Genomic DNA, 49858 nt, shown 5'->3' with positions numbered 1-49858 from the left:
AGTCAGCGCGTGCGCTACCTGCCCGGGCTGGAGCTGCGCGATACCACGCAGACCCCGGATGGCGGCAGCGCCAGTACGGTCGAAACCCTGCAACTGCTGCAACTCGACGGCAGCGGCCGGCTGTCGGTTCGCGCGCTGCACTGGACGCTCGGTCAGCCGGCCGATATCGCCAATGACGGACTGCGCTACAGCCTGGCCGATCCGGTCGGCTCCTCATTGCTGGAGCTGGACGCCGCCGCCGCGGTTGTCAGCTGGGAAGCGTATTACCCGTATGGCGGCACTGCCGCCTGGGCCGCGCGCAGCGACAGCGAGGTCAGCTATAAATTCGTGCGTTATTCGGGCAAGGAGCGCGATGCCAGCGGCCTGTATGCGTATGGTTTGCGCTATTACGCGCCATGGCTCGGGCGCTGGATCAATCCCGATCCGGGGGGCACCATTGATGGCCTGAATCTGTTCCGCATGGTCAGCAATAATCCGCTGACGTTGCGTGACCGGAGTGGGTTGAGGGGCTCCGGATATATATACGTTCCTTTTCTCAGTCGCGATACCGTAGACATCGCTATTGCACTGTATACACAGAAGTATGCCGTAAACAAAAAACCTGACATTGTTGTATTTTCTTCAAGGAATGAACAGCTGGATTTTTATGAAGAACTAAAGAAGAGGCGCTCTGATTTCGCAGCGGCAATGGGGAAAAGTTTATTTGAAAAATACAACACGTCAGATTTGTCAAGAAAATCACTTTTGAATGCCGGCGTAAAGGAAACGGAAATCAAATCCACCATAATGAGCATAGGGAACTATCTTGCCATAAACAGCATGACCTTGATGAATCAGCAGGATGACGAGATATTCAGTGAAATTTCAATTGGAGACAAGTTAAAAATCATTGGCCACGGCAGTGCCGGGTCAGCAGAAATCAGCAGTGGGGGATTGAAGTCGGTGACTTTATCCATGCATGAATTGGCCGAACGCCTTGATTTTTCCGGTCTGCCTGACCAGGCATTGCAAATCACATTACTGCCGTGCCAGTCCGGCGACGAACTTCTTGAGCCTGTTTTTATTGAAGGGAAAAGTCCGTTTATGCGCACACGCCCTTCTGCTGCAGAATCTTTATTTTATGAAATGCAGGCACGGGGTTACAGGAGAGTAACGACAGCCGGATATCGCGGATTTGGGCAAATTCGCGGATTTCTGGAATCAACTGGCAGTCACCATACCCAGCGCAAGCCAAATTCCATTACGGCAAGCGACGATATTGTCCGCCGACGGGATGCAAAAGAAATTTTTTGCTAAGCGGCATGCTGAGCACTCAATGTGCTTGCGTCACCAACTGCTCGCGTTTCGCCAGCGACGGGAACAGCCGCATCCACAGCACCACCACCAGCAGCGTGCCGGCGCCGCCGATCACCACCGACGGCACGGTGCCGACCAGTGCCGCCGTCGCGCCGGACTCGAATTCCCCCAGTTGATTCGACGCGCCGATAAACAGCATGTTGACCGCGCTGACCCGGCCGCGCATCTCGTCCGGTGTTTCCAGCTGGATAAACGCGCTGCGGATGACCACGCTGATCATGTCGGAAGCGCCAAGGACAACCAGTGCCGCCAGCGACAGCGGGAAACTCGACGACAGGCCGAACACGATGGTGGACAGACCGAATACCGCGACAGCCATGAACATGACCCTGCCGACCCGGTGTCGTGGCGGATGGCGCGCCAGCCACAACGACATCAGCAGTGCGCCGATGCCCGGTGCCGAACGCAGCAGGCCGAGCCCCATCGGGCCGGCATGCAGGATGTCGCGGGCGAACACCGGCAGCAGTGCGGTGGCACCGCCCAGCAGCACGGCGAACATGTCCAGCGAAATGGCACCGAGGATGTCCGGCCGACTGCGGATAAAGCGGATGCCGGCCAGAAAAGTGTCGAGGCTGGCGGCCTGGGCCGGCGCGGCGGTGGCCGGTCGCGGACGCAGCAGCTGGTTCAGCACGCAGGCCAGCAGATAGCAGCCGCCGCCGAGCAGATAGACTTCGCCGGGACCGATCGCATACAGGAAGCCGCCGAGCGCCGGGGCGACGATGGTGGCCAGTTCGTTGGCCGACGCGTTGGCAGCGATGGCCCGTGGCAGCACGGCCGTCGGCAGCAGCATCGGCAGCAGCGCCTGCGAGGTCGGTTGCTCGAACGCCCGCGCCGCCCCCATGATGAATGCGGCCAGGAACACCCACTCCCGGGTCAGCCCGCCGCTGAAGACGCCATGGGCCAGCGACAGCGCGCTCAGTGCCTGCAGCAGCTGGGCGATACCGACCACGCGGCGGCGGTCGTAGCGGTCGGCGACATGGCCGATCACCAGCACCAGCGCGATACGTGGCAGGAACTGGATCAGTCCGACCAGGCCAAGGTCAAAGACATTGTGGGTCAGCGAATACACTTGCCAGCCGATCGCGACCGACAGCACCTGAAAAGCGCTGGTGGTCAGCAGTCTGGCCAGCCAGAAAGAGACAAAGTCGGGCAGCCGGCGCAATGGCGTCGAGTCGTCGAAAGTCATGGGAAGCGGGCCCGGGGTCAGTCGCGGATCGGGGTGCCGGCTGCGGCGGCACGCACATATTGCGGTGGCCACGGGACTTCCTGCCCCAGCACCTCGGCAGCATGCAGCGGCCAGTGCGGCTGGCGCAGCAGTTCGCGTGCCAGCCATACCATGTCGGCCTGTCCGCTGCGCACGATATGGTCAGCCTGTGCCGGCGAGGTAATCATGCCGACCGTCGCCACCGGTACGCCGGCGCGATGGCGGGCATCGGCGGCAAACGCGGTCTGGTAGCCCGGGCCGACCGGGATGGCGGCATGGGGCACCAGTCCGCCGGACGACATGTCGATCAGGTCGGCGCCATCGGCTTTCAGCAGCCGGGACAGTTCGACCGATTCATCCGGTGTCCAGCCGCCTTCGGCCCAGTCGGTGGCTGACAGGCGGACGAACAGCGGCAGCGAGGCCGGCCAGACATCGCGCACCGCACGGACCACCTCCCGCGTCAGCCGGGTGCGATTGCCGAAGCCACCACCGTAGTCGTCGCTGCGGCGATTGCTCAGCGGGGACAGGAACTGGTGCAGCAGATAACCATGGGCGGCATGGATTTCGACCACCCGGAAGCCGGCCTGGCGGGCGCGGATGGCCGCCGCGGCGAAGTCGGCGACGATGGCCCCGATCTCACCGGTGCTCAGGGCCTTCGGGGTGGCATGGTCGCTGAAGGCGACAGCGGCCGGCGCCACCGTGGGCCAGCCTCCGTCTTCGATGCCGATCGTGCCGCGCCGCGCATCCCAGGGCCGGTGGGTGCTGGCCTTGCGGCCGGCGTGGGCCAGCTGGATACCGGCCACGCTGCCCTGCCCGGCGATAAAGTCGACAATGCGCGCCAGGGGCGCAATCTGCCCGGCGTTCCACAGGCCGAGATCCTGCGGGCTGATGCGTCCGCCGGGTGACACCGCGACCGCCTCGCTCATCACCAGCCCGGCCCCGCCCCGTGCCAGTCCACCCAGATGAACCAGGTGCCAGTCGTTGGCCAGCCCGTCACAGGCTGAGTACTGACACATCGGCGAGACGCCGATGCGGTTGGCAAACGTGACGTCACGCAGCGAAAACGGAGTGAACAGATGAGCCATGGTGTCGGCGAATCAATGAAATATTAGCGTCAAAGTGTAGGACCAAAGTGGCCGGACCGGTCAGCTAATTTGACGGAAAGCAGCAGCAGGCAAGGCCGCGCGCAGTCTGCCCCACGCACAAACCGGCCAGACGGCCGGCTTGTGCGTGGGAGGAGTCGGGGGATTACTTCCCGGACAGCAGGCTGGCGATGTCCTTTGCCTCCCAGTGCGGGAAGTAACGCCGGACCAGCGCATTGAGCTCCTGCTCGAAAGCCCGGTAGTGTGCGAGCTCCTGCTCCGCCGTGCGCGGCTGACCGTCCCCGCCTGCCCTCACCGCAGCACGGATCATGCCGGCTGCGACCGTGGTATTGCTGAGGCGGTCGATGACGATCAGGCTGCCAGTGGCGCGGCACTCTGCATACAGGTCGAACGCAACCGGTGCGTCCAGCTCGATGCGCACGCGGGCGATCTCGTTCAGCTGCAGCAGATCGGCCGGATGCGGCTGCATGGTGTTGACATCGATCCGCTTGTGGATCGCCGCCACCCGGCCGGCCACCTGCTTGCCGCCCAGTTTGAACACATAACCCTTGCCCGGGCTCAGCGGCGTGGCATCCATCCAGACCAGCGACGCGTCGAAGGCGGCCGCAACCTGCGGCAGCGCTTCACCGTCGTGAACGATCATGTCGCCGCGCGAGATGTCGATCTCGTCCGCCAGCGTCAGCGTGATTGCCTGACCGGCGAAGGCAACATCGAGATCACCGTCCGCGGTCACGATGCGTGCAACCCGGCTCCGGCGTCCGGACGGCAGCGCAGTGATCGCGTCGCCGGGGCGGATTTCACCCGAGGCGATCGTGCCGCAGAAGCCACGGAAATCCAGGTTCGGCCGGTTCACGTACTGCACCGGCAGCCGGAAGGCGCTCTGTGCGGCACGGTCGCCGACGTCGACGCTGTCTAGCAGCGACATCAGGGTCGGACCGTCGTACCACGGCGTGTGTTCGCTGGCAGTAACGACATTGTCGCCACGCAGCGCCGAGATCGGCACGAAGCGGATGTCGGGAATGTCGAGCTGGCCGGCAAAGGCGAGGTAGCCATCGCGAATGTCGTTGAACACCTGCTGGTCAAAATCGAGCAGGTCCATCTTGTTCACCGCGACGATCACATGGCGCAAGCCAAGCAGGCTGACGATAAAGCTGTGCCGGCGGGTCTGGGTCTGCACGCCGTAGCGGGCATCGATAAGGATAATGGCCAGATCGCTGGTCGAGGCACCGGTGGCCATATTGCGGGTGTACTGCTCGTGTCCCGGGCAGTCGGCGATGATGAACTTGCGCTTGTCGGTGCTGAAGTAGCGGTAGGCGACATCGATGGTGATGCCCTGCTCGCGCTCGGCCTGCAGCCCGTCGACCAGCAGCGCCAGGTCGATTTCACCGTCGGTGGTGTTGTACTTTTTCGAGTCGCGGGCAATGGCCGCCAGATGGTCCTCGAAAATCAGTTTGGAATCGTGCAGCAGCCGACCGATCAGCGTGGATTTGCCGTCATCGACGTTGCCGCAGGTAATGAAGCGCAACAGGTCCTTGTTCTCGTGCTGCTTCAGGTAGCCGCCGATATCGTGGGCGATGAGTTCGGATTGGTGCGCCATTCAGAAATACCCTTCGATTTTTTTCTTTTCCATCGAGCCGGACTGGTCGTGGTCGATGGCCCGGCCCTGGCGTTCGCTGGTCCGCGTCAGCAGCATTTCCTGGATGATCTCCGGCAGCGTCGCGGCGGTGGATTCGACCGCACCGGTCAGCGGGTAACAGCCAAGGGTACGGAAGCGCACCGAACGCCACTCGGGGGTTTCACCCGGATTCAGCGGCAGGCGGTCGTCGTCGACCATGATCAGCATGCCGTCGCGCTCGACCACCGGTCGTTTTGCTGCGTAGTACAGCGGAACGATGTCGATGTTTTCCAGGTAGATGTATTGCCAGATGTCGAGCTCGGTCCAGTTTGACAGCGGGAACACGCGGATCGATTCGCCCGGATTGTGGCGGCTGTTGTAGAGGTTCCACAGTTCCGGCCGCTGGTTCTTCGGGTCCCAGCGGTGGTTCTTGTCACGGAACGAATACACCCGCTCCTTGGCACGCGACTTTTCTTCGTCGCGACGGGCGCCACCAAAGGCTGCGTCGAAGCCGTACTGGCTCAGCGCCTGCTTCAGGGCATCGGTTTTCATCACGTCGGTATAGCGCGCGCTGCCATGCGTAAACGGCGTGACGCCCTGCGCCAGCCCTTCGGCATTGGTGTGTACCAGCAGCTTGAAGCCGTAGCGTTCCGCCATCTTGTCGCGGAAGGTGATCATGTCGTGGAATTTCCACGTTGTGTCGACATGCAGCAACGGGAACGGCAGCTTGCCGGGATAGAAGGCCTTGGCCGCCAGATGCAGCATCACGGCCGAGTCCTTGCCGATCGAATACAGCATGACCGGATTGTCGAATTCCGCAGCCACTTCCCGGATGATATGGATGGCTTCCGCTTCAAGTTGCTTCAGATGCGTGAGCCGGTGCTCGGAGAGATGCATGTTGCGCCTGTTCTGTAATCGCGAAACGATAGTTCGCAATGTACCGGCGCTGGCGTTCGCGCGCTAATCCATTTAGCCATAACAATATATGGATTGAAACATTTAGTCTGTCTTGGAATATGGATATGAGAAAGCGGGCACTGTCGTCAGTGCCCGCTGCTGTCCATTGCCTGCGCTCAGAAATCGACCGTGGCCGTGGCGCTGAAGGTGCGCGGCGCACCCTGAACCAGATAGCCATTACCCGGATAGCCACCGACCGAGCTCCAGTAATCGCGGTTGGCCACATTGTCGACCCGGGCCCGCCAGGTCACCAGCTTGCCGCCGATCTCGGTCAGGTAGCGCGCGCCGATGTCCAGCCGCGACCAGCCCGGCGCCCGCAGCGTGTTGGCGGCATTGGCATAGCTGTGGCCGGTGGCGATCAGGCGCGCATCCAGCGCCAGCCCGGCCAGCCATGGCACATCCCACTCGGCGCCGACACTGCCCTGGATGCCGGGCACGCCAATGACCTTGTTGCCGTCATTGCTGCCGCCTGCCGTCTGCTGCTGCTCCGCATCGAGCACGGTCAGGCCGCCGAGCAGGCGCAGGCCCGGCATCGCCTCGCCATGCACCGTCAGTTCGATGCCGCGATGACGGTCCTTGCCCTCGACGCCATAGTAGCGGGTCACCGGGTCCAGATAGCCGGACGGCTTGCTGGTGGCAAACAGCGCCAGCGTGCCGCCAATCCTGCCCGCGTCGTATTTGACGCCGATTTCCTTCTGCCGCGACACATAGGGGGCAAAGGTCTCGCCAGCATTGACCGCATTGCTGCCGGCCGTGTCGCCCTGCACCAGCGCCTCGATATAGTTCGCATACAGCGACAGCGCCGGGCGCAGCCTGATCACCAGCCCGGCGGCCGGCGTCACCCGGCTCTTGTCATAGTGGGTCTGCTGCGCCCCGGTGTTGTAGCTGTAGGTACGGGTATCGATGCTCTGCTTGCGTGCGCCGAGCGTCAGCCGCACGCTGTCGTCGAACATCGACAGCGTGTCGGATACGGCGATGCTGGTCAGCCGGTCGCGGCGCGTGGTCAGCGGCGAGTCGAGCCGGCCGCCGACCAGATAGGTCGCCGCCGGTTCGTCGAGCACCACCGGGTGGTACAGACTGGTGGCCAGCGGGGAGGCAAAATTGCTCCACGCATAGGCATTTTTCGCCTGCAGCGAATACATCGAGGCGGCCGCAACCAGTTCGTGTCCGATACTGCCGGTCTGCAGCGAACCGCGCAGCCCGGCCTCCCCGCTCTTCACCGAGTCGTCGCGACGATTGTCGGCACGATAGGTCGTCGCCGCGCCCGTATTGGCATTGCTCACGGTCAGATTGGCCAGCGAGTTGGCCTCGTGGGTTTCGCGCAGGCCGAACGCGGCCCAGGCGGTCAGCTTCGGGGCGAGATCGTACTCGCCGCGCACGGTGCCAAAGGTGTCGCGCTCCCGCGAATAGCTCCATGGCTGGGCATAGTTGCGGCGGCTGTCCGGCGCATCCGGCACCCGGGTGGCGCTGGCCGCCAGCGTGACGTTCGGCCGGCCACCGGTCAGCGCGTATTCCTGGTGACCGATATCGGCCGACAGGCGCAGATCGGTATCCCGCCAGTCAAGACCGACCGACACCATGCCCAGGTCGACGTTCTCGTTGTCGACACCGGTACCGCCTTCGCGCCGCACGGCGTTCAGGCGCACGCCGGCCCGGCCGTCGGGACCGAAGCGGCGCGAGAGGTCGATCGCCCCATGGCCCAACCCGCCACTGGATGCGCCCAGTGTGACCCGGTTCAGGTCATCGGCCGGCGCGCGTTTCGGCAGCAGGTTGATAGCGCCGCCGATGCCGCCGTTGCCCGGCGTGGCGCCGTTCAGAAAGGCGTTGGCGCCGCGCAGCACTTCGACCCGCTCGAACAGCTCGGCCGACACATACTGGCGCGGCAGCAGTCCGTACAGGCCGTTGTAGGCGACATCGTCCGAACCGAGAACGAAGCCGCGAATGAAATACGACTCCTGGAAATTGCCGAAGCCGCGCGCGACCCTCACCCCCGGGTCATTGAGCAGCACGTCGCCGACACTGCGCGCCTGGCGATCCTGGATCAGCTTGCTGGTATAGCTGGTCATGCTGAACGGGGTCTCGAGATCGTCCCGGGTGCCGAGAAAACCGACCCGACCGCCCCGGGCGACCTGCCCGCCGGCATACGGTTTGCTGAGCCCGCCAGCCGAAGCATCGGCACTGGCGTCGATGGTGACTGTCGGCAGGGTGGCGGTGGATGGCGCGTCGGCGTCCCCGGTCTGGGCACGGGCGGCGGCGGTCAGCAACAAGGGGGAAACGGTGGCGAGCAGCAAGGGGGACAGACGGAATCGTCGCGGCAGGGACATGGACTGCGTTCAGGTAAATTAATGAAACGATAATTATTATCAATTTCATTTGCGCTGTCCATGACTCGTTGCCCGCAACCGGCCGTCAATAGCCGTCTGCCGCCTGCATGGCCCACAAGTGGGCGGCGACCAGCGCCCGCCATGGCGAAAAGCCGGCCAGCCAGCGTTCGGTCTCGGCGGCGTCCGGCTTGTCGTCGCGCCCGAGCAGCCGCTGCAGATTGCGCCGGACGGCGACATCACCATGCAGCGAACCATCCAGCCAGCCGTATCCGCGCAGCAGCCCATAGCTGACCGTCCACGGGCCGATGCCGCGCACCTGCAGCAGCCGGGCACGGATGTCATCGACCGGTGGCGCTCCGAGCCAGTCATCCAGCGGCAGCTGTCCGTCGATCACGCACTGGCTCAGCGCCAGCAGGGTCTGCGCCTTGCCACGCGACAGCCCGGCCTGGCGCAGCCGGTCTTCATCGAGGGCGGCGACCCGGCGCGGGTCCGGGTGGCAGAACAGGCCGCTGCGGTGCGCGATACCGGCGGTCTGGATAAAGCGGCGACGGACCGAGATCGCCGCCCCGACACTGATCTGCTGGCCGGTGATCGCCCAGGCCAGCGCCTCGAACGGCGTGGCGCTGAGCGGAACCCGCAACCCCGGATGATGCCGGATCAGCGCACCGAGCTGCGGGTGGTCGCGGTAGCACTGTTCAAACTGCTCGACCGGCTGGGTCAGACCGAGCATGCGCCTCACCATCGCCGTCAGCGCGGCCGTTCCGTCCGTGGCCGGCTCGCCGTCGATCTCCAGCGTCGCTTCCGCAGCGTGTGCGGCAATCTGCAGCGTCAGACAGGCCGGCAACCCGTCCCACATCAATCCCTTGCGCAGCGAGGTGTCATCGACCTGTTCGGCCTGCTGTTGCGGATCACGACGATGAAAGGCCAGCAGGTCGCCGCGGCGAAAACCGGCCGGCAGATCAAGGTGGCAGCGGAAAGTGGTGGTGGGGTCGGTCGGCATGCATGCTCCACGAAAAACACGGCAGGGTATGAGTCTGCCGTGTGGTCTGTCATCCCGGATCCTGCGCCCGAATCCGGTTGACCCGCAACCTTACACCACGCCCTGCTCGATCATCGCGTCGGCCACCTTGCGGAAGCCGGCGATATTGGCGCCGAGCAGTTACATCATATAGCTGAGGCCAGCTTTGCAACAGCTCTTGCTGCCAGCTTGATCTTTGAGATGATTAACCGCTACTGTAAATTTTTATACTCACTACCATACGTCTTCACGGAATGGAGCATATGTGCGGCACGGAAGATCACGCTAATAATTAATAACAATTGTCAAACAAGTGCCTGCCAGCAATTGGTAGGCACTCCATCGAATAAATAGCAAATTAATGGATGAAAGATGTCTTACGGATATTTTATCCTGTCTAAAACGCCTTCTATGGCATTGAAATCCAGTAGAACATATGGAGGTTTTTCAGGATTGCCAAAAATAAACAATTATTACGGATATTTCAGACTTCATGAAGGGGCCACAGGGATAACAAATAGAGGGAAAAGCTATAGTGTTCTAACTGATGCTGGTTGCGAATTTTTATTGAAAGTACAGGAAGAAATTGGGGCGGGGGTCTTTGCATATGTATTACTCCGTAATAGAGAAAGCGAGATTGATTGCTTCCAAGAGATAGAATTTGAATTAAATCACGGTGCAAAATTTGATAAACTTTCTCTAAAAAACCCGCCGCCAATTATTTTAAACTCTCCATATTTTTTAACCAAGTACATATAAGCCATTGAGAATGGCTATTTAATATTGGAAAAAAGGCAATGCTCTACAAAATTTGTTTTTGAACGAGGGGGATTTCTAGCAGTGTTGCCGATACAAGCCGAAATGGCTGTCATCAATAATTCTTTTACCAACGCGCCCAGGCGGCAAACTAAACAAGTAGTAGAACTATTAATTTTCCGTTCATTCCCATAGTAGCAAAAGCAGGCGGCGGCAAAGCCGCCTGCTTTCCTCCCCTGCCCCTTACACCACGCCCTGCTCGATCATCGCGTCGGCCACCTTGCGGAAGCCGGCGATATTGGCGCCGAGCACCAGGTTGTGCGGTTCGCCAAACTCGCGGGCGGTCTCGCTGGCCTGGCGGTAGATGCCGGTCATGATCTCGTGCAGCCGGGCGTCGACCTGCTCGAAGCTCCACTGCTGCATCGACGCGTTCTGGCTCATTTCCAGCTGGCTGGTGGCCACGCCGCCGGCATTGGCCGCCTTGCCCGGGCCGTACAGGATGCCGGCGTCGAGAAAGCGGCTGACGGCTTCCTGGGTGGACGGCATATTGGCGCCTTCGGCGACCAGCTTGCAGCCGTTGTTCAGCAGTTGCGTCGCATCGTCACCGTTCAGTTCGTTCTGCGTCGCGCACGGGAAAGCGGCGTCACACGGTACCGACCAGACCGCATTGCGGCCCGGCGCATAGTCGCTCACCGGCACGAAGCGCACTCCGCCGCGCTGCTCGGCATAGCGGGCCAGCGATGCGTGTTCGACTTCCTTGACCTGTTTCAGCAGGGCGAGATCGATACCGGCCGGGTCGTGGACAAAGCCGGTCGAATCACTGGCAGTGACCGGTCGGGCACCACAGGCCTGCAGTTTCTCGATGGTGTAGATGGCCACATTGCCGGCGCCGGAGACGACGCAGGTTTTGCCTTCCAGCGTCTGCCCGGCATCGGCCAGCATCTGACCGGCGAAGTACACCGTGCCATAGCCGGTGGCTTCCTTGCGCGCCAGCGACCCGCCCCAGTTCAGTCCCTTGCCGGTCAGCACGCCTTCGTAGCGGCCGGTCAGGCGCTTGTACTGGCCGAACAGGTAGCCGATTTCGCGCGCGCCAACGCCGATGTCGCCGGCCGGCACGTCGATGGTCGGGCCGATATGGCGGTACAGCTCGCTCATGAACGCCTGGCAGAAGCGCATGATCTCATTGTCGGACTTGCCCTTCGGATCGAAGTTGGCCCCGCCCTTGCCGCCACCGATGGCCAGCCCGGTCAGCGAGTTCTTGAAGATCTGCTCGAAGCCGAGGAACTTGATCACGCCGGCATTCACGCTCGGGTGGAAGCGCAAGCCGCCCTTGTACGGGCCGATGGCCGAGTTGAACTCGATCCGGTAGCCCTTGTTGACCTGCACTTCGCCACGGTCGTCGACCCAGGCGACGCGGAACATGATCTGCCGTTCCGGCTCGACGATGCGCGACACGATATTGTGGCGGCGGTATTTCGGATCGGTATCCAGCAGAGGTTGCAGCGACAGCAGCACTTCCTCGCAAGCCTGATAGAACTCCCGTTGCGCCGGACTGCTGTGCTGCAATGCGGCAATGGTTTCGGCTACGTACGCCATGACTGATTTTCCTTGTAGGGGTTGTATTGAATGATGTTGTTATTGTGTGTGGATGCAGGCGTAGCGGTGTCCGCCTTGCATCGCAATATTAACCGGCAAGGAATTCATATCGGGCATTTCGCCGTGTTTTGTCAATCCTTTTGGCATTAAAAGTGCGCGGAACCTGCCTTTCAGACCGGTTGATAGCGTGCCTGGACCAGGCCGCTGGGAAAGGCGCGGGACGAGACCAGCCGCCATTTGCTTGTCGGCATCCCGACACCGAACAGGGCGGTTCCCTGACCGAGGATGACCGGCACCCAGCTGAGGGTCAGCGTATCGACCACACCGGCGGCCAGCCCGTCGCGCACGGCCATGCCGCCATCCAGATACACATGGGCATGGCCCGCTGCTCCGAGTTCGGCGAGCAGCGCGCACAGATCGCCGCCATGGGCTTCTTCGCCATGGCGCGGATACAGTGCATGGTGGGTCAGCACGATGACCCGCTTGCCGTGGTACGGCCAGTCGCCAAAGGTCAGGACTTTCTCATACGTGTTCCGGCCCAGGACCAGCACATCGACCTCGCGCATCAGCGCCTCGTAGCCGGTGTCCTCCGGCGGATCGGTCTGGACGATGGACAGCCATGACAGGTCGTCGGATTCTCCAGCGATATAACCATCAAGGCTGACGCCCAGAAACACACTGACTCTGGGTCTGTTCATGGCGCTTCTCCAGATGCAACAAGAAAAATCGGGGTGGCACGGCCGGGCGAAAACGCGGCCTCGTGCAGGAGCAGGAGGCCGTCGTGCCGGGAGCCGCGAGGGCGCGGCTAGCGGGCCAGTGCCGTCAGTGCAGACACCGCGGCACGGGCTGCGGCGTAAATGCTGGCCGGATTGGCTCCGGCGCACATATAGGCCGGCACGCTGATCAGGCGGCGCGCGCTGTCGACGCAGACGCCATCGACCGGCCGGTCGACAGGATGCTGCCCCCAGGCGGCCAGCGCCGCCGCCAGCGGATTGCCGGTCGTGGCGCCGACGGTGAGGTCGACATCGCGCAGGCCGGCATCGCGGGCAGCCAGGCCGAGCACCAGCGGCGCGGCGCACATTGCCAGCACCGGTGTACCGGCCGCCAGCGCGTCGCGCATCACCCGGGCGACGTCGGGATACAGCTGCGCCTGCTCGCCATCAGTGGCGAAAGTGGTCAGGTTTCTGGCCGCGCCGAAACCGCCGGGGAAAGCCAGGGCGGAGACCTTGTCGATCTGCAGCGCATCCAGCGGCGCGATGTCGCCCCGGGCAATGCGGGCCGACTCGGCCAGGATGCTGCGCGTGCCCGCGGCGGTGTCGCCGCTGAGGTGGTCGGTCACCGCCTGTTCGCGATCCGGTGCATGGAATGCATACGGAAGACCGGCTTCGGACAGCGCGATGATCAGCGCGACCGCCTCGGTAATCTCGGTGCCGTCATTGACGCCGCAGCCGGACAGGACCACAGCAACGGGAAGCGGATTCGACATACAAGCTCCTGAATTTGAAAGGCGGAAACTGGCAGAGCCGATCAGGCTGACTGCCGTACCCTTCAGTGTATCAACCCGCCGGGCAGCGACCGGCGCCACTCATGCCATTGTGCCCAAAAATGCACGCAGTCAGATCGCCCGCTTGTCCAGCCACTTGCTGACCGCCACCGGCGCCCAGCCGGCCATGCGTTCCAGCAGCGCGTCCGGCGTCGCGGCGGACACCATCAGGTCGAGGTTCTGCTCGCGGGCGAAACCCTGTTCGACGGTATGCCGCATCATGGTCAGGAACGGGGTGTAGAAACCGGCCACATCGAGCAGGCCAACCGGCTTGTGATGCATGCCGAGCTGCGACCACGACAGCACTTCCAGCAGTTCCTCATAGGTGCCATAGCCGCCCGGCATGGCGATAAAGCCGTCGGACAGCTCGGCCATCATCGCCTTGCGTTCGTGCATCGACGCGACCACATGCAGCTCGCTGAGCCCCGGGTGGTCGAGTTCCTTCAGCCGCAGGAATTCGGGAATCACGCCGATGACCTTGCCGCCGGCGGCCAGGGTGGCGTCGGCGACGGTGCCCATCAGGCCAACCTTGCCGCCGCCGTACACCAGCGTGATCCCGCGGCGGGCCAGCAACTGGCCCAGCGCGATGGCGCCCAGTTCATAGTCCGGCTTGTCGCCGAAGTTCGAACCACAAAATACGCAAATGCTTTTCATCATCCATCCAGCAAGGTTGTCGTGGCGGGACGGCCCCGCCCGGTCGAATCGTTACAGTACCGCAGTGGGATAGGCGCCAAGCACCTTGACGAAGGCCGCGCAGCGTCTCAGCTCGTTCAGGGCGGCGGTGACGTGGCTGTCGTCCGGGTGGCCTTCCATGTCGATGAAGAACACGTATTCCCACAGACCGGTGCGCGACGGCCGCGACTCGAATTTGGTCATGCTGACACCGGCCTGGGCAATCGGCGCCAGCAGGCTGTGCACTGCGCCCGGGCGGTTCTGTGCCGAGCAGACGATGCTGGTCTTGTCATGCCCGGTCGGCACGCATTCCTGATGGCCGAGCACCAGGAAGCGGGTGGTATTGTTCGGCTCGTCCTCGATGCTGCCGGCGATGCGGACCAGCTGGAAGCGTTCGGCGGCGGCCTCGCCGGCAATGGCGGCAACGGTGTCGTCCTCGGACGCGAGCCGGGCGGCTTCGGCATTGCTGGCCACCGACACGCGCTCGACATCGGGCAGGTGACGGTTCAGCCATTCATGGCACTGCGCCAGCGACTGGGCGTGCGAATACACCTTGCGCGGCGGCGGGGCGTCGGCGCGCTGGCGCAGCAGGTGGTGATGGATGCGCAGAATGACCTCGCCGCAGACTTTCAGCGGGCTGCTGACCATCAGGTCCAGCGTGCGGCCGACGGCGCCTTCGGTCGAGTTCTCGACCGGCGCGACCACGTAGTCACAGGTCCGCGATTCGACGGCGCGAAACGCCTCGTCGATCGATGCGCAGGCAATGGTGTGGGCAGCATGACCGAAATGCTTGACCGCCGCCGCCTGGGTGAAGGTACCTTCCGGGCCGAGAAAGGCGATCGACAGCGGTTTTTCCAGCGCAAGGCATTCGCTCATGATCTCGCGGAACAGGCGTGCCACCGACTCGCCGGGCAGCGGGCCCGGATTGCGTTCCTTGACCCGGCGCAGCACTTCGGCTTCGCGCTCGGGCCGGTAGATGATGCCGCCCCCCTTGATCTCGCCGATGGCGCGGGCGTGGCCGGCGCGCTGGTTCAGCAGTTCGAGGACTTGTGCGTCGATATCGTCGATCGCATGGCGGTGTTGCTTGAGCAATTCGTCTGACACATCAGGCTTTCAATATCAGGCATTCACCCTTGCCGAGCGCCAGCGTTTCGACCACGTAGCCGGGCGTGGCGGCGACCAGGTCGAGAAAGCCGGCACATTCGGCGGCGTGGGAAATGGCGTTGTCGACCACAATCAGACCGCCGCGGCGCAGCAGGCGCTGCAAGTGCGGCCAGTCACCGGCATAGCGGCTGCGGTCGGCGTCGAGGAACAGGAGGTCAAAGGCGTCGTCCGGTGCGGCGGCGATCCACGCCGAAGCGTCGACGCGGAACAGGGTGACGCAGTGGTCAAGCCCGGCGGCGGCCAGCTGGGCGCTGGCCGCGGTCTGCTTGTCGGCCTCGATGTCGAGGCTGATCACGCGGCCGTCGATATCGTCAGCCGCTGCGGCCAGCCACAGCGTCGAATAGCCGTTCGAGGTACCGACTTCGAGAATTCGGCGCGCATTGCCGAAGCGGACCAGCTGGTACAGGAAGCGCCCGGTGTCCGGCGTGATGTTCAGCCGGCGTTCGCGGCGCACGCCGGTGCCGGCGTCGTGCGCCACGCCTTCGTGGTACAGGCTGTCCAGCTGCCGCAGCAGGGATTCGGTCAGCATGTGCTGCGCTCAGCCGTTGTTGCGGGCGAAATCGTTCATGAAGCGCACCAGCGTCCGCACGCCTTCCAGCGGCATGGCGTTGTAGATCGACGCACGCATGCCGCCGACCGAACGGTGGCCCTTCAGCTGCACCAGACCGGCTGCGGCGGCGCTTTCGACAAACTGCGCTTCCAGTGCCTCGCTCGGCAGGCGGAACGGCACGTTCATCTGCGAGCGGTACGGCTTGTCGACCGGGCAGCGGTAGAAGCCGTTGCTGGCGTCGATGGCCTGGTACAGCAGCGCGGCCTTCTCGGCATTGCGCGCGGCAATGCCTTTCAGCCCGCCCTGCGCCTTCAGCCACTTGAACACCAGCCCGGCCATGTAGATGGCGTAGGTCGGCGGGGTGTTGTACATCGAGTCGGCATCGGCGTGAACCCGGTAGTCGAACATGGTCGGCGTGCCGGGACGGACATGGCCGAGCAGGTCTTCGCGGATGATGACCAGGGTCAGGCCGGCCGGGCCGACGTTCTTCTGCGCACCGGCGAAAATCAGGCCGAAGCGGCTGACGTCGACCGGACGGGACAGGAAGTCGCTGGACATGTCGCAAACCAGCGGCACGTCGGATTCGGGGATATACGGGAACTGCACGCCGCCGATGGTTTCATTGCTGACGTAATGCAGATAGGCGGCGCCGGGGTCACGCTTCCAGCCGGACTGCGGCGGGATGGTGGTGAACTGGCTGTCCTCGCCGCTGGCAGCGACGTTCACTTCGGCAAAGCGGTGGGCTTCCTTCAGCGCCAGCTTGCCCCAGTGGCCGGTAACGACGAAGTCGATCGACTTCCGGTCGCCAAGCAGGTTCAGCGGCACCATCGAAAACTGGCTGTGGCCCCCGCCCTGCAGGAACAGCACCTTGTAGTTCGACGGGATGGCCAGCAGCTCGCGCAGATCGGCTTCGGCATCGGCGGCGATCGACATGAACTCGCGCCCGCGATGGCTCATTTCCATCACCGACATGCCGGAGCCATGCCAGTCGGTCATTTCGCGGGCGGCTTCGATCAGCACGTCCTGCGGCAGCACGGCGGGGCCGGCGGAAAAGTTGTAGATGCTCATGGGTCCTCTTCTCTCCCGCGATGACCTGCGCGGGACTCAGTGCAGGGAGCGTGCGGACATCGTTTGCGTGTCCTTCGCGCCGGTTGATTCTAGTTCAGCAGGAAGTGTGCGCGGGCCACGGCGACCGGCTTGTTTTCATCGTCCTGCCAGGCGGTGATCTGCATGTTGGCGATACGCTTGCCCTGACGGGTGAACTCGCAGCGGGCATGCAGCGTGTCCGGCTTGCCGGAACGCAGGTAATCGAGCGAAAAATCGATGGTCTTCGGCGGTTCGCCGGATTCGCGGACCCACATCAGCTGGATCAGCGCGGCGTTTTCCATGAAGCCGCCAATCACGCCGCCGTGCAGCGCCGGCAGGATCGGGTTGCCGATGCTGGCCTGGCGGAACGGCAGGGTGAACAGCAGGCGACCGTCGCTCTCCTCGGCAAACTCGACACCCAGCAGGCGCGCATACGGGATGCTGTCGATAATGCCGGCGAAATCGCCGGCATCGCGCAGCGCCTGGAAGCGTTGCATATAGGATTTCATGATGTCGTCCCCCCGCCAAGCACCGCCGGACTGGAGTCGCGCATGAAGGTCGCGACGCCATGGGCAATCGGGTCGGCCGGATCGCCCTGGTGGCACAGCGCGCGGGTAAAGGCGATCTGCCGGCCAAGCTTGTAGCACTCGGCACGGCAGAACACCGGCTGGCCCGGCGTGGCCGGGCGCAGGTAGTCGATGCGCAGGTCCAGCGTGGCGATGGCCTCGGGCTGGTCGAGCCGGGCAAACAGCGCCAGACCACTGGTGGTGTCGATCAGGCTGGTGATGGCGCCGCCGTGCAGCACACCGGTCACCGGGTTGCCGACCAGTTCGTCGCGCCAGTCGATGGCCAGCGTCGGCCGGCCCTCGTCGAGGCCGGCCGGCCGCATGCCGAGTGTCGCGCAATGCGGCATGCTGACGAACCAATTCTGCATCTGCTCGAACAGCGCCGGGCTCATCAGGCGCCCTCGCCTTCGCCGGTTTCACCTGCAGCCGGCTCGCCGTCCACGGCTTCAGCGCCGTCGATGGCGTCGTCGTCGACCGGCAGGTCCTCGTCGCTCTCGGCCACCTTTTCCAGGCTGATCAGGTGTTCACCCTCGTCGAGATTGATCAGGCGCACACCCTGGGCGGTCCGGCCGGTTTCGCGGACTTCGGACACGCGGGTGCGGATCAGCACGCCGCCGGTCGTCATCAGCATCAGCTCGTCCTGCTCCTCGACCAGCGCCACGGCGACCAGCTTGCCATTGCGCTCGCCGGTATCGATGGCGATGACGCCCTGGGTGCCGCGCCGCGACTTGCGGTAGTCGCCGATCGGCGTGCGCTTGCCGTAGCCGTTGGCGGTGGCGGTCAGCACCTGCAGCGTTTCGTCGTTGCTGACCAGCATGCCGATCACCTGCTGGCCGTCGGCCAGGTCCATGCCGCGCACGCCACGGGCGGTACGGCCCATTGCGCGCACGTCGCCCTCGTCGAAGCGCACGGCCTTGCCGGCGTCGGAGAACAGCATGACCTGACTGCTGCCGCTGGTCACGGCGACACCGATCAGGTGGTCACCCTCGTCCAGATCGACGGCGATGATGCCGGCGGTGCGCGGACGGGAGAAGTCGGACAGCGGCGTCTTCTTGACCGTGCCACGGCTGGTCGCCATGAACACGTATTCGCTGTCGCTGAAGGCCTTGACCGGCAGGATGGCATTGAGTTTCTCGCCATCGGCCAGCGGCAGCAGATTCACGATCGGCTTGCCACGGCTGTTGCGGCTGCCCTGTGGCAGTTCGTAGACCTTGATCCAGTACATGCGACCAAAGCTCGAGAAACAGAGCAGGTAGTCGTGGGTATTGGCGACAAACAGGTTGTCGATGAAATCTTCTTCCTTGGTCCCTGCCGCCAGCTTGCCGCGACCGCCACGGCGCTGGGCCTGGTAGTCGGCGACCGGCTGCGCCTTCATGTAGCCGCCATGCGACAGCGTGACCACCATGTCCTGCGGCGTGATCAGGTCTTCGATATTGATGTCGCCGCCGTACTGCTCGATTTCCGAGCGGCGGGCGTCGCCATACTGGGTCTTGATCTGGGCCAGTTCCTCGGCAATGATCTGGTTCACCCGTTCCGGACGCGACAGGATGTCCAGCAGGTCCATGATGGTGTCCATCACGTCGCGGTATTCGCTGACGATCTTGTCCTGTTCCAGCCCGGTCAGGCGCTGCAGGCGCAGTTCCAGAATGGCCTGGGCCTGGACTTCGGACAGGCGATAGCCCTGCTTCTGCAGCCCGTACTCGGGCAGCAGTCCGTCCGGGCGCGCCTGGCTGACATCGACGCGGGACAGCATGTCCTCGACCAGCGCCGAGTGCCATTCGCGCGCCATCAGCTCGCTCTTGGCCACCGGCGGCGTCGGCGCGGCCTTGATCAGGGCGATGATCTCGTCGACATTGGACAGCGCAACGGCCAGCCCTTCGAGGATATGGCCCCGCTCGCGTGCCTTGCGCAGTTCGAAGATCGTGCGTCGCGTCACCACTTCGCGGCGGTGGCGCAGGAACTCGTCGAGGATCTGCTTCAGGTTCAGCAGGCGCGGCTGGCCATCGACCAGTGCGACCATGTTCATGCCGAAGCTGTCCTGCAACTGGGTCTGCTTGTACAGATTGTTGAGAACGATCTCCGGCATTTCGCCGCGCTTGAGCTCGATCACCACGCGCATGCCGGACTTGTCCGACTCGTCGCGCAGGTCGGAAATGCCTTCGATGGCCTTCTCGCGCACCAGCTCGCCGATCTTGATCAGCAGGTTGGCCTTGTTCACCTGGTACGGCAGCTCGTCGATGATCAGCGCCTGGCGGTCGCTGCCCTTGCCGATGTCCTCGACGTGGGTGCGGGCGCGAATCACCACGCGGCCACGACCGGTGCGGTAGCCTTCGCGCACGCCGGCCAGACCGTAGATGATGCCGGCGGTCGGGAAGTCCGGCGCCGGGATGATGTCGATCAGCTCGTCGAGCGTGATCTCCGGGTTGCCGAGCAGCACCAGCAGACCGTCGATAACCTCGTTGAGGTTGTGCGGCGGAATGTTGGTGGCCATGCCGACGGCAATGCCGGAGCTGCCGTTGATCAGCAGGTTCGGCACCCGGGCCGGCAGCACCAGCGGTTCCTGTTCGCTGCCGTCGTAGTTCGGGCCGAAGTCGACGGTTTCCTTCTCGATATCGGCCAGCATTTCGTGCGCGATGCGCGACATGCGGATTTCGGTGTAACGCATGGCGGCCGCGTTGTCGCCGTCGATGGAACCGAAGTTGCCCTGACCATCCACAAGCGGATAGCGCAGCGAGAAATTCTGAGCCATCCGCACGATGGTGTCGTAAACGGCGCTGTCGCCGTGCGGGTGATACTTACCGATCACATCGCCGACGACACGGGCCGATTTCTTGTACGGACGGTTCCAGTCGTTGGACAGTTCGTGCATGGCAAAGAGCACGCGACGATGCACCGGCTTCAGGCCGTCCCGCACGTCGGGCAGTGCGCGGCCCACGATCACGCTCATTGCGTAATCGAGGTAGGAACGCCGCATTTCTTCTTCGAGACTGATGGGAATCGTCTCTTTGGCAAACAGTTGATCGGTCATGTGTTCGAGGCAATCGCTTGGCCGGAAAAATGGACCTGATTCTACCACGCGGCGCCTGTCCCATGGCGGCAAAGGCTAATATTCCCCCCTGCTGCTGCGGGGAATATCGTGCCGGAGAGCGGTGCCTGCCGGCAGCACATACATTATTGAATGCAAAAACGGAAACAGCCCGGCAAGCCGGGCTGTTCTTTTGTCTGCGCGTGCGGACCGGTTTCCGGGCCTCAGCGTGCGGCGATGCGGTATTTCTTTTCCAGCGACGACACGCCCCACGCCATCAGCATGGTCATGCCGAGGTACAGGAAGGAAATCGTCAGGTACGGTTCCCAGTAGCGCGAGTAGACGCCGGCCACGGTACGGGCGGCGAATGCCAGCTCGGCCAGACCGATGGCCGAAACCAGCGAACTGTCCTTCAGCAGCATGATCGCCTCGTTGCCGAGCGGCGGCAGCATGCGCCGGAACGCCTGCGGCACGATAACGAACTTCATCGCCTTGCCGTAGCTCATGCCGAGCGAACGGGCCGCTTCCATCTGCCCGCGGTCGATCGACTGGATGCCGGCACGGAAGATTTCGGTGATGTAGGCGCCGGCATTCAGCGTCAGCGCCAGCAGGCCGGAGAAGAACGCGCCGTAGTTCTGGCGGATTTCCCGGGCCAGGTCACCGCTGATGATCAGTCCGTCGACCGGATGGACCAGCGTCGGCATCAGTGCGAAGTGAATCAGCAGGATCTGCACGAACAGCGGCGTACCGCGGAAGAACGTGACATAGGCGGTAGCAGGCCATTTGACCAGAAAGCGCAGCAGGTATTTGCTCATGCCGTGGCGCGCTTCCGCCAGCCGCGCCATGCCCATGAACAGACCGATGAGCGTACCCAGCACCACGGAAATCAGCGTGATGACCAGCGTCATCTTCAGGCCGCTGATAAACAGCGGCGCGTATTCGGTAATCATTGCGAACCGGAAGTCCATCATTCCCCCTCTCCCGGAAAAACGGCGGCGCGCGGTAAACGCGCGCCGCAGGTATTGCATGTCTTCAGCGTGGTCCGCTTACTTGTTTTCGCCAAACCACTTGGCGTAGATCTTGTCGTAGGTGCCGTCGGCCTTGATCGCCTTCAGACCTTCGTTGATCTTGCCCAGCAGCTCGGCATTGCCCTTCTTCACGGCGACGCCGTAATACTCGGGGTGGAAGCTGTCCTTGTCCTCGACCGAGATCAGGCCCTTGTCGGCGTTGTTCTTCAGATAGTTGATGACGACGCCGTTGTCGGCGACCACGGCCTGCACGCCACCGCTTTCCAGTTCCTTCAGCGCCAGCGGGGTGCTTTCGAAGCGCTTGATGTCGGCACTGGTCTTGCCGAGCAGCTTCTGCACCAGTTCATCGCCGGTAGTGCCGGTCTGCACGGCCACCTTCATGCCCTTCAGGTCACCGAACTTGGCAACCTTGGCATCCTTGGCGACCACGATCAGCTGGCGTGCCTCGAAGTACGGCTCGGAGAAGTCCATCGACGCCTTGCGCTCGTCGGTAATGGTGATGGCGGAAACCAGCGCATCACGGTCACCGTTATTCAGGCTGGCGAAAATGCCTTCCCACGGCGTATTGATGAACTTGACCTTGATGCCCGCCTTGTCGGCAATGGCGGTGACCACGTCGATGTCGAAACCTTCGGCCTGCTTCTGGTCATTTTCAAATTCAAAAGGAGCATAGGCGGCATCAGTGCCAACCACATATTCCTTCACCTCGGCAGCCGGCGTAGTCGGCGCCTGGACATTGGCAGCTTCTTCCTTCTTGCCGCAGCCGGTCAGCACGAATGCCGACAGCAGCGCCCCGAGCACCAGGTTTCTTCTCGATAGTTTCATGCATTCTCTCCCTTGAGGGTAGTTGTTGCGGAACAGGCGCCCGCGCAGGGCGGTGTTCCATGCGTGGTAATATAACTGCCACTAACTGTATCGCTCAATATTTCGAATAAATATTTCTCAAACATTCCCTTTACCGCCTGCGGCCCTGACAAAAAATGCGTAAATTCATACAGTTCCTTATTGGCGGCCTGACGGCGCTGACCCTCTGTTCGGCCCACGCCGAAGACGTTCCCCTGCCCGGCGACTACATGCCGGCTCCGGTCAAGGCCGGCAAGGCCCGCCCGGCGACCGCCGCCAAGCCGGCTCGCGCCGCCGACAACACCTCGCGCGGCAGCCGTGCCGAGCGCCCGGCCAAGGCTTCGCGCCACACGGCCAGGGCAGACAAGAAGCGCCGCGACAGCGCCGTTTCCGCCCGGACATCGCGGCACAAGGCCAGTGCGAAGCACGCCCAGGCAAAGCCGGTTTCCGCCCGGCACGCCGGCAAGAAGAAAACCGCCACGGCAACAACCGCCTCGGCCCGGCACGGCAAGCACGCCACGGTCGACAAGCGCAAGGCCGCCCGTCCCGCCAGCAAAAGCAAGATCCATGCCGAAAAGGGCAAGAAACAGGCCGTCCACGCCAGCGCCCGGCCGGATTCGCACAAGAAGGCGGTGCGCGGCAGCAAGGCGTCGGCAAACAGGAAAGCCGTGGCAAACCACAAGGGCGGCAGCAGCAAGCGCAACAGGCAGACCGCGCACGCGGGCAAGACTGGCAGCAAGGCCAGTGGCAAGGCCGTGAACCGGAAAAGTGCCGCCAGCAAGAAAGCGGCGCCGCACAAGGCAGTGACGCACAAGAAGCAAAAGAAGCAGAAAACACAGAAGACCGGACACGGTCGCTGATATCAGCCGGCCCGATCGCAAAAAAGCCCTGGCGGGGAAACCGCCAGGGCTTTTTTTCCTGCTGCCGCGATCAGCGCTTCAGCCGTGCGAAGGCATCGGCCATGGCCGAGTTGCCGGCGGCGGCCGGCTTGTCGTCGCGGCGACGCTTCTGCTGGCCACCGGTGGCCACAGCGGCAGCCCTGCCCGCTCCGGCACGCGGCGCATCCAGCGGATCGTCGAGGCGCATGGTCAGCGCGATGCGCTTGCGCGGAGCGTCGACTTCGACCACCTTGACCTTGACCACATCGCCGGCCTTGACCACCGTGCGCGGATCGGCGACGTATTTCTTCGACAGCGCCGAGATATGGACCAGTCCGTCCTGGTGGACGCCGATATCGACAAAGGCACCGAAGTTGGCCACATTGGTGACCACACCTTCCAGCACCATGCCCGGCTGCAGATCGCGGATATCCTCGACCCCGTCGGCAAAGGCCGCCGTTCTGAATTCCGGACGCGGGTCGCGCCCCGGCTTGTCGAGTTCACCGAGGATGTCCATCACCGTCGGCAGGCCGAAACGCTCATCGGTGTAATCGGTCGCCTTCAGCGTTTTCAGGAAACCGCTGTCGCCGATCATCGATTTCACCTCGCGACCGGAGCGGGCCACGATCTTCTCCACCACCGGATAGGCTTCCGGGTGGACCGACGAAGCATCGAGCGGGTTGACGCCGCCCATCACCCGCAGGAAGCCGGCCGCCTGCTCGAAGGTCTTGTCGCCGAGGCGCGGCACGGCCTTCAGCGCGGTACGGCTGTCAAAGGCGCCGTGCGCATCGCGATGGGCGACGATGTTCGCCGCCAGGGTGGCGTTCAGGCCCGAGACCCGGGTCAGCAGCGCTGCCGACGCCATATTGACGTCGACACCGACCGCATTCACGCAATCCTCAACCACGGCATCCAGCGCACGAGCCAGCTGGCTCTGGTTGACGTCATGCTGGTACTGGCCGACGCCGATCGACTTCGGGTCGATCTTGACCAGTTCCGCCAGCGGGTCCTGCAGCCGGCGGGCGATCGACACCGCGCCGCGCAGGCTGACGTCGAGATCGGGAAACTCCCGCGCCGCCAGTTCGCTGGCCGAATAGACCGAGGCACCGGCTTCGCTGACCACGATCCGGGTCATGCCGAGTTCCGGGTGCAGGCGGATCAGGTCTGCCGCCAGCCGGTCGGTTTCGCGGCTGGCGGTACCGTTGCCGATGGCGATCAGGTCGACCTTGTGCCGGGCGCACAGTGCACCCAGCGTCGCCAGCGAGCGGTCCCAGTCGCGGCGCGGTTCGTGCGGATAGATGGTCGCGGTGTCGAGCAGCTTGCCAGTGGCGTCGACCACCGCCACCTTGACCCCGGTGCGCAGGCCGGGGTCCAGCCCCAGTGTGGCGCGCGGGCCGGCCGGTGCGGCCAGCAGCAGGTCGTGCAGGTTGCGGGCGAACACCTGGATCGCCTCTTCTTCCGCCGCCTCGCGCACGCGGCCAAACAGCTCCAGTTCCAGCGACAGGAAAATTTTGGCCCGCCAGCACAGGCGCACGCTGTCGAGCAGCCACTTGTCGGCCGGCCGGCCCTGATCGGTCAGGCCGAAACGGGCAGCGATGCGCTGCTCGTATTCGCTGCGCTGGGTCAGCGGCGTGTCTTCCGGCTGATAGCGCAGCGCCAGGGTCAGGCATTCTTCATTGCGACCGCGCAGCAGTGCCAGCGCCCGGTGCGACGGCAGGCTGCGCAGCGGTTCCTCATGGGCGAAATAGTCGGCGAACTTGGCGCCGGCGCTTTCCTTGCCCGGCACGACCCGCGCGACGACTTCGCCTTCGCGCCACAGCTTGTCGCGCAGCTCGCCCAGCAACTGCGCATCTTCGGCAAAGCGTTCGATCAGGATCGCCCGCGCCCCGTCCAGCGCCGCCTTGATATCGGCCACGCCGTTGTCGGCATTGACGAAGCCGGCCGCCACGGCTTCCGGCGTCTGCGACGGGTCGGCCAGCAGCGTCTCCGCCAGCGGCGCCAGTCCGGCTTCGCGCGCAATCTGTGCCTTGGTACGCCGCTTGGGCTTGTACGGCAGGTACAGGTCTTCCAGCGTGGTCTTGTCGCCGGCAGCGTAGAGCGCGCTTTCCACTTCAGGGCTCAGCTTGCCCTGTTCGGCGATCGACTTGACGATGGTGTCGCGCCGGTCATCCAGCTCGCGCAGATAGCGCAGGCGCTCGTCGAGCAGGCGCAGCTGGGTGTCGTCGAGACCCCCGGTGGCTTCCTTGCGGTAGCGGGCGACAAACGGCACGGTCGCGCCGCCGTCGAACAGCTCGATGGTGGCGGACACTTGCGCCAGGCGGACGTTGAGTTCTTCGGCCAGGCGTTGGGCAATCGGTTTCAGCATCGTGACAATCAGTGGGTAGGGTCGGTTTCGATGGAGCGCGGACTTTAGAGCCGGTGCGCGCAGGATGCAAGGCGGTCACGCCAACGGGTGCAGTTGGCGGTCTGCCGCCAGCCTCAGGCCGACGCGGCCGACATGACGGTCGTTCATGGCCCGGATGGTCAGGCACAACCGGCCGATGCGGATACGGTCGCCAACGACCCGCACGCAGGCATAACGACGGGCAAACAGGGCATCCAGCGTCAGATCAGCCTCATCCGCCGGCGGCGTTTCACCATACAGTCCGGCGACATCGCCGAGCCGTGCGCTGCCATCGAGTACGAAGTCACCGAAGAAGCGCCGCTCGCACAGCGGCCCGTCCTGCTCCGGCTGCGGCAGGAAAACGCGCGACAGCGCCTCGCCCTCTCCGGCCGGCGCCAGCACCAGCACGTCGTCACCGGCAGCGAAGCGGGTGCTGGCATCCGGCACGATCAGCTGACCGTGGCGCGACAGCGCCAGACAATGCGCTGCAGCGCCGGGCAAGGCCCCGGCCAGCACCGTGCCGACCGGTTCGCCAATGGCTGCCGCGTCGGGATGCACGCTCAGTGTCAGCCAGTCGGCCGTCGGCGTCAGCGCCAGCAGCGGCGCGCGGGCCTGGGGCAGCGGGTCCGGCTCGGGCACCACCACGCCCAGCTTGCGCGCCATCCAGCCGAGCGACGAGCCCTGCACCAGCAGCGACACCAGCACCACGGCAAAGGTCACGCCGAACAGCGGCGCCGAGGCCGGCACGCCGGCCATCATCGGAAAAATGGCGATCACGATCGGTACCGCGCCACGCAGGCCGACCCAGCTGACAAACAGCACTTCGTGGCGCGGAAAGCGGAACGGACGCAGGCAGAGCATGACCGCCACCGGTCGCGCCACCAGCATCAGGAACACGGCGACGGCAAAGGCCTGCGGCAGGTCACCCACCATCTTCGACGGCGTGACCAGCAGGCCGAGCATCAGGAACATGACCGCCTGGGCGAACCAGGCCAGGCCATCCATGACCGGCAGCATGATCGGCGAGGCCGGTGTCGGCCGGTTGCCAATGACCACGCCGGCCAGGTAGATCGCCAGGAAACCGCTGCCGCCCATCTTGTTCGCCAGCGCAAACAGCGAAATCCCGCCGGCAGCCAGCAGCAGGGCATACAGGCCGTCCGCCAGCCGCAACCGGGCGAACAGCCGCGACAGCAGCCAGCCGCCGCCGAGTCCGGCCAGCGCGCCGACGCCAAACTGGGTGACAAAGGTCAGCAGCAGCGTCAGCGGCCCGCCGTCGGCCCGGCCGGACATCCAGCCGACCAGCATCAGCACCAGCAGCACCGCCATCGGGTCATTGGCGCCGGACTCGATCTCCAGTGTCGAGCCGACCCGGTCGTTCAGCCGGATGCCGCCGGAGCGCAGCAGCGCGAACACGGCGGCGGCATCGGTCGAGCCGATGATGGCACCCAGCAGCAGGCCATGGGCGAGATCGATGCCCATCAGCAGCATGGCGAACACGCCGACCAGCCCGGCCGACACCAGTACGCCGACGGTGGCCAGAGACAGCGCCGGCTTCAGGCCGGTGCGGAACGACTTGATCGAGGTCTGCAGGCCGCCGTTGAGCAGGATGATGGCCAGCGCGAGGTTGCCGATAAAGAAACTTGCGCCGTAATTGTCGAAGCGGATGCCGCCGGGGCCGTCCTCGCCGGCCAGCATGCCGACCACCAGGAACACCAGCAGCAATGGCACGCCGAAACGCGCCGACACCAGGCTGGCCAGCACGCTGAGAAACAGCAGGCCGCCACCCAGCAACAGCAGGGTATTGATTGCCTCCACGCGATGGGGAGTCCTATGTATGGGGAGATTTTACTGCTCAGACAGGCTTGTCGCAGTCTTCAGTGGCGACTTCTGCAATGGGAGGGCCGGCCGCGATGCGCGGCCGGCTGTGCGTCAGACCGCGGGCAGTTCCCCGCCCTCGACCCATTCACGGGCCGACTCGGCGCTGTCGAAATACATCACGTCGGTGTCGCCGCTGAGCAGGCCGGCAATATGCGCCGCCAGCTTGATCCAGTTGTCCTTGACCACCACGGCGATGCGGCCAAAATGCTTTTCGTGCGCGCGGACGAAGCGCAGTTCCTCGACGGCCATGTCGATGGTGAAGTCGACCACTTCACTCATGTCGATCAGGACATTGGGTTTGGCCTGGCTGTTGAAACGGTCGAGCAGCGCAGCTTCGAGGCTTTTGAAATCGGCCAGGGTGAATTCGTTGTACAACGCGACATCAAGGCCGAAATCCTGCGGGCGGATCGAGATCATGCGTGCCTCCTTCGGCTGGGGTGGTTTTCTTCTATCGTAGCGCAGCGGGGGGCTTCCTATAAAGCACCCGCTCAGCGTCTGGCCGCAATCAGCCCGCTGACGACGATCAGCACGATCGCCGCCACGGCCGGCAGGTCGAGCCGGTCACCGAACAGCAGGGCGCCGGCCAGCGCGGTAAAGGCCACGGTGCAATAGGCGAGCGCGGAGGCGACCAGCTTGTCGCCCTGCGAATAGGCACGGGTCATCGCCAGCTGCGCCAGCGTGGCCGTGATGCCCATGCCGAGCAGCGGCCAGACCGATTCGGCCGTCGGCAGCCGGAACCCGCCGCTCAGCAGCAGCCAGACGCCGCCGCAGACGGTGGACAGACCGGTAAACCAGAACACGGTGCGCCAGTCCGGCTCGCCAAGCTGGCCGAGTTCGCGCACGTGCAGATAGGCAAAGGCGGCCATCAGGCCGGAACCGAGGCCGATCATCCCCGACTGCCATTGACCGGCGCCGATCGACGGCCGCAGCAGCAGTGCCACGCCGACCAGTCCCAGCCCCAGCGACAGCAGCAGCTTTGGCGTCAGCCGTTCGCCGAGCATCAGCACCGACAGCAGGGCAAGAAAAATCGACGACGAATAATTGAGGGTGACCGCGGTCGAGATCGACAGCTCGGTCATGGCCGAGAAATAGCAGACCAGCGACACATAGCCGAACAGCCCGCGCTTGACCTGGACCCACCAGTTCGGCGTCAGCAGGGACTGCCGGCGCACACCGGCGACGGCGCCCAGCGACACCATGCCGAACAGTGTGCGCCAGAACACCAGTTCGACCGCGCCATGATGGACGGCGCCGAGCTTGACGCAGGAGGCCATCAGCGCAAAGAAGAAGGCGGCAACCAGCATCCAGGCCGCGCCGAGCTGGCCGGTTTTCAGCCGCGTTGCCCAGTCCGGCGGCAGGCCGGTCAGGGACGAGGAAATTCGGGTCAAGGGCATGGACCGGACAATACCATGCCCGCCCGTGAACCGGCAGCGCGCCGGCCGGAGATCAGCAGCCCGGCTGGCGCCACTCGGCGGTCGGCCACAGCGGAATGCCGCCCCGCGGCGTGAAGCGGCCTTCGACCCGGATCCACTTCGGCTGCAGCAGGGTGACCAGATCGTTGCAGATGCGGCAGACGCAGGCTTCGTGGAACTCGCCATGCATGCGGAAGGAACCGAGATACAGCTTCAGCGACTTCGATTCGACGCACCACGCGCCCGGGATCATGTCGATGACAAGGGTGGCGAAGTCCGGCTGGCCGGTGACCGGGCACAGGCTGGTGAATTCCGGGCAGGTGATGTTCAGGCTGCCGGTCACGCCGTGCGGGTTGATCGTCGCTTCGGCATACGGGTTCGGGAAGCGCTCCAGCAGCGCGGCGTCCGGCTGGTCGTAGCGGTAGTCGGTGCGCTGGCTGCCCAGGGCATTCAGTTTGTCGTGCAGGTTCATCGGGGAAACTCCTGGATGGGCAAGCGGCCTCCGCTTCAGCGGATGCCGGTGATCTTGTGGGTCTGGACCGACAGCCGCCAGCGGGGGTCGGTCAGGCAGGCGGCAATCGCCGCCCGGGTGTGTTCCGTGCGTGCCGGGCCGTCCATCGGCTGCAGCCACGCGTGGGTAAAGCCGTCGGTGGCGACCGTGTCCGGCAGCAGGGCCGGTTGCGGGTAGACCAGCTTGATCTCGTCGCCACGGCGCTGTACCCAGTCGGTACCGGCCTTCGGGCTGACGCACAGCCAGTCGATGCCGTCAGGGGCCGGCAGCGTGCCGTTGGTTTCGACGCCGATTTCGAAGCCGAGCCGGTGCAGTGCCGTGATCAGGGCAGCGTCCAGTTGCAGCAGTGGCTCGCCGCCGGTGAATACCACATACGGCGTGCCGCCCTGCCCGCGCCAGCCGGCACGGATATGTGCGGCCAGTGCCCCGGCATCGGCGAACTTGCCGCCGTCCGGACCGGTGCCGACAAAGTCGGTATCGCAGAAGCGGCAGATGGCGCGATCACGATCCGCCTCGCGCCCGCTCCACAGATTGCAGCCGGAGAAACGGCAGAACACCGCCGCACGACCGGCCTGGGCGCCTTCGCCCTGCAGGGTGTAGAACACTTCCTTGACCGTGTAGTTCATGCCCCCTCCCCGGCCAGCCGGCACTCGGCGCCATCGTGGTCGTTTTCCAGCACGTCGACCCGGCACAGCTCCGGCACCCCGGCGGCGAATTGCGCGGCAATCCAGCCGGCAATGCCGGCGCAGTCGGTGGCGCCGATGCCCGGCAGCTGGTCGAGCGGATGGTGGTCGAGCCGGGCATAGCACGGTTTGAAGCGCGCCTTGACCTCGCCAAAGTCGCGCACCCAGCCCCGGGCGTCGACCTGGCCGGCCAGATGCAGCCGTACCAGATAGCTGTGACCGGTATAGCGGCCGTGACCGTCGAACGGCACCGCCGCCTCGAAGCGCATTTCCTTCCAGATCCGGAAACGGTGGCCATCGTAGCGGCTGCCGGCAGTGGCGGTCTCGAAGACGTCGACGGCGCGCAGGCCGGGCACGACCGCGCCCAGTCGCTGCCACAGCCAGGCGGCGAGGTTCTCGCTGGTCGGGTTGTCCAGCCCGGGCAAGGCATTCAGGTATGCATGGTTGAGCTGCGCATGCAGCGGTGCCCAGGCCGCCTGCAGCGCGGCGATGTCCTGTCGGTCGGCATCGGCCAGCAGCCGCACGCCGAAGCCGTGGCCGTGCAGGCGACCACACTGGTGGCCGGCCGGCACGTGCGGCAGCTGGTGGGCCGCCTCGAAACCGCTTTTCAGCCAGACCCGCCGCGTCCCGTCAGCATCGCGCTCGACACCCCGGTCGGGCGCGCTGCGCAGAACCAGATCGGCCGCCATCGGCAGGCGCGCGGCGATCCAGTCGGCCAGCGCCGCATCGTCCGGCGACGGCAGCACCTGGTTCAGGTCGCGGTAATCGAGCGCCTGCGTCACCTCATGCAACCGGGCGCGCAGGGAAGCCAGCCCGGTTGCGGCGTGGGCACTGACCGTGAAGCTGTGACCATGCGCCTCGTCCGACGCCAGCCGGCGCGCGGACTCGAAGCCGGCCGCAGCACAATGCACGATACGCATGTCAGCCTCCCGTCCGGACGAGCAGCGGGTCGGCGACGCCGGCTTCGGCAAAGCCGCGGGCGCGCAACTGGCAGGCCGCACACTGGCCGCATGGCGGCACCTGGCCTTCATAGCAGGTATGGCTGTGGGCCAGCGCATCGAACGCGCCGACCGACTGTGCCAGGCGCACGGTATCGGCCTTGCTGAGGAACATCAGCGGCGCGTGCAGCTGCAGCCGGGCGTCCATGCCCAGGTTGATCGCCAGTTCCAGTGCCTTGAGCGTGTTCTCGCGGCAGTCGGGGTAGCCGGAATAGTCGGTCTGTGCGACACCGGTCACGATATGGCCCAGTTGATGCTGGTAGGCATAAGCGGCGGCGAAGGTCAGGAAAATCAGGTTGCGACCGGGCACGAAGGTATTCGGCAGCGCGTCACCGGCAGCCGCCTCGGGCGCGATGTCGTCGGTCAGCGCATTGCCGCCGAGCGCGCTGAAGGTGTCGATCGGCAGCACGGTCTGGCGCACGCCGGCCAGCGTGGCGATGGTGCGGGCAGACGCCAGTTCGACCCGATGGCGCTGGCCATAGTCGAACGTGACGGCTTCCACATGGGAAAAACGGGCAAGCGCCCAGTACAGGCAGGTGGTCGAGTCCTGGCCGCCGGAAAGCACGACGAGTGCCCGGCCGGCATCGACGGATGCGGTCATGATATGTCCCTTCGAAGAACAGTCGAAGTTGGCGGAACCACTGGGGTTCCCGGTGTGCCACCGCTCGGTCTCGCGGCGCACGAAGGGACGGATTGTATCGCAGACACGCTCAGCGCGGCAGCGCCGACAGGCTCAGACAGCTTTTTTCCAGCTGGGCGCGATAGAGGGCGAAATCGGTTTCCGCCGCCTGGCAGCGGGCAACCAGCAGCGTCTTGCCATCCACCGGCAGGTAGGCCAGCAGATAGCGGTTGACCAGCCACGCACCGCTGCGGTCGTAGCTGCCGTCGCGGTATTCAACCAGCGTCAGTTCGGTATGGTTGGGGCGCGGATAGGTCCGGATGCGGAGCGGTGCGGTCAGTTCCTTGCCGCGGCGGTGGATCTCGCGCTCCAGCTTGCGTGCCCCGGGATGGCGACGGCGCTCGACCTCGATGCGCGCCCGGCCGCGGTCGGCGTCGGTGCGCCGCGACGGAATCCAGGCCCGCGAACGGTCCGGGGCCGACAGCTCGCGGTAGGTCAGTTTCCAGCGCGGCGGCAGGTCGATGCTGAAACCGAGCTCACGGTCGCGGACCACGCCCGCGCCGGCGGCCGACGGCAGCAGGCAGAGCAGCAACAATGCCCGGGCCAGCCAGCCGCCCCGCGAACAGGCCGCTTCAGCCGGCAAGGGCCTGCCCCATCTGCCGCCGGTAGAACTCGTGGAAGTGCTGCATGCCGTCCTCGGTCGGCGACTGGTACGGACCGACCTCGCTGTCGCCGCGCAGCCACAGCGCGCGACGGCCTTCGTGCATCCGGTAGCAGATTTCGTCATCCTCGACCGCAGTTTCAAAATAGGCCTTCTGCTCGGCTTCGATAAAGTCCGGCTCGAACCAGAGGATGTCTTCCGGGTAGTAGAACTCGGTAATGACCGTGGTCTTGTCGACGCCGCGCGGAATGGCCACGCTGACCACCAGCACGTGCGGATACCACTCGACCATGATGTTCGGATAGTAGGTCAGCCAGATGGCGCCGAAATCGGGCTGGCGGTCGGCATGGCGCTGCCGTACCTGCTGGTGCCAGTCGTCATAGACCTGGCTGCCGGCACGCGCCAGCCGGTTCTTCACTCCGACCGTCTGCACGTGATACTGCTCGCCCCACTCCCACTTCAGGTCGGCGCAATCGACAAAATTGCCAAGCCCCGGGTGGAACGGATCGACGTGGTAGTCCTCCGAATACACTTCAATGAAGGTTTTCCAGTTGAAGTCGTATTCGGTCACATGGGCGCTGTGGAAGCCGTACTGGTCGAACGACAGATGACGGGCAACACCGAGTGTCGCCAGATCGCGGGCGACATCGCGGCGGCCATCGAACAGCAACCCGTTCCAGCAGGTCAGCTCGACCTGCTCCAGCTTCAGACAGGGCGTTTCGGCAAAGTGCGGCGCCCCGAGCAACCGGCCCTGGTTGTCGTAGGTCCAGCCGTGGATATTGCAGGTGATGTGGTCGGTATTGCCGCGCCCCTTCAGCATCAGCGCCTGACGGTGGCGGCAGACATTGGACAGCAGGCGGACACCATCGGCATTGCGCTTGAGCATTCTGCCGTGCCCCATCCATTCCAGCGTGTGATAGTCGCCGACATTCGGCACCATCAGCTCGTGGCCATAGTAGACCGGCGCATCGCGGAACAGCAGCTGTTGCTCCAGTTCATGGAATGCCGGATCAAAATAAGTATGGATGGGCAATTGCGCGCAGGACGCGCCCAGCAGTTGGGCCTGAGCCAGATCAGACATTCTTCCCACTCCTTGGGATGCAAGAGTAAGACCAGCCGAATCCCGCCAAAACGAGTTTACGGATACGGTGCTAAAAACCGCGCAACTGCCGGGAAAACCCCGGCAGGATACGGGCCGGGGAATGTACCCGGCCCCTCCCCCCGGGGCAAGTGCTTTTTACCGGACGGACGGCCGGTAAATCGCGTTTATTTAAATGCTTAGCCTCACTCAGTCATCGGCCCGCTCATGGTGCATCGCGCAGGCCGGTCGCAGGATGCGGATGTCGCGGATCTGCGCCAGCTCGCCCAGCGCGGCCTTCAGCCGGGCCAGCAATTGCTCGCAGGCAGCCGGGTCCGGCGCGGCCAGGCGATCGTCGAGCACGATATCCAGATCCAGCCAGCCTCCCAGATAATGCAGCTGGATCTCGAAACCGCCGGCCTCGCTGTCGCCCAGGCTGTCGCGCAGTCGCTGCATGACGGCCTCGCGGAAAGGCAGGTCATAAGCATTGCGCTCGCCTTCGTCATCCTCGGGATCGATATGCACCAGCACATCCAGCGCGCGGTGATGCTGCAGCACGCGGCGCCGTGCCGTCGCGGCGATATAGTGCCCTTCGGACACGCTGATACGACCATCAACCAGCAAGTGGGCATCAACCAGCGCGTAGTCACCCATGTGCCGGGTCCGCAGATCATGCACATTGCGCACCCCCGGCGTGGCCGCCAGCGTCTGCCGGATCTCGTCCACTTCATGGTCTGACAGGCCACGGTCCATCAGGTCGGACAGCGCCGACCAGGCGAACTTCCAGCCGGAACGGCCGATCATGAAGCCGACCAGCGCCGCCGCCAGCGGATCGAGGAAACGGTAGCCCATCAGGTTGCCGCCAATGCCGACCGCCACCACCAGCGAGCTGGCCGCGTCCGAGCGGGCATGCCAGGCATTGGCCACCAGCATGCTCGACTTGACCGACTCGGCCACGCGCAGCATGTAGCGAAACAGCCCTTCCTTGCACAGCAGCGTCAGCAGCGCGACCCACAGCGCGACCGGGTGGACGGTCGGAATCAGCTCGGGATTGGTCATTTTCATGCCGGCAGACCACAGCATGCCAATGCCGACGATCAGCAGCAGCAGACCGAGCAGCATCGAGGCGGCCGTCTCGAAACGGGCGTGGCCGTACGGGTGGTTGGCATCGGCCGCCTCATGGCTGACGCGGTTTGCCGCCAGCACGACAAAATCGGCCAGCAGATCGGACAGCGAGTGAAAGCCGTCAGCGATCAGCGACTGGGAATGGGCGAAGAAGCCCAGCACGATCTGCAGCGTCGACAGCACGACATTGACCGCCACGCTGACCAGGGTCGAGCGCTTGGCAGCGGCATGGCGGTCAGCGGGGCTGACGCCGGCTTGTGCAGGAGTACTCATCGGTTTCAGATACGGAAGAAGGACAGATCGCGCGATTGTCGCACAGCGATGCGACCGCGCGCTGACAGGCTATTTGCGCTGATTGACCATGATCACGCCGCCGACTACCAGCAAGGCCCCCGCGATCTGCCAGCCGGACATCGCGTCGCCGAGCACCAGCCAGCCCAGCACCAGGGTGATGGCCGGCCCGAGGGTCGACACCATGGCCATGCGGCTGGCGCCGATATGGGTCATGGCAATATTCATCCATACCACCGGCAGTACGGTACTGATGACGGCCATGGCCAGGCCATAGCCATAGACCGGCCACGGCTGCAGCAAGGCCTGCGGGTCGCGGGTGACCAGAAAATGAATCGCGATGCCGGCGGTGGAGAACAGACAGCCCCAGGCCGCCATCCGCACCGAGCCGATGCGCTTGACCAGTTCACCGGCGCCGGTCAGGTAAACGGCATAGCTGACCGCACTGGCCAGCACCCAGGCCACGCCGAGCCAGATCGCGTCGCCATTGAACGCATGGCGCAGGTCATGGGCCACCGCCAGGCCGATGCCGCCGTAGCACAGCGCCAGCGCCAGCCATTCGCGCCGGCCGATCCTGCGACCGAAACAGAGCACCGCCAGCAGCAGCACGAAGGTCGGGTACAGATACAGCACCAGCCGCTCCAGCGCCGACGAGATGTATTGCAGTCCGAGAAAGTCGAACAGGCTGGACAGGTAATAGCCACAGCCGCCGAGCAGGACCAGCGCCAGCCAGGTACGGAGCGAATAGCTGCGGGCGGCACGCAGCGCACCCGGGGTCAGCACCATCAGCAGGAAAAACGGCAGCGCAAACAGCATGCGCAGGGTCAGCAGGGTCAGCGGATCGACCTGGTACTGGTAGGCAAGCTTGATGAAAATGGCTTTGGCGGAAAAGCCGGCGGCGGCCAGCACGGCCAGCACAATACCGCGACTGACGGCCGACGGCGGGGCGACGGCATGGACATTCTGTTGCATGTTCTCGCCCGGGATGGTCTATGGTTTTGACATTATCCCGGCGTGGCGGCTGCCGCGACCACTGCCGGCTGACGATGCCGCCATCGCGGCCGGCGATGGCAGCGGCGGCATGACCCGCCTTGATGTCGTGCCGATCACCGGCTACCCTCGAAAAACCGCAAACAAATCAGCGGGATCGGTCAGCCGGCGACCGGCTGCCCCCCTCCGTCAATGCAAACAGTCAGGAGTCTGAACATGACGACAAGCAGGACAGCGATCGTGCTGTGGACCTCCTTCTGCGTGGCGTTTCTGGCCACCGTGGCGTTCTATACCGCCTTCGATCCGATGGAAATGCACCGCCATGGCGAACCGCTGTTCCATTCGCCGCTGGCCGCGTATTCGATCAGTTTCTTCATTGTCTGGGCGTTCGCCGCCCTGTGTGCCGCGGTGGCCGTCTACTTCACCCGGCCGAAGGAAGAAGTCAACGGCTACTGTCCGGTGCACACCGGGCCGGCTGCCGAGGTGCAGCCCGAATCCGATCTGCAGTAGCCGGCACAAAAAAGAACGGGCGGACCTTGCGGCCGCCCGTTCCGGCGTTCACTTCCGGTCAGGCGCGCACGTCGATATTCTGACCCAGATGGGCCGGATTGACCGAACGGCTTTGCTGCACGGTAGACTCGACCAGCGTATTGATGGTGTCCTTGGTGATGTCGCGTTGCTTCTTGATCGCGAAAACAGCCGACTGGTCCAGTACGTTGGCACTGCTTGTCGATTGAACATTGTCCACGGTGATACTCCTTTCCGGCTGTATAAGCCTCTCCGTCTTATCGACCGGCGACAGACAGAGTTGAATGCCGTGGCCGGCATGGCCCATGACATCCGACTCTCATGGTAAGACCAGTCCGCCGGCAACGCCACCGGAAAGCGCCTGACGGACCCTCATAGCGGCTTGCTATCGGGGTTTGCAGGAATATCAATTCGCCCCGCCCCGGACCCGGTGATAGCCTTCGCGGCAATCCTCCGCCGCGGCGCCCGGCGCGCCGCCTGCGGCAAACCTGATAAAATACCCTGTTCCCCCTAGCACGGAAGACCGACATGAGCACATCCCGCCACAGCCCTCTGTTGATTCTGGGTTCCGGCCCCGCCGGCTACACCGCCGCCGTCTATGCCGCCCGCGCCAACCTGGCCCCGGTCATGATTACCGGCATGGCCCAGGGCGGCCAGCTGATGACCACGACCGATGTCGACAACTGGCCGGCCGACGCCAATGGCGTGCAGGGTCCGGAACTGATGCAGCGCTTCCAGCAGCACGCCGAGCGCTTCAACACCGAAATCCTGTTCGACCAGATCCATACCGTCGACTTCTCCGCCCGCATGCAGGACCCGGCCAGCCCGCTGCGCCTGGTCGGCGATGCCGGCGAATACACGTGTGATGCGCTGATCATCGCCACCGGCGCTTCGGCCCAGTATCTCGGCCTCGAAAGCGAGTCCAGTTTCATGGGTCGGGGCGTGTCCGGCTGCGCGACCTGCGACGGCTTCTTCTTCAAGAAGCAGCGCGTTGCCGTGATCGGCGGCGGCAATACCGCCGTCGAAGAAGCGCTGTACCTGTCCAATATCGCGGCACATGTCACGCTGGTGCACCGCCGCAACGAATTCCGCGCCGAGAAGATCCTGCTCGGCAAGCTGGAAGAGCGCGTCAGGGAAGGCAAGATCACGCTGCAACTCGACAGCGTGCTGGACGAAGTGCTCGGCGACGACAGTGGCGTCACCGGCATGCGCGTCAAGTCGACCACGGACGGCTCGACCACGGACATCGCGGTTGCCGGCGTCTTTATCGCCATCGGCCACAAGCCGAACACCGAGATTTTCAAGGGCCAGCTGGAAATGGACGCCACCGGCTATCTGATCACCCGCGGCGGTCGCGATGGCAATGCCACGGCGACCAGCGTGCCGGGCGTGTTCGCCGCCGGCGATGTGCAGGATCACATCTACCGCCAGGCGGTCACCAGTGCAGCGTCGGGCTGCCAGGCCGCACTCGATGCCGAGCGTTACCTCGACAAGTAAGGATCGCTGCAGCATGAACGCCGCATGAGCCGCAAGCCGCTCAAGGCGCAGCTCAAGGCCCTGAAGCCGGCGCTGGTCATCTCCCGACCCGTGCCGGCTTTGCCGTTGCCGCCGCCGTCCCCGTCGTTTTCGTGGTTGATGCGCGATGTGCAGCCGCTCGCGCCGGACAACCGCGTCCACCCGGCACGCGTGCCGCCCTCGCCGCATCCGCAGCCGCGCCAGACCGGCATGGTCCGTCCGCCGGAGGCCGATCATTTCGCCAGCTGGTTTGACGAGGACCGCGCCCAGGCCGATTTCACCCGCGACGGCGTCCCGCGCGACGTGCTGAAGAAAATCCGCGCCCGCCACTGGCCGCTGGCCGGCCGGCTCGACCTGCACGGACTGGACCGCGATGCGGCCGAGGCCCGGCTGCTGCTGTTCCTGCACCGCTCGGTGCACGACGGTGCCCGTCTGGTTGCGGTCATCCATGGTCAGGGTTTCGGCTCGGTGGCCGGGCAGCCGGTGCTGCGACCGATGGTGCGCGCCACGCTGGGACGCCATCCCGATGTGCTCGCCTACTGTCCGGCGCCGCCCGAGGGCGGCGGCGACGGTGCCATCTTCGTGCTGCTGCGCCGGCAGCATCCGGCCGGCTGAGCGGCCGCCGGGTCGTCAAGCGCCCCCCGTTGCCTTACCATGGCAGGCAACAGTTTCAATCCGCCCGGTTCCGGCCGGGCCAGAAGGGTAGCCATGTCCATCCGCGCTTTTGCTCTTGATCTGGACGGCACGCTGGTCGATTCGATCCCCGACCTGTCCGCCGCCGCCAACCAGGTTCGCCGCCATTTCCATCTGCCGCCGCTGGCGGAAGACCGCATCCGCAGCCACGTCGGCGACGGCGTGGCCACGCTGGTCCACCGGGCGCTGACCGATCTGCGCGATGGCAGCGTGCCGCTCGAACAGCACGCCGAGGCGATGAACGTGTTCCTCGCCTGGTATGGCGACCATATCGACGTGCACACCCGGGTCTATCCCGGCGTGCTCGATGCGCTGCAGCAGATGCGCGACAACGGCTACGCCATTGCGCTGGTCACCAACAAGTCGATCGCCCTGGCGGAAAAGCTGACAACCCGGCTCGAACTCGCGCCGTGGTTCGCGCTTCAGGTCGGCGGCGACTCGCTGCCGGAAAAGAAACCGTCCGCACAGCCGCTGCACCATGTGGCCCACACGCTGGGCATCCAGACGCGGGAAATCGCCATGGTCGGCGATTCGATCAATGACGTGCTGTGCGCGCGCAATGCCGGCAGCCTGGCGATCTCGGTCAGCTACGGCTACGAAGACGTCAGCAGCTACGCGGCAGACTACATCGCCGCCACGCTTGCCGATGCGGTCGAATTCGTTAAGAATCGGCACTGATCACGACTCACCCCGTTTGCATGACATGAAATTCCTGCCCAATCCGGCGAGCTGGCGATGGCAAGCCTGAATTGATGTTCCGGCCGCCACCCCTCCCTGTTGACTGCCTTACCCTGATTGGGCTTCCCTCATGACGCAAGACGATTTCGCGCGCTATGCCGCCGAAGGTTACAACCGCATTCCGGTCACGCTGGAATTGTTCGCCGACCTCGACACCCCGCTGTCGGTCTATCTGAAACTCGCCAATGCGCCGTACACCTACCTGCTGGAATCAGTGGTCGGTGGCGAGCGCTTCGGCCGCTACTCGTTTATCGGCCTGCCGTCTTCGACCCGGTTGCGGGTGATTGGCACCCGGGTGCAGGTCGAACATGGCGACCGGGTGGTCGAGAGCCAGGATGGCGATCCGCTCGGCTTTATCGAAGCTTTCCAGCAACGCTTCCGCACCCCGCCGCAAGCGGCCCTGCCCCGCTTTACCGGCGGTCTGGTCGGTTACTTCGGCTATGAAACCATCAAGCTGATCGAGAAAAAACTGGCCGCACGCCCGGCCAAGCCGGACCCGATCGGTGCGCCGGACATCCTGCTGATGCAGTCAGAGGAACTGGCCGTAGTCGACAACCTGTCCGGCAAGCTGTACCTGGTCGTGTATGCCGACCCGGCGGTGCCGAATGCCTGGCAGAAAGCGCAGGCCCGGCTCGCGCAGCTGCGCGCCCGGCTGCGCGAACCGGTCCCGTTGCCGCTGTCGACGCCGTCGCAGCGGACCGAGGCACAATCGGAAATGGGCGAGGCGGCCTTCAAGCAGGCCGTCGAGGACATCAAGCGCTATATCGTCGATGGCGACGTGATGCAGGTGGTGCCGAGCCAGCGCATGATCATGCCGTTTGCGGACAGCCCGCTGGCGCTGTACCGCGCGCTGCGCAGCCTGAACCCGTCGCCGTACATGTTCCTGTACCACTTCGACGATTTTCACGTGGTCGGCAGTTCGCCGGAGATTCTGGTCCGCCAGGAAAACCGCACTGTGACCGTGCGCCCGCTCGCCGGCACCCGGCCGCGCGGCGCCACCCGCGAGCTGGACGAACAGCTGGCGGAAGAGCTGCTGGCGGACCCGAAGGAAATCGCCGAGCACGTGATGCTGATCGACCTTGGCCGCAACGACATCGGCCGCGTGACCGAGATCGGCTCGGTCAGGGTGACCGACCAGATGGTGATCGAGCGCTATTCGCACGTGATGCATATCGTGTCCAGCGTCGAGGGTCGCCTGCGCGAGGACATGAGCAATCTGGACGTACTGAAGGCCACCTTCCCGGCCGGCACCCTGTCCGGCGCGCCCAAGGTGCGGGCGATGGAAATCATCGACGAGTTCGAACCGACCCGGCGCGGCATCTATGCCGGCGCGGTCGGCTATCTGGGCTTCAATGGCGACATGGACCTTGCCATCGCCATCCGCACCGCGGTGATCAAGGACCAGACGCTGTACGTGCAGGCCGGCGCCGGCATCGTCGCCGACTCGGTGCCGGAAAGCGAATGGGCCGAAACCCGCAACAAGGCCCGGGCAGTGTTGCGCGCGGCCGAACTGGTGCAGGCCGGACTCGACAGCTGAACCGGCGACCCTCCCCGTTTCCCTGCAAATCTGGCTACCGGCTGTCGAATGGCCGGTAGCCATCCATTGCGGCACGGCGCAAAGCCTCCTATGACGAATACGTGCCTTCCATTCTGAGGGCATAATTCCAAGGAGGCCTTATATGTCGACTCAGCAGAAAATCATTCAGTGGCAACTCAATACCAGCTTCGCCATCGGTGTGCCTGACCAGATTAGTGGCTCCCCGCTGGTACTCAGCAAGATCAGCGGCGGCCGCAATGCCATCTGGGATGTCGATCTGGCCAAGAACGTTATCCTGCTGACCGCCAGTGGCAACACACTGGCCATCGACTTTGCCAATGGCCAGGCCGGCAACCAGGTGCCGCTGGTGCTGTCGCCGTACAACGGCACCCCGACCCCGACCCAGCAATGGAGCTTCCTGATAAAGGGTGGCTATATCACTTCCCTGGCCAATACGTCGCTGGTCATTGACGTGAAGAGCCGGGTGGCTACCGACGGCCAGCCGATCTGGGGATATACCTTCAATGGCTCCCCGGCCCAGCAATGGAAGGCCTACGATCCGTTCGCCGCTCTGGCACTGATCGAAAACGAGGCAGCCGAACCTGCTTGATCCCGTCAAGGAAATCTTGATCCCGTTAAGGGAACAGGGAATAAGGAAGCAGCCAGCGGCCCGGGTTAACCGGGCCGCTGTCACGTCTTTTGCCTTATCCGGCGACTAGAATGACGACTGATACGTTGTCATGATTCCCCGGTCATTCATGCCGTCACTGCGGCTGGCATAGGCGCTGACACTGAGCAGGCTCCGGTCCTTGCTGCGATGACTGATGCTGAGGCGCCCGTCGTAGCCGAAACGGCTGCGCGGATTTCCCGGCAAGGCCACGCGGGTGTCGACGTCGTCGGCCCAGTGGGCGCTGCGCCCGCTGTCCTGCCGGTACAGCTGCGGCCGCGCCAGCGCTTCGGCATCGATCCGCCACCCCCGTCCCTCGCGGGCCTCGGCGCCACGGAAGGCAAGGCGAACCCCCAGCACGCCATCCAGCGCCTTGTCGCTCTGCGCTGACAGTCGCAGCAGATCGCCGGAACCGGCACGCGCATTCAGTGCCATCTCCCGATCATGACGCAGCGCCAGCCCGAACAACGGCTCGACCTTCATGCCGGTGCCCACCGCGTAAGGCAGCGCCACGGCAATCTGACCGGCCAGCTGATCGCGGCGAGGCTCGCTGCCCGGTTCGTATTGCTGGCCGGACTGGTGCCGCGCGTAGTGGAATTCGCTTTCCAGCTTCAGCCCGGCATCCAGGGTCTGCACGTGACGCAGGCCGGCGAACTGGCTGACGCCATTACTGCTGCCCGCCTGCAGCCGGGCAATGCCATAACGCGTGGTCAACTGCGCGTCGTCACCAAGGGTGAAACGCTGCTGCATGACCACCATGCCATAGCTGGCATCGCCGATGCGCGTGCCCGGCTGGCCGCGGCTGACCAGATTGATGCCGAAGCCGGAGCCATCTTCGGCCACATTGTCCGCTACGCGCCCGAAGTGCTTGCCGAGCATCCGGGTCGGTCGCAGTGATTTGTCCAGATAATTGCCAGTCGACAACGCCGACTTCACGCGCCGGATCGGTGGCCCCTTTTTCGTGCTGGAGATCGGTATGCCGCTGGACAGGCGGGGATAGGAAGGCAGTGATGACGATGGCCGGCCATTGCCGGCATCGGTCACCGGGCGTTGCCCGGCGGGCTGCGCCAGGCCGGACAGGGCGTCATCGATCATGCCGGCGGGAATACCGGCAGCGGCAAGCTGCTGCCGCTGATTGTCGGCAGTGCGCTGGCGGTAGTCATTGCTGGCTTCCGCGATCGGCACCGCACCAACGGCCATGGCACCGCTGACGCGGAACAAGGCGGCGATGCAACGCCGGGACCAATGACGCCGGGACTGTGTGTGAACAGTATGAGGAAGGGATTGCATGAGGATCTCCTGCTCGCTGGTCGGTAGTGACCAGTTCGCAGTCTAGCCATTTGAATCCCGCCATATCGATGGCATAAAGCTTAAATTGACGTACGAAAATACCCTCGAATTACGGAAAAATCTGCAATTTTTCCATTATTCTTTTAGTGGTGATCGAGTACAGACAGGATATTACCCTCGGCATCCAGAATAAAAGTCTGGTCGTAATCGAGCATTTTGCCGGCCGAATTCCACACCCGGTACTTGTGCTCAACCATGTAGGTCCCATCGCTGCGCTGGACAATGCTGGACCAGCTGCCGCCACGGTATTCGCCGGCGGTAGGATATTTCTGCTTCAGGTAAGCTTCTACTTGGCGCACGCTGCCGGATTCCGGGTCCCGGAACACGACATCCGGACGCGCCAGCGGGCCTTCCTGCGGATAGTGTCCGCCGGACCGCCAGACAAAGACGCAGATCAGGGCAACGATGATGACTGCGCCAGCGATGATCCAGCTCTTTCTGCTTTCCATGCCGGTCTCCTTGTAGTCTGCCCGCCAGCGGGCAGTGATGTGTCTTGGCACTCATAAGCATATAGGGGTTTTTTGATTGGAAGGTCAAGACGCCGACCATATTCACTTGATGTGACTGGCACATTTAACGTCATTGTCATGGCATGGCCGATCAATGCCATAATCAGGCATGCCCTTCTCCACGTTTCGGCTGGTTTCAAATCTGTTCAGTCCGGTCGTCCTGCTCGCCGGGCTGGCCGGGCTGTGCGAATGGCTGGTTCATCTTGATCTGATGCCGGTCACGCACCACCCCGCCCTGCTTCCCGCCTACGATCTGCTCAAGGCCGTGGTGCTGCGCTTCCTGGCTGGCTGCCTGGCGCTGGCGGCCATGCTGCTGCTCGGGCGCGGCATGTGGCGGCTGCACGGCTGGCGCCACGGACGGGGCGAGCGCTGTCCCGACTGCAGCGGTCCCTGCGTGCTGTGCCATGGGAGGCATGGCCTGCGCTGGCGATGCCTGGCTTGCGGAGCACGACGCGATATCCATTACTGAACAGGCACCATGCACGATCGGGGCATGGTGCCTGCCTGCCGCCGGCTCAGCGGACGATGGCGCGGGTTTCCCACTTGTTGTTCTTTACCTCGGAAATGGTCACCGGCGCCTGCTTCAGGTCGCCATGGCTGTCAAAGGTGAAGTCGGCCGTCACGCCGCGGTAGCTGATTTTTGCCAGCACCGGCAGATATCTGGCCGGATCGGTCGAGTTGGCCTGCTTCATCGCCTCGGCGACCAGCATCACGCCATCGTAGAATTGCGGGCCGAGCAGCACTACGTCCTGTTTGAAACGCGCCTTGTAGCGCTGCTCGAAGACCTTGCCGGCCGGTCGCGATGCCAGTGTGCTCCCGGGCACGGCGGAAAATTCACCAGCCGCGTCCGCGCCGGCCAGTTCGATGAATTTGGGCGTATTCAGCATGTCGCCCCCCATCAGCCGCGCATTGATGCCGAGCCGCTTCATCTGCCTGACCATCGGGGCAGCCTGCGCATCGGCGCCGCCATAGAAAATGACGTCCGGTTTCAGCGGCTTGATGGCGGTCAGGATCGCGGCGAAATCGGCCGCCTTGTCGTTGGTGTATTCACGCCGCGCCACCTTGCCGCCATTGGCCTGCACCGCCTTGATGAATTCATCGGCGATGCCCTGACCATAGGCGGTACGGTCATCGATGGCGACGATGCTTTTCGCTTTCAGTTCCTTGACGGCAAAGTGACCGAGCGCCGAACCGACCTGTCCATCGCTGCCGACCAGCCGGAATGCGGTCTTCAGTCCCTGACGGGTATACGGCACGGCGGTCGATACTGACAGTTGCGGAATGCCGGCATCGCTGTAGATCTTCGAGGCCGGAATCGACACCCCGGAATTGAAGTGACCGATCACCGCCTTGACGTCGGCGTCGACCAGGCGCTGCGCCACCTGGGTGCCGATGCGCGGGTCGGCCTGGTCGTCCTCGGTGACCAGCTGGAACGATATCTTCTGGCCGCCGATGACCAGACCCTTGCCGTTCAGGTCGTCTATCGCCATCTTGCTGGCGTTTTCATTGTCCTTGCCATAGTGTGCCTGCGGGCCGGACAGCGGCGACGCAAACCCGATCCTGACGATCTGGTCGGCCGCGGCATGACCCGCACACAGGGCCAGCAGGGTACACAGCGCCAGCCGTCGGGGCAGTACTCGATGCGATCTCATGCGTGCTTCTCCTTGTGATGGTGACTCGACCCGTTATCGTTGTTTCCCTGCCGGTCGGGCCCCCGGCGGGATATCAGAACGGCTTGCGTCAAGAAATGCGCGGCGCCAGCGCCGATTCAGAACCGCGTGGCCGCATAGGGCGCCAGGTCGATGCCGCTGTCGCGCCCGGCCAGCAGGTCGGCCAGCAGACGACCGGTGGTCGCCGCCAGCGTCAGGCCCAGATGACCATGTCCGGTCGCGAACAGCAACCGGTCCACGCCGGGTGCGGCACTGATAATCGGCAGCGTATCCGGCAGCGACGGCCGGTTGCCCATCCACTGGCTCATGTCAGCGGTCGAGAACGGCGGCAGGATGCGACGCGCCTTGTCGATCAGCACCCGGGCGCGCGCCCAGTTCTCCGGCGCGTCACGGCTGGCCAGTTCGACCGTACCGGCCAGCCGGATCGCACCGTCTCCCATCGGCAGGATGACAAAGCCCTCGCCGGCCGGCTGCAGAAAATGGTTCAGCTCGATGCCGGCCTGCGGCAGCGTGACGTGATAGCCGCGCTCGCTCTCCAGTGGCACCCGCAGGCCCAGCTGGCGGGTAAAGCGGTCGCTGTCGATGCCGGCGGCAATGACCACCGCATCAGCAGCGATCCGCTGGCCATCGTCCAGCACCACACCCCGCACCCGCCCGTGTTCGTGATCGACCCGGTCGACCGTTGCCTGCACGGAGCGGGCTCCGCGCGCCAGCGCCGCCGCATGCAGGCCGGTAGCAAAACGGTACGGGTCGTCGACATGAGACCAGGCCGGTACCCTGACTGCCTGATGCCAGGGCGCGGACAGCCCGGGCTCAAGCTGTGCCAGTTCCTTGTCGGCCACTTCGATGCAGCGGATGCCGAAACTGCGCCGGCTGCGCCAGGCGGCCGCGTCGGCATCCCGTGCCCGCAGCGACGGATACAGGGTCAGCGAACCCCGCCGTCGCCACATCGGCGTCAGTCCGGCTGCCGCGATCAGCGGTGCATAGTCGGCATCGACCCGGCCCAGCAGCGCGGCCATGGCCCGGGTCAGGGTACGGACCCGCGCCGGGTGGCCGGCCCGGACAAACCGCCACAGCCACGGCGCCAGTGTCGGCAGATGGCGCCAGCGCACTGCCAGCGGCCCGCACGGATCCAGCAGCCAGCCCGGCACCTGACGAATGATGCCCGGCGACGACAGGGGAATGATGTCGCTGACGGCAAAGGCGCCGGCATTGCCGTATGACGCCCCGCGCGCCGGCAGGTGACGTTCGAGCAGCGTCACCTGCCAGCCGTCATCCAGCAGCGCATGCGCGGCACCGATGCCGACAATGCCGGCGCCGACGATGATGACCTGTCCACGGGTCGTTCCCGGCGCGTTCATCAGGCAAGCTCGAAGCCAAAGGCGTACGGATCGTCCGCCGGATCGAGCACGATGCGGTTGTAGCCGGTGACCCTGGCCCAGCCCTCGATGCTCGGCACGATGGCCGCATGCGGGCCCACTTCAGTCTGCTGCTCGACCCGGGCAACAAACTGGCTGCCAATGATGCTTTCATGCACGAACGGCCGCGCCGGGTCCTGCCAGCCGCGGGCAACCCGCTGCGCCAGCCGGGCCGAGGTACCGGTCCCGCATGGTGAACGGTCGATGGCCGAAGCGCCGTACAGCACGGCATTGCGTGCATCCGATCCTGCCATGCGCGGCGCACCGGTCCACAGCACGTGGCGCACGCCGCGGATGGTCGGATGCAGCGGATGGACGATGTCCGGATGATCGCGATCGATCAGCTCGCGCAGCGTGCGACCGTATTCGATCAGCTGCGCCGGCGTGTAATCGGCCATGTCGCGGAAATTGGGCTGGCTGTCGACAATCGGGTAGAAATTGCCACCATAGGCAATGTCCACCGTCAGCGGGCCCAGTACCGGATGCTCGACGGGCACGTCGCGCCGGAACAGGAAGGACGGCACATTGGTGATGCGGACCGAGGTCACCTTGTCCCCGTTCCGGGTATAGCGTGCCCGCACCGGACCGGCCGGCGTATCCAGCATCAGCTCGCCCGCCGTGCGCGGCGTCACCAGATCGTGTTCGATCGCCATCGTCACCACACCGATGGTGCCATGGCCGCACATCGGCAGGCAGCCACTGGTTTCGATAAACAGCACGGCGATATCGCAGTCATCCCGCGTCGACGGATACAGGAAAGCACCCGACATCTGCCCGTGCCCGCGCGGCTCGAACATCAGCCCGGTGCGAATCCGGTCGAAACGGGCCAGGAAGTCCTCGCGCCGCGCGGCCTGGGTGTCACCGTTCAGCACGGGTGCACCATCGGTCACCAGACGGACCGGGTTGCCGCAGGTATGCCCGTCGATACATTCGAAAACCATCCGGTCCATGCGTCGCATCCTTGTCGGGTATGTCTTCGTATTTGTATACAAAATACTGTCAAACAGTGCAACCGGCTTTTTTCCCGTAGCCGACGACCTCTGCCGCACGGGATTTCGCGCGAAAACTGATGGATTTCTTGCCATTCTGCCCCGGAAAAAGCGGCCCTGCGCCTGAGCGCCCCCATGCGATGACAATCCGGCTGATTATTTTTGAATATTGTATACAATTTATGGAGCGCCCGACTCTGGCCGCGGCGCCCCCTGACCCCGCCAGCCCCTCTACAGGAGAAACCCATGCAAAAAGCGATCCACTGGTCCGGCGTGTTTCCCGCCGTCACGACCCAATTCACCGCGGACGGCGAGCTGGATGCCGCCGCGATGCAGAAACTGTACGACTGGCAGATCCGTTGTGGCGCCGACGGGCTGGTCATGGTCGGGTCGCTGGGGGAAAACTCGACACTGAGTTCTGCAGAAAAACTCGATGTCCTGCAGATCGCCCTGGAAACGGCCGACGGCAGGGTGCCGGTGCTGGTCACCGTGGCCGAGAACAGCACGCGTGACGCCTGCCGCTTTGCCGCCGACGCCCAGCAGCGGGGTGCGCACGGACTGATGGTGCTGCCGGGCATGCGCTATCTGTCCGACCGGCACGAAACGCTGGTGCACTACCGTGCCGTGGCGGCGGCCAGCGACCTGCCGGTCATGATCTACAACAACCCGCTCGCCTACGGGGTCGACATCAAGCCAGACATGCTGGCCGAGCTGGCCGACGAGCCGAAATTCCAGGCGATCAAGGAGTCCAGCGGCGACGTGCGCCGCGTGACCGACATTTTCAACGCCGTCGGCGACCGCTATGCCGTCTTCACCGGCGTCGATGACCTGGCGCTGGAAAGCCTGGCGGCCGGCGTGCAGGGCTGGGTGGCCGGGCTGGTCTGCGCGTTTCCGCAGGAAACCGTGGCCATCTACAGGCTGATGCGCGCCGGCCGTCTGGCCGAGGCGCTGGCCCTGTACCGCTGGTTTGCCCCCCTGCTGCATCTCGACGTATCGACCAAGCTGGTGCAGAACATCAAGCTGGCCGAACTTGCGGTCGGCTACGGGACCGGCCATGTGCGTGCGCCGCGGCTGCCACTGACCGGTGACGAACGGGTCCGGGTGCAGGCCGTCATCGACGACGCACTGGCCTGCCGCCCGGTCATGCCGCTGCACTGACCCGCGCTGGACGCTGCAGGCGGCAACCGCTATCGTGCGCTTGCCGCCTGTCCCCTTTCCTTTCCGACTGCCCTCAAAACCGCCATGACCGCCCCCGACCTGCGTGTTTCGCGCCAGACCCTGACCTCCGCCGTGACCGAGGCATTGCGCAACCGCATCCTGACCGGAGACCTGACCGGTGGCACCCAGCTGCGCCAGGAGGCCCTGTCGCAGGAGTTCGGCGTCAGCCGCGTGCCGGTGCGGGAAGCCCTGCGGCAACTGGAAGCCGAAGGGCTGGTCCGGATTTTCGATCATCGCGGCGCGGTGGTGACCGAGCTGTCGCTGGATGATGTACGCGAACTGCTCGATATCCGTGCTCTGGTCGAAAGCGACCTGCTGCTGCGCGCCGTGCCGCGCCAGTGTGCCGCCGATATCGACGAAGCGGCCGCCGCGCTGGCCGAATTCGAGACGGCTCTGGCACGACACGACATTGCCCACTGGGGCACGCTGAATGCCCGTTTTCATATCGCGCTGTATCGTGCTGCCGGACGACCGCAGACCATGGCCCTGGTCGAGTCACTGCACAACCGCACCGATCGCTATACGCGAATGCAGATTCTGCTGACCAATTTTGCAGACCGGGCCCAGGCCGAACACACCCATCTGCTGGCGCTGTGCCGCAGCAAGGATGCCATCGGTGCCGCAGCCTTCCTGCGTCAGCATGTACTGAATGCAGCCGACTCTCTTGACGACTGGTTTGCCCGCCGCGACGGGACCCGGACCGCGCTAAGCGCGCGCTAACCGTCTGGCGGCTGGCGGGTGAAACTTGAGACCTGCTTCTTATAGTGTGAACCAGAGGGGCGGAATGTGTGAGCCCGGCATCTGTACCGGGCCCATGCCGATGCAGCCGGAGACGCTCCGCCCCTTCTTCACTCCCTCGCTACAAGGTGCACTTGCCATGGCCACCGCTACGCTCCCTGACGCAGGCACTGCCAGCCGCTGCCAGGCTACCCCGACCGTCACCGCCCACGACAATCGTCTCCTTGCCGTTCGCGTCATTCGCTACCACCGCACTGACGACGAAGCCGCCGACGAGCGTATCGAGCGCCACACCTTCTCGCACACCGGCTTCCCGCTCGACAGCAGTGATGCCCGACTGGCCGACAGCGGCCAGTCGGCCAACTTCCGTTACCA

At 64.4% G+C, this 49858-nt stretch carries 49 protein-coding genes; 13 read left to right on the top strand and 36 right to left on the bottom strand.

All coding sequences use genetic code 11. The annotated features are described in order from the left end of the window. Positions 1-1296, top strand: a 1296-nt coding sequence (locus ACYVG8_RS09765) for an RHS repeat-associated core domain-containing protein (RefSeq protein WP_460745651.1), incomplete at its 5' end; no start/stop codon positions are given. Between the two features lie 16 nt (positions 1297-1312). Here the strand turns inward: ACYVG8_RS09765 and ACYVG8_RS09760 are convergent. The 6 genes from ACYVG8_RS09760 to ACYVG8_RS09735 all read right to left on the bottom strand — a co-directional run bounded on the left by ACYVG8_RS09760 (position 1313) and on the right by ACYVG8_RS09735 (position 9559). Next, entirely contained in the window at positions 1313-2542 is a 1230-nt protein-coding gene (locus ACYVG8_RS09760; RefSeq protein ID WP_460745649.1) for an MFS transporter, read from the bottom strand. A 17-nt stretch (positions 2543-2559) separates the two neighbouring features. Then, a complete protein-coding gene (locus ACYVG8_RS09755; RefSeq protein ID WP_028500161.1) occupies positions 2560-3645 on the bottom strand; it encodes an NADH:flavin oxidoreductase/NADH oxidase in 1086 nt (361 codons plus the stop codon). 163 nt (positions 3646-3808) lie between these two features. After that, positions 3809-5260 (bottom strand): sulfate adenylyltransferase subunit CysN, encoded by a 1452-nt coding sequence (cysN, locus tag ACYVG8_RS09750; RefSeq protein WP_460745648.1) that lies wholly within the window; start codon positions 5258-5260, stop codon positions 3809-3811. Continuing rightward, complete coding sequence (gene cysD, locus ACYVG8_RS09745; RefSeq protein WP_255420251.1) at positions 5261-6205, bottom strand: sulfate adenylyltransferase subunit CysD; 945 nt, start codon at positions 6203-6205, stop codon at positions 5261-5263. It lies immediately after the preceding gene. A 146-nt stretch (positions 6206-6351) separates the two neighbouring features. Further along, positions 6352-8559, bottom strand: coding sequence for a TonB-dependent receptor (locus ACYVG8_RS09740; RefSeq protein ID WP_107889890.1), 2208 nt, complete (start codon positions 8557-8559; stop codon positions 6352-6354). An 85-nt stretch (positions 8560-8644) separates the two neighbouring features. After that, complete coding sequence (locus ACYVG8_RS09735) at positions 8645-9559, bottom strand: DNA-3-methyladenine glycosylase family protein (RefSeq protein ID WP_460745647.1); 915 nt, start codon at positions 9557-9559, stop codon at positions 8645-8647. A 390-nt stretch (positions 9560-9949) separates the two neighbouring features. Between ACYVG8_RS09735 and ACYVG8_RS09730 the strand changes: the two genes are divergently transcribed. Further along, complete coding sequence (locus ACYVG8_RS09730) at positions 9950-10336, top strand: hypothetical protein (RefSeq protein ID WP_460745645.1); 387 nt, start codon at positions 9950-9952, stop codon at positions 10334-10336. Positions 10337-10576: 240 nt separating this feature from the next. Here the strand turns inward: ACYVG8_RS09730 and gdhA are convergent, their stop codons facing one another. From gdhA to ACYVG8_RS09670, 12 genes are all read right to left on the bottom strand, one after another. Further along, positions 10577-11929, bottom strand: a complete 1353-nt coding sequence (gene gdhA / locus ACYVG8_RS09725) for an NADP-specific glutamate dehydrogenase (protein ID WP_460745644.1) — start codon at positions 11927-11929, stop codon at positions 10577-10579. A gap of 170 nt (positions 11930-12099) precedes the next feature. Then, on the bottom strand, positions 12100-12627 hold the full coding sequence (locus ACYVG8_RS09720; protein ID WP_028500155.1) for a dihydrofolate reductase family protein: 528 nt from the start codon (positions 12625-12627) through the stop codon (positions 12100-12102). 107 nt (positions 12628-12734) lie between these two features. Continuing rightward, positions 12735-13415: an isoprenoid biosynthesis glyoxalase ElbB gene (gene elbB, locus ACYVG8_RS09715; RefSeq protein ID WP_460745642.1), complete on the bottom strand. Its 681-nt coding sequence runs from the start codon at positions 13413-13415 to the stop codon at positions 12735-12737. A 129-nt stretch (positions 13416-13544) separates the two neighbouring features. Then, positions 13545-14129, bottom strand: coding sequence for an LOG family protein (locus ACYVG8_RS09710; RefSeq protein WP_441338903.1), 585 nt, complete (start codon positions 14127-14129; stop codon positions 13545-13547). A gap of 48 nt (positions 14130-14177) precedes the next feature. Beyond that, on the bottom strand, positions 14178-15248 hold the full coding sequence (pheA, locus tag ACYVG8_RS09705) for a prephenate dehydratase (RefSeq protein ID WP_028500152.1): 1071 nt from the start codon (positions 15246-15248) through the stop codon (positions 14178-14180). Position 15249: 1 nt separating this feature from the next. Further along, on the bottom strand, positions 15250-15837 hold the full coding sequence (locus ACYVG8_RS09700) for an O-methyltransferase (RefSeq protein ID WP_107889887.1): 588 nt from the start codon (positions 15835-15837) through the stop codon (positions 15250-15252). Positions 15838-15846: 9 nt separating this feature from the next. After that, a complete protein-coding gene (gene serC, locus ACYVG8_RS09695; protein WP_028500150.1) occupies positions 15847-16926 on the bottom strand; it encodes a 3-phosphoserine/phosphohydroxythreonine transaminase in 1080 nt (359 codons plus the stop codon). Between the two features lie 89 nt (positions 16927-17015). Beyond that, positions 17016-17453 carry a PaaI family thioesterase gene (locus ACYVG8_RS09690; protein WP_028500149.1) on the bottom strand — a complete coding sequence of 146 codons (438 nt, stop codon included), beginning with the start codon at positions 17451-17453 and terminating at the stop codon, positions 17016-17018. Further along, a complete protein-coding gene (locus ACYVG8_RS09685) occupies positions 17450-17902 on the bottom strand; it encodes a PaaI family thioesterase (RefSeq protein WP_028500148.1) in 453 nt (150 codons plus the stop codon). Before ACYVG8_RS09685 ends, ACYVG8_RS09690 begins: the two co-directional genes overlap by 4 nt. Then, positions 17902-20538, bottom strand: coding sequence for a DNA gyrase subunit A (gyrA, locus tag ACYVG8_RS09680; RefSeq protein WP_028500147.1), 2637 nt, complete (start codon positions 20536-20538; stop codon positions 17902-17904). Before gyrA ends, ACYVG8_RS09685 begins: the two co-directional genes overlap by 1 nt. A 221-nt stretch (positions 20539-20759) precedes the next feature. Next, positions 20760-21503 (bottom strand): amino acid ABC transporter permease, encoded by a 744-nt coding sequence (locus ACYVG8_RS09675; RefSeq protein WP_028500146.1) that lies wholly within the window; start codon positions 21501-21503, stop codon positions 20760-20762. 78 nt (positions 21504-21581) lie between these two features. Continuing rightward, the gene (locus ACYVG8_RS09670; RefSeq protein WP_028500145.1) at positions 21582-22388 is read right to left on the bottom strand and encodes a basic amino acid ABC transporter substrate-binding protein; all 807 of its coding nucleotides are present in this window, start codon (positions 22386-22388) and stop codon (positions 21582-21584) included. Between the two features lie 155 nt (positions 22389-22543). On the opposite strand from ACYVG8_RS09670, the gene ACYVG8_RS09665 reads away from it, so the two are divergent. Next, entirely contained in the window at positions 22544-23266 is a 723-nt protein-coding gene (locus ACYVG8_RS09665; protein WP_460745640.1) for a hypothetical protein, read from the top strand. Between the two features lie 70 nt (positions 23267-23336). Here the strand turns inward: ACYVG8_RS09665 and ACYVG8_RS09660 are convergent, their stop codons facing one another. From ACYVG8_RS09660 to ACYVG8_RS09605, 12 genes are all read right to left on the bottom strand, one after another. Continuing rightward, positions 23337-25649, bottom strand: coding sequence for a Tex family protein (locus ACYVG8_RS09660; RefSeq protein ID WP_028500143.1), 2313 nt, complete (start codon positions 25647-25649; stop codon positions 23337-23339). A 75-nt stretch (positions 25650-25724) separates the two neighbouring features. Further along, on the bottom strand, positions 25725-27482 hold the full coding sequence (locus ACYVG8_RS09655; RefSeq protein ID WP_028500142.1) for a potassium/proton antiporter: 1758 nt from the start codon (positions 27480-27482) through the stop codon (positions 25725-25727). Between the two features lie 114 nt (positions 27483-27596). After that, entirely contained in the window at positions 27597-27962 is a 366-nt protein-coding gene (locus ACYVG8_RS09650; protein ID WP_028500141.1) for a SpoIIAA family protein, read from the bottom strand. A 71-nt stretch (positions 27963-28033) separates the two neighbouring features. Then, positions 28034-28939: a DMT family transporter gene (locus tag ACYVG8_RS09645; RefSeq protein WP_051529019.1), complete on the bottom strand. Its 906-nt coding sequence runs from the start codon at positions 28937-28939 to the stop codon at positions 28034-28036. A gap of 52 nt (positions 28940-28991) precedes the next feature. Next, positions 28992-29429, bottom strand: coding sequence for a preQ(1) synthase (gene queF / locus ACYVG8_RS09640; RefSeq protein WP_028500139.1), 438 nt, complete (start codon positions 29427-29429; stop codon positions 28992-28994). 35 nt (positions 29430-29464) lie between these two features. Beyond that, a complete protein-coding gene (queE, locus tag ACYVG8_RS09635; RefSeq protein WP_107889884.1) occupies positions 29465-30094 on the bottom strand; it encodes a 7-carboxy-7-deazaguanine synthase in 630 nt (209 codons plus the stop codon). Next, a complete protein-coding gene (locus ACYVG8_RS09630) occupies positions 30091-31071 on the bottom strand; it encodes a 6-pyruvoyl trahydropterin synthase family protein (RefSeq protein ID WP_051529018.1) in 981 nt (326 codons plus the stop codon). Before ACYVG8_RS09630 ends, queE begins: the two co-directional genes overlap by 4 nt. Position 31072: 1 nt before the next feature. Then, positions 31073-31750, bottom strand: a complete 678-nt coding sequence (gene queC, locus ACYVG8_RS09625; RefSeq protein ID WP_028500137.1) for a 7-cyano-7-deazaguanine synthase QueC — start codon at positions 31748-31750, stop codon at positions 31073-31075. Between the two features lie 109 nt (positions 31751-31859). Beyond that, entirely contained in the window at positions 31860-32411 is a 552-nt protein-coding gene (locus tag ACYVG8_RS09620; protein ID WP_460745637.1) for a hypothetical protein, read from the bottom strand. Then, positions 32401-33510: an aromatic ring-hydroxylating oxygenase subunit alpha gene (locus ACYVG8_RS09615; RefSeq protein ID WP_028500135.1), complete on the bottom strand. Its 1110-nt coding sequence runs from the start codon at positions 33508-33510 to the stop codon at positions 32401-32403. The genes ACYVG8_RS09620 and ACYVG8_RS09615 overlap by 11 nt, the downstream gene beginning before the upstream one ends. A gap of 207 nt (positions 33511-33717) precedes the next feature. Next, positions 33718-34905, bottom strand: coding sequence for a cation diffusion facilitator family transporter (locus ACYVG8_RS09610; RefSeq protein ID WP_460745635.1), 1188 nt, complete (start codon positions 34903-34905; stop codon positions 33718-33720). Between the two features lie 69 nt (positions 34906-34974). Beyond that, positions 34975-35895 carry a DMT family transporter gene (locus tag ACYVG8_RS09605; RefSeq protein ID WP_028500134.1) on the bottom strand — a complete coding sequence of 307 codons (921 nt, stop codon included), beginning with the start codon at positions 35893-35895 and terminating at the stop codon, positions 34975-34977. Positions 35896-36129: 234 nt separating this feature from the next. Between ACYVG8_RS09605 and ACYVG8_RS09600 the strand changes: the two genes are divergently transcribed. Beyond that, complete coding sequence (locus tag ACYVG8_RS09600) at positions 36130-36423, top strand: hypothetical protein (protein WP_051529016.1); 294 nt, start codon at positions 36130-36132, stop codon at positions 36421-36423. Between the two features lie 58 nt (positions 36424-36481). On the opposite strand, the gene ACYVG8_RS09595 is transcribed toward ACYVG8_RS09600, so the two are convergent. Beyond that, a complete protein-coding gene (locus tag ACYVG8_RS09595) occupies positions 36482-36661 on the bottom strand; it encodes a putative motility protein (protein WP_107890370.1) in 180 nt (59 codons plus the stop codon). 308 nt (positions 36662-36969) lie between these two features. On the opposite strand from ACYVG8_RS09595, the gene trxB reads away from it, so the two are divergent. The 5 genes from trxB (at position 36970) to ACYVG8_RS09570 (ending at position 41534) form a co-directional block, all read left to right on the top strand. Then, a complete protein-coding gene (trxB, locus tag ACYVG8_RS09590; RefSeq protein ID WP_028500133.1) occupies positions 36970-37938 on the top strand; it encodes a thioredoxin-disulfide reductase in 969 nt (322 codons plus the stop codon). A 24-nt stretch (positions 37939-37962) separates the two neighbouring features. Next, a complete protein-coding gene (locus ACYVG8_RS09585) occupies positions 37963-38571 on the top strand; it encodes a Smr/MutS family protein (protein ID WP_036386646.1) in 609 nt (202 codons plus the stop codon). A 93-nt stretch (positions 38572-38664) separates the two neighbouring features. Then, positions 38665-39327 (top strand): phosphoglycolate phosphatase, encoded by a 663-nt coding sequence (locus tag ACYVG8_RS09580; RefSeq protein WP_028500132.1) that lies wholly within the window; start codon positions 38665-38667, stop codon positions 39325-39327. A gap of 130 nt (positions 39328-39457) precedes the next feature. Next, entirely contained in the window at positions 39458-40924 is a 1467-nt protein-coding gene (gene trpE / locus ACYVG8_RS09575) for an anthranilate synthase component I (protein ID WP_028500131.1), read from the top strand. A gap of 142 nt (positions 40925-41066) precedes the next feature. Continuing rightward, positions 41067-41534 (top strand): RICIN domain-containing protein, encoded by a 468-nt coding sequence (locus ACYVG8_RS09570; protein ID WP_051529015.1) that lies wholly within the window; start codon positions 41067-41069, stop codon positions 41532-41534. Between the two features lie 105 nt (positions 41535-41639). On the opposite strand, the gene ACYVG8_RS09565 is transcribed toward ACYVG8_RS09570, so the two are convergent. Continuing rightward, the gene (locus tag ACYVG8_RS09565) at positions 41640-42812 is read right to left on the bottom strand and encodes an autotransporter outer membrane beta-barrel domain-containing protein (RefSeq protein ID WP_460745633.1); all 1173 of its coding nucleotides are present in this window, start codon (positions 42810-42812) and stop codon (positions 41640-41642) included. A 212-nt stretch (positions 42813-43024) separates the two neighbouring features. Further along, the gene (locus tag ACYVG8_RS09560) at positions 43025-43390 is read right to left on the bottom strand and encodes a hypothetical protein (protein WP_028500129.1); all 366 of its coding nucleotides are present in this window, start codon (positions 43388-43390) and stop codon (positions 43025-43027) included. 169 nt (positions 43391-43559) lie between these two features. Between ACYVG8_RS09560 and ACYVG8_RS09555 the strand changes: the two genes are divergently transcribed. Next, the gene (locus ACYVG8_RS09555) at positions 43560-43919 is read left to right on the top strand and encodes a hypothetical protein (protein WP_281659804.1); all 360 of its coding nucleotides are present in this window, start codon (positions 43560-43562) and stop codon (positions 43917-43919) included. A gap of 46 nt (positions 43920-43965) precedes the next feature. On the opposite strand, the gene ACYVG8_RS09550 is transcribed toward ACYVG8_RS09555, so the two are convergent. The 3 genes from ACYVG8_RS09550 to ACYVG8_RS09540 form a co-directional block, all read right to left on the bottom strand. After that, positions 43966-45102 (bottom strand): branched-chain amino acid ABC transporter substrate-binding protein, encoded by a 1137-nt coding sequence (locus ACYVG8_RS09550; protein ID WP_028500127.1) that lies wholly within the window; start codon positions 45100-45102, stop codon positions 43966-43968. Positions 45103-45218: 116 nt separating this feature from the next. Continuing rightward, the gene (locus tag ACYVG8_RS09545; RefSeq protein ID WP_036386640.1) at positions 45219-46481 is read right to left on the bottom strand and encodes an NAD(P)/FAD-dependent oxidoreductase; all 1263 of its coding nucleotides are present in this window, start codon (positions 46479-46481) and stop codon (positions 45219-45221) included. After that, positions 46481-47488 (bottom strand): 4-hydroxyproline epimerase, encoded by a 1008-nt coding sequence (locus ACYVG8_RS09540; protein ID WP_107889875.1) that lies wholly within the window; start codon positions 47486-47488, stop codon positions 46481-46483. Before ACYVG8_RS09540 ends, ACYVG8_RS09545 begins: the two co-directional genes overlap by 1 nt. A 285-nt stretch (positions 47489-47773) precedes the next feature. Between ACYVG8_RS09540 and ACYVG8_RS09535 the strand changes: the two genes are divergently transcribed. The 3 genes from ACYVG8_RS09535 to ACYVG8_RS09525 form a co-directional block, all read left to right on the top strand. Beyond that, positions 47774-48685, top strand: a complete 912-nt coding sequence (locus tag ACYVG8_RS09535) for a dihydrodipicolinate synthase family protein (protein ID WP_028500124.1) — start codon at positions 47774-47776, stop codon at positions 48683-48685. 84 nt (positions 48686-48769) lie between these two features. Next, positions 48770-49465, top strand: coding sequence for a GntR family transcriptional regulator (locus ACYVG8_RS09530; RefSeq protein WP_112692917.1), 696 nt, complete (start codon positions 48770-48772; stop codon positions 49463-49465). Positions 49466-49622: 157 nt separating this feature from the next. Beyond that, positions 49623-49858: hypothetical protein (locus ACYVG8_RS09525; protein WP_460745631.1), on the top strand; the 236-nt coding region annotated here is incomplete at its 3' end.

The sequence above is a fragment of the Microvirgula curvata genome (assembly GCF_054781615.1).
The sequence above is the reverse complement of the archived record's forward strand: the minus strand, read 5'-3'. Positions and strand labels throughout refer to the sequence as shown.

Bases quoted from the DNA above. Each gene is read 5' to 3' on its own strand.
- ACYVG8_RS09600 (WP_051529016.1), top strand. From the start codon at position 36,130: ATGACGACAAGCAGGACAGCGATCGTGCTGTGGACCTCCTTCTGCGTG.
- ACYVG8_RS09545 (WP_036386640.1), bottom strand. From the start codon at position 46,481: ATGAACGCGCCGGGAACGACCCGTGGACAGGTCATCATCGTCGGCGCC.
- cysN (WP_460745648.1), bottom strand. From the start codon at position 5,260: ATGGCGCACCAATCCGAACTCATCGCCCACGATATCGGCGGCTACCTG.
- ACYVG8_RS09760 (WP_460745649.1), bottom strand. From the start codon at position 2,542: ATGACTTTCGACGACTCGACGCCATTGCGCCGGCTGCCCGACTTTGTC.
- ACYVG8_RS09560 (WP_028500129.1), bottom strand. From the start codon at position 43,390: ATGGAAAGCAGAAAGAGCTGGATCATCGCTGGCGCAGTCATCATCGTT.
- ACYVG8_RS09605 (WP_028500134.1), bottom strand. From the start codon at position 35,895: ATGCAACAGAATGTCCATGCCGTCGCCCCGCCGTCGGCCGTCAGTCGC.
- gyrA (WP_028500147.1), bottom strand. From the start codon at position 20,538: ATGACCGATCAACTGTTTGCCAAAGAGACGATTCCCATCAGTCTCGAA.
- ACYVG8_RS09670 (WP_028500145.1), bottom strand. From the start codon at position 22,388: ATGAAACTATCGAGAAGAAACCTGGTGCTCGGGGCGCTGCTGTCGGCA.
- ACYVG8_RS09700 (WP_107889887.1), bottom strand. From the start codon at position 15,837: ATGCTGACCGAATCCCTGCTGCGGCAGCTGGACAGCCTGTACCACGAA.
- trpE (WP_028500131.1), top strand. From the start codon at position 39,458: ATGACGCAAGACGATTTCGCGCGCTATGCCGCCGAAGGTTACAACCGC.
- ACYVG8_RS09735 (WP_460745647.1), bottom strand. From the start codon at position 9,559: ATGCCGACCGACCCCACCACCACTTTCCGCTGCCACCTTGATCTGCCG.
- ACYVG8_RS09675 (WP_028500146.1), bottom strand. From the start codon at position 21,503: ATGGACTTCCGGTTCGCAATGATTACCGAATACGCGCCGCTGTTTATC.
- ACYVG8_RS09535 (WP_028500124.1), top strand. From the start codon at position 47,774: ATGCAAAAAGCGATCCACTGGTCCGGCGTGTTTCCCGCCGTCACGACC.
- ACYVG8_RS09650 (WP_028500141.1), bottom strand. From the start codon at position 27,962: ATGATCTCGATCCGCCCGCAGGATTTCGGCCTTGATGTCGCGTTGTAC.
- ACYVG8_RS09740 (WP_107889890.1), bottom strand. From the start codon at position 8,559: ATGTCCCTGCCGCGACGATTCCGTCTGTCCCCCTTGCTGCTCGCCACC.
- ACYVG8_RS09690 (WP_028500149.1), bottom strand. From the start codon at position 17,453: ATGAAATCCTATATGCAACGCTTCCAGGCGCTGCGCGATGCCGGCGAT.
- queC (WP_028500137.1), bottom strand. From the start codon at position 31,750: ATGACCGCATCCGTCGATGCCGGCCGGGCACTCGTCGTGCTTTCCGGC.
- queE (WP_107889884.1), bottom strand. From the start codon at position 30,094: ATGAACTACACGGTCAAGGAAGTGTTCTACACCCTGCAGGGCGAAGGC.
- ACYVG8_RS09610 (WP_460745635.1), bottom strand. From the start codon at position 34,905: ATGAGTACTCCTGCACAAGCCGGCGTCAGCCCCGCTGACCGCCATGCC.
- queF (WP_028500139.1), bottom strand. From the start codon at position 29,429: ATGAACCTGCACGACAAACTGAATGCCCTGGGCAGCCAGCGCACCGAC.
- ACYVG8_RS09720 (WP_028500155.1), bottom strand. From the start codon at position 12,627: ATGAACAGACCCAGAGTCAGTGTGTTTCTGGGCGTCAGCCTTGATGGT.
- serC (WP_028500150.1), bottom strand. From the start codon at position 16,926: ATGAGCATCTACAACTTTTCCGCCGGCCCCGCCGTGCTGCCGCAGGAC.
- ACYVG8_RS09540 (WP_107889875.1), bottom strand. From the start codon at position 47,488: ATGGACCGGATGGTTTTCGAATGTATCGACGGGCATACCTGCGGCAAC.
- ACYVG8_RS09555 (WP_281659804.1), top strand. From the start codon at position 43,560: ATGCCCTTCTCCACGTTTCGGCTGGTTTCAAATCTGTTCAGTCCGGTC.
- trxB (WP_028500133.1), top strand. From the start codon at position 36,970: ATGAGCACATCCCGCCACAGCCCTCTGTTGATTCTGGGTTCCGGCCCC.
- ACYVG8_RS09580 (WP_028500132.1), top strand. From the start codon at position 38,665: ATGTCCATCCGCGCTTTTGCTCTTGATCTGGACGGCACGCTGGTCGAT.
- ACYVG8_RS09665 (WP_460745640.1), top strand. From the start codon at position 22,544: ATGCGTAAATTCATACAGTTCCTTATTGGCGGCCTGACGGCGCTGACC.
- ACYVG8_RS09615 (WP_028500135.1), bottom strand. From the start codon at position 33,510: ATGTCTGATCTGGCTCAGGCCCAACTGCTGGGCGCGTCCTGCGCGCAA.
- gdhA (WP_460745644.1), bottom strand. From the start codon at position 11,929: ATGGCGTACGTAGCCGAAACCATTGCCGCATTGCAGCACAGCAGTCCG.
- ACYVG8_RS09550 (WP_028500127.1), bottom strand. From the start codon at position 45,102: ATGAGATCGCATCGAGTACTGCCCCGACGGCTGGCGCTGTGTACCCTG.
- ACYVG8_RS09685 (WP_028500148.1), bottom strand. From the start codon at position 17,902: ATGAGCCCGGCGCTGTTCGAGCAGATGCAGAATTGGTTCGTCAGCATG.
- ACYVG8_RS09645 (WP_051529019.1), bottom strand. From the start codon at position 28,939: ATGCCCTTGACCCGAATTTCCTCGTCCCTGACCGGCCTGCCGCCGGAC.
- ACYVG8_RS09730 (WP_460745645.1), top strand. From the start codon at position 9,950: ATGTCTTACGGATATTTTATCCTGTCTAAAACGCCTTCTATGGCATTG.
- ACYVG8_RS09710 (WP_441338903.1), bottom strand. From the start codon at position 14,129: ATGATGAAAAGCATTTGCGTATTTTGTGGTTCGAACTTCGGCGACAAG.
- ACYVG8_RS09530 (WP_112692917.1), top strand. From the start codon at position 48,770: ATGACCGCCCCCGACCTGCGTGTTTCGCGCCAGACCCTGACCTCCGCC.
- ACYVG8_RS09585 (WP_036386646.1), top strand. From the start codon at position 37,963: ATGAGCCGCAAGCCGCTCAAGGCGCAGCTCAAGGCCCTGAAGCCGGCG.
- ACYVG8_RS09570 (WP_051529015.1), top strand. From the start codon at position 41,067: ATGTCGACTCAGCAGAAAATCATTCAGTGGCAACTCAATACCAGCTTC.
- elbB (WP_460745642.1), bottom strand. From the start codon at position 13,415: ATGTCGAATCCGCTTCCCGTTGCTGTGGTCCTGTCCGGCTGCGGCGTC.
- ACYVG8_RS09630 (WP_051529018.1), bottom strand. From the start codon at position 31,071: ATGCGTATCGTGCATTGTGCTGCGGCCGGCTTCGAGTCCGCGCGCCGG.
- ACYVG8_RS09660 (WP_028500143.1), bottom strand. From the start codon at position 25,649: ATGCTGAAACCGATTGCCCAACGCCTGGCCGAAGAACTCAACGTCCGC.
- ACYVG8_RS09755 (WP_028500161.1), bottom strand. From the start codon at position 3,645: ATGGCTCATCTGTTCACTCCGTTTTCGCTGCGTGACGTCACGTTTGCC.